Annotated in this window: 54 protein-coding genes and 1 tRNA gene (1 of these 55 running past the window's edge); 23 read left to right on the forward strand and 32 right to left on the reverse strand. The window is 61.7% G+C overall.

The features are described 5' to 3' along the window. From ACESMT_RS06745 to ACESMT_RS06755, 3 genes are all read right to left on the reverse strand, one after another. Positions 1 to 1,389: threonine synthase (locus ACESMT_RS06745; RefSeq protein WP_372825799.1), on the reverse strand; the 1,389-nt coding region annotated here is incomplete at its 3' end. After that, positions 1,389 to 2,711, reverse strand: coding sequence for a homoserine dehydrogenase (locus ACESMT_RS06750; RefSeq protein ID WP_372825800.1), 1,323 nt, complete (start codon positions 2,709 to 2,711; stop codon positions 1,389 to 1,391). The genes ACESMT_RS06750 and ACESMT_RS06745, both read right to left, overlap by 1 nt. A 69-nt stretch (positions 2,712 to 2,780) precedes the next feature. Beyond that, a complete protein-coding gene (locus ACESMT_RS06755) occupies positions 2,781 to 4,004 on the reverse strand; it encodes a pyridoxal phosphate-dependent aminotransferase (RefSeq protein ID WP_372825801.1) in 1,224 nt (407 codons plus the stop codon). Positions 4,005 to 4,179: 175 nt separating this feature from the next. On the opposite strand from ACESMT_RS06755, the gene ACESMT_RS06760 reads away from it, so the two are divergent. The 4 genes from ACESMT_RS06760 to ACESMT_RS06775 all read left to right on the forward strand — a co-directional run bounded on the left by ACESMT_RS06760 (position 4,180) and on the right by ACESMT_RS06775 (position 7,571). Further along, complete coding sequence (locus ACESMT_RS06760) at positions 4,180 to 4,581, forward strand: Mth938-like domain-containing protein (protein WP_372825802.1); 402 nt, start codon at positions 4,180 to 4,182, stop codon at positions 4,579 to 4,581. Positions 4,582 to 4,711: 130 nt separating this feature from the next. Then, positions 4,712 to 5,188 (forward strand): peroxiredoxin, encoded by a 477-nt coding sequence (locus ACESMT_RS06765; protein WP_372825803.1) that lies wholly within the window; start codon positions 4,712 to 4,714, stop codon positions 5,186 to 5,188. A gap of 164 nt (positions 5,189 to 5,352) precedes the next feature. Further along, positions 5,353 to 7,038 carry a PhoH family protein gene (locus tag ACESMT_RS06770; RefSeq protein WP_372825804.1) on the forward strand — a complete coding sequence of 562 codons (1,686 nt, stop codon included), beginning with the start codon at positions 5,353 to 5,355 and terminating at the stop codon, positions 7,036 to 7,038. Next, complete coding sequence (locus ACESMT_RS06775; RefSeq protein WP_372825805.1) at positions 7,035 to 7,571, forward strand: nucleoside deaminase; 537 nt, start codon at positions 7,035 to 7,037, stop codon at positions 7,569 to 7,571. The genes ACESMT_RS06770 and ACESMT_RS06775 overlap by 4 nt, the downstream gene beginning before the upstream one ends. On the opposite strand, the gene ACESMT_RS06780 is transcribed toward ACESMT_RS06775, so the two are convergent. From ACESMT_RS06780 to phaC, 4 genes are all read right to left on the reverse strand, one after another. Continuing rightward, complete coding sequence (locus ACESMT_RS06780) at positions 7,568 to 8,032, reverse strand: ribonuclease HI family protein (protein ID WP_372825806.1); 465 nt, start codon at positions 8,030 to 8,032, stop codon at positions 7,568 to 7,570. The genes ACESMT_RS06775 and ACESMT_RS06780 overlap by 4 nt on opposite strands. A gap of 276 nt (positions 8,033 to 8,308) precedes the next feature. After that, positions 8,309 to 9,046, reverse strand: a complete 738-nt coding sequence (gene phbB, locus ACESMT_RS06785; protein ID WP_372825807.1) for an acetoacetyl-CoA reductase — start codon at positions 9,044 to 9,046, stop codon at positions 8,309 to 8,311. A gap of 138 nt (positions 9,047 to 9,184) precedes the next feature. Beyond that, entirely contained in the window at positions 9,185 to 10,363 is a 1,179-nt protein-coding gene (locus ACESMT_RS06790; protein ID WP_372825808.1) for an acetyl-CoA C-acetyltransferase, read from the reverse strand. 120 nt (positions 10,364 to 10,483) lie between these two features. Further along, a complete protein-coding gene (gene phaC / locus ACESMT_RS06795) occupies positions 10,484 to 12,226 on the reverse strand; it encodes a class I poly(R)-hydroxyalkanoic acid synthase (RefSeq protein WP_372825809.1) in 1,743 nt (580 codons plus the stop codon). Positions 12,227 to 12,357: 131 nt separating this feature from the next. On the opposite strand from phaC, the gene ACESMT_RS06800 reads away from it, so the two are divergent. Beyond that, complete coding sequence (locus tag ACESMT_RS06800) at positions 12,358 to 12,681, forward strand: hypothetical protein (protein WP_372825810.1); 324 nt, start codon at positions 12,358 to 12,360, stop codon at positions 12,679 to 12,681. Here ACESMT_RS06800 and pgeF read toward each other — a convergent pair. Together pgeF and maiA are read right to left on the reverse strand one after the other, a co-directional pair. After that, positions 12,589 to 13,392, reverse strand: a complete 804-nt coding sequence (pgeF, locus tag ACESMT_RS06805; RefSeq protein WP_372825811.1) for a peptidoglycan editing factor PgeF — start codon at positions 13,390 to 13,392, stop codon at positions 12,589 to 12,591. The two genes, ACESMT_RS06800 and pgeF, sit on opposite strands and share 93 nt — an antisense overlap. A 13-nt stretch (positions 13,393 to 13,405) precedes the next feature. Beyond that, a complete protein-coding gene (gene maiA, locus ACESMT_RS06810) occupies positions 13,406 to 14,044 on the reverse strand; it encodes a maleylacetoacetate isomerase (protein WP_372825812.1) in 639 nt (212 codons plus the stop codon). A gap of 173 nt (positions 14,045 to 14,217) precedes the next feature. On the opposite strand from maiA, the gene ACESMT_RS06815 reads away from it, so the two are divergent. Then, a complete protein-coding gene (locus tag ACESMT_RS06815; RefSeq protein ID WP_372825813.1) occupies positions 14,218 to 15,252 on the forward strand; it encodes an NADP-dependent oxidoreductase in 1,035 nt (344 codons plus the stop codon). A gap of 77 nt (positions 15,253 to 15,329) precedes the next feature. Here the strand turns inward: ACESMT_RS06815 and ACESMT_RS06820 are convergent, their stop codons facing one another. Then, positions 15,330 to 16,052, reverse strand: a complete 723-nt coding sequence (locus ACESMT_RS06820) for a GntR family transcriptional regulator (protein WP_372825814.1) — start codon at positions 16,050 to 16,052, stop codon at positions 15,330 to 15,332. Positions 16,053 to 16,109: 57 nt separating this feature from the next. Between ACESMT_RS06820 and ACESMT_RS06825 the strand changes: the two genes are divergently transcribed. The 4 genes from ACESMT_RS06825 to ACESMT_RS06840 all read left to right on the forward strand — a co-directional run bounded on the left by ACESMT_RS06825 (position 16,110) and on the right by ACESMT_RS06840 (position 19,647). Beyond that, on the forward strand, positions 16,110 to 17,495 hold the full coding sequence (locus tag ACESMT_RS06825; RefSeq protein ID WP_372825815.1) for a Rieske 2Fe-2S domain-containing protein: 1,386 nt from the start codon (positions 16,110 to 16,112) through the stop codon (positions 17,493 to 17,495). Then, positions 17,492 to 18,976 carry a glutamine synthetase family protein gene (locus ACESMT_RS06830; RefSeq protein ID WP_372825816.1) on the forward strand — a complete coding sequence of 495 codons (1,485 nt, stop codon included), beginning with the start codon at positions 17,492 to 17,494 and terminating at the stop codon, positions 18,974 to 18,976. Before ACESMT_RS06825 ends, ACESMT_RS06830 begins: the two co-directional genes overlap by 4 nt. 86 nt (positions 18,977 to 19,062) lie before the next feature. After that, positions 19,063 to 19,314: a ferredoxin gene (locus ACESMT_RS06835; RefSeq protein ID WP_372825817.1), complete on the forward strand. Its 252-nt coding sequence runs from the start codon at positions 19,063 to 19,065 to the stop codon at positions 19,312 to 19,314. Positions 19,315 to 19,344: 30 nt separating this feature from the next. After that, positions 19,345 to 19,647, forward strand: coding sequence for an antibiotic biosynthesis monooxygenase (locus tag ACESMT_RS06840; protein ID WP_372825818.1), 303 nt, complete (start codon positions 19,345 to 19,347; stop codon positions 19,645 to 19,647). A gap of 30 nt (positions 19,648 to 19,677) precedes the next feature. Here ACESMT_RS06840 and ACESMT_RS06845 read toward each other — a convergent pair whose 3' ends face one another. Next, positions 19,678 to 20,118 carry a MarR family winged helix-turn-helix transcriptional regulator gene (locus ACESMT_RS06845; RefSeq protein ID WP_372825819.1) on the reverse strand — a complete coding sequence of 147 codons (441 nt, stop codon included), beginning with the start codon at positions 20,116 to 20,118 and terminating at the stop codon, positions 19,678 to 19,680. A gap of 109 nt (positions 20,119 to 20,227) precedes the next feature. Here ACESMT_RS06845 and ACESMT_RS06850 point away from each other — a divergent pair, with 109 nt between their 5' ends. From ACESMT_RS06850 to ACESMT_RS06890, 9 genes are all read left to right on the forward strand, one after another. Further along, complete coding sequence (locus ACESMT_RS06850; RefSeq protein ID WP_372825820.1) at positions 20,228 to 21,421, forward strand: 3-hydroxybenzoate 6-monooxygenase; 1,194 nt, start codon at positions 20,228 to 20,230, stop codon at positions 21,419 to 21,421. Positions 21,422 to 21,597: 176 nt separating this feature from the next. Further along, positions 21,598 to 22,962, forward strand: coding sequence for an FAD-dependent oxidoreductase (locus ACESMT_RS06855; protein ID WP_372825821.1), 1,365 nt, complete (start codon positions 21,598 to 21,600; stop codon positions 22,960 to 22,962). A gap of 19 nt (positions 22,963 to 22,981) precedes the next feature. Beyond that, positions 22,982 to 24,049 (forward strand): gentisate 1,2-dioxygenase, encoded by a 1,068-nt coding sequence (gene gtdA / locus ACESMT_RS06860; RefSeq protein WP_372825822.1) that lies wholly within the window; start codon positions 22,982 to 22,984, stop codon positions 24,047 to 24,049. Then, entirely contained in the window at positions 24,046 to 24,741 is a 696-nt protein-coding gene (locus ACESMT_RS06865; RefSeq protein WP_372825823.1) for a fumarylacetoacetate hydrolase family protein, read from the forward strand. Before gtdA ends, ACESMT_RS06865 begins: the two co-directional genes overlap by 4 nt. A gap of 208 nt (positions 24,742 to 24,949) precedes the next feature. Next, on the forward strand, positions 24,950 to 25,432 hold the full coding sequence (locus ACESMT_RS06870; RefSeq protein ID WP_372825824.1) for a TRAP transporter small permease: 483 nt from the start codon (positions 24,950 to 24,952) through the stop codon (positions 25,430 to 25,432). Then, positions 25,429 to 26,748: a TRAP transporter large permease gene (locus ACESMT_RS06875; RefSeq protein WP_372825825.1), complete on the forward strand. Its 1,320-nt coding sequence runs from the start codon at positions 25,429 to 25,431 to the stop codon at positions 26,746 to 26,748. Before ACESMT_RS06870 ends, ACESMT_RS06875 begins: the two co-directional genes overlap by 4 nt. Positions 26,749 to 26,838: 90 nt before the next feature. Beyond that, entirely contained in the window at positions 26,839 to 27,891 is a 1,053-nt protein-coding gene (locus ACESMT_RS06880) for a TRAP transporter substrate-binding protein (protein ID WP_372825826.1), read from the forward strand. Between the two features lie 67 nt (positions 27,892 to 27,958). Beyond that, positions 27,959 to 28,504 (forward strand): NUDIX hydrolase, encoded by a 546-nt coding sequence (locus tag ACESMT_RS06885; protein WP_372825827.1) that lies wholly within the window; start codon positions 27,959 to 27,961, stop codon positions 28,502 to 28,504. A 124-nt stretch (positions 28,505 to 28,628) separates the two neighbouring features. Then, positions 28,629 to 29,612 (forward strand): recombination-associated protein RdgC, encoded by a 984-nt coding sequence (locus ACESMT_RS06890; protein WP_372825828.1) that lies wholly within the window; start codon positions 28,629 to 28,631, stop codon positions 29,610 to 29,612. A gap of 64 nt (positions 29,613 to 29,676) precedes the next feature. On the opposite strand, the gene ACESMT_RS06895 is transcribed toward ACESMT_RS06890, so the two are convergent. From ACESMT_RS06895 to ACESMT_RS06950, 12 genes are all read right to left on the reverse strand, one after another. Then, positions 29,677 to 29,753, reverse strand: a tRNA-Pro gene (locus tag ACESMT_RS06895). Between the two features lie 38 nt (positions 29,754 to 29,791). Continuing rightward, positions 29,792 to 30,283 (reverse strand): MerR family transcriptional regulator, encoded by a 492-nt coding sequence (locus tag ACESMT_RS06900; RefSeq protein WP_372825829.1) that lies wholly within the window; start codon positions 30,281 to 30,283, stop codon positions 29,792 to 29,794. Positions 30,284 to 30,455: 172 nt separating this feature from the next. Next, the gene (locus ACESMT_RS06905) at positions 30,456 to 30,812 is read right to left on the reverse strand and encodes an integration host factor subunit alpha (protein WP_372825830.1); all 357 of its coding nucleotides are present in this window, start codon (positions 30,810 to 30,812) and stop codon (positions 30,456 to 30,458) included. A 38-nt stretch (positions 30,813 to 30,850) separates the two neighbouring features. Beyond that, entirely contained in the window at positions 30,851 to 33,277 is a 2,427-nt protein-coding gene (gene pheT / locus ACESMT_RS06910) for a phenylalanine--tRNA ligase subunit beta (protein WP_372825831.1), read from the reverse strand. A 7-nt stretch (positions 33,278 to 33,284) separates the two neighbouring features. Continuing rightward, complete coding sequence (locus ACESMT_RS06915) at positions 33,285 to 33,473, reverse strand: hypothetical protein (protein ID WP_372825832.1); 189 nt, start codon at positions 33,471 to 33,473, stop codon at positions 33,285 to 33,287. A 61-nt stretch (positions 33,474 to 33,534) separates the two neighbouring features. Next, positions 33,535 to 34,587: a phenylalanine--tRNA ligase subunit alpha gene (gene pheS / locus ACESMT_RS06920; protein ID WP_372825833.1), complete on the reverse strand. Its 1,053-nt coding sequence runs from the start codon at positions 34,585 to 34,587 to the stop codon at positions 33,535 to 33,537. A 146-nt stretch (positions 34,588 to 34,733) separates the two neighbouring features. Further along, a complete protein-coding gene (rplT, locus tag ACESMT_RS06925) occupies positions 34,734 to 35,093 on the reverse strand; it encodes a 50S ribosomal protein L20 (protein WP_296924172.1) in 360 nt (119 codons plus the stop codon). 26 nt (positions 35,094 to 35,119) lie between these two features. Continuing rightward, complete coding sequence (gene rpmI / locus ACESMT_RS06930) at positions 35,120 to 35,323, reverse strand: 50S ribosomal protein L35 (protein WP_188708569.1); 204 nt, start codon at positions 35,321 to 35,323, stop codon at positions 35,120 to 35,122. Positions 35,324 to 35,558: 235 nt separating this feature from the next. Then, positions 35,559 to 36,167 carry a translation initiation factor IF-3 gene (gene infC / locus ACESMT_RS06935; RefSeq protein WP_372825857.1) on the reverse strand — a complete coding sequence of 203 codons (609 nt, stop codon included), beginning with the start codon at positions 36,165 to 36,167 and terminating at the stop codon, positions 35,559 to 35,561. A 96-nt stretch (positions 36,168 to 36,263) separates the two neighbouring features. Beyond that, a complete protein-coding gene (gene thrS / locus ACESMT_RS06940; protein ID WP_372825834.1) occupies positions 36,264 to 38,171 on the reverse strand; it encodes a threonine--tRNA ligase in 1,908 nt (635 codons plus the stop codon). Positions 38,172 to 38,517: 346 nt separating this feature from the next. After that, positions 38,518 to 39,837, reverse strand: a complete 1,320-nt coding sequence (gene aceA / locus ACESMT_RS06945) for an isocitrate lyase (protein WP_372825835.1) — start codon at positions 39,835 to 39,837, stop codon at positions 38,518 to 38,520. A 361-nt stretch (positions 39,838 to 40,198) separates the two neighbouring features. After that, positions 40,199 to 40,630 carry a gamma-glutamylcyclotransferase gene (locus tag ACESMT_RS06950; RefSeq protein ID WP_372825836.1) on the reverse strand — a complete coding sequence of 144 codons (432 nt, stop codon included), beginning with the start codon at positions 40,628 to 40,630 and terminating at the stop codon, positions 40,199 to 40,201. A 143-nt stretch (positions 40,631 to 40,773) separates the two neighbouring features. Between ACESMT_RS06950 and ACESMT_RS06955 the strand changes: the two genes are divergently transcribed. Together ACESMT_RS06955 and ACESMT_RS06960 are read left to right on the forward strand one after the other, a co-directional pair. After that, positions 40,774 to 41,721, forward strand: coding sequence for a DMT family transporter (locus tag ACESMT_RS06955; RefSeq protein WP_372825837.1), 948 nt, complete (start codon positions 40,774 to 40,776; stop codon positions 41,719 to 41,721). Positions 41,722 to 41,796: 75 nt separating this feature from the next. Beyond that, positions 41,797 to 43,935, forward strand: coding sequence for an acyl-CoA dehydrogenase (locus tag ACESMT_RS06960; protein WP_372825838.1), 2,139 nt, complete (start codon positions 41,797 to 41,799; stop codon positions 43,933 to 43,935). 51 nt (positions 43,936 to 43,986) lie between these two features. On the opposite strand, the gene ACESMT_RS06965 is transcribed toward ACESMT_RS06960, so the two are convergent. The 7 genes from ACESMT_RS06965 to ACESMT_RS06995 all read right to left on the reverse strand — a co-directional run bounded on the left by ACESMT_RS06965 (position 43,987) and on the right by ACESMT_RS06995 (position 51,851). After that, positions 43,987 to 45,513, reverse strand: coding sequence for a malonyl-CoA synthase (locus ACESMT_RS06965; protein ID WP_372825839.1), 1,527 nt, complete (start codon positions 45,511 to 45,513; stop codon positions 43,987 to 43,989). 43 nt (positions 45,514 to 45,556) lie between these two features. Continuing rightward, the gene (locus ACESMT_RS06970) at positions 45,557 to 46,333 is read right to left on the reverse strand and encodes an enoyl-CoA hydratase/isomerase family protein (protein WP_372825840.1); all 777 of its coding nucleotides are present in this window, start codon (positions 46,331 to 46,333) and stop codon (positions 45,557 to 45,559) included. Between the two features lie 16 nt (positions 46,334 to 46,349). Next, on the reverse strand, positions 46,350 to 47,348 hold the full coding sequence (locus ACESMT_RS06975; RefSeq protein ID WP_372825841.1) for a Bug family tripartite tricarboxylate transporter substrate binding protein: 999 nt from the start codon (positions 47,346 to 47,348) through the stop codon (positions 46,350 to 46,352). A gap of 51 nt (positions 47,349 to 47,399) precedes the next feature. Beyond that, complete coding sequence (locus tag ACESMT_RS06980) at positions 47,400 to 48,872, reverse strand: malonyl-CoA decarboxylase (RefSeq protein ID WP_372825842.1); 1,473 nt, start codon at positions 48,870 to 48,872, stop codon at positions 47,400 to 47,402. A gap of 175 nt (positions 48,873 to 49,047) precedes the next feature. After that, positions 49,048 to 49,716: a GntR family transcriptional regulator gene (locus ACESMT_RS06985; RefSeq protein ID WP_372825843.1), complete on the reverse strand. Its 669-nt coding sequence runs from the start codon at positions 49,714 to 49,716 to the stop codon at positions 49,048 to 49,050. A gap of 308 nt (positions 49,717 to 50,024) precedes the next feature. Continuing rightward, on the reverse strand, positions 50,025 to 50,831 hold the full coding sequence (gene lgt / locus ACESMT_RS06990; RefSeq protein ID WP_372825844.1) for a prolipoprotein diacylglyceryl transferase: 807 nt from the start codon (positions 50,829 to 50,831) through the stop codon (positions 50,025 to 50,027). 105 nt (positions 50,832 to 50,936) lie between these two features. After that, entirely contained in the window at positions 50,937 to 51,851 is a 915-nt protein-coding gene (locus tag ACESMT_RS06995; protein WP_372825845.1) for a LysR family transcriptional regulator, read from the reverse strand. Positions 51,852 to 51,961: 110 nt separating this feature from the next. On the opposite strand from ACESMT_RS06995, the gene ilvD reads away from it, so the two are divergent. Then, positions 51,962 to 53,671, forward strand: a complete 1,710-nt coding sequence (ilvD, locus tag ACESMT_RS07000; RefSeq protein WP_372825846.1) for a dihydroxy-acid dehydratase — start codon at positions 51,962 to 51,964, stop codon at positions 53,669 to 53,671. Positions 53,672 to 53,869: 198 nt separating this feature from the next. On the opposite strand, the gene ACESMT_RS07005 is transcribed toward ilvD, so the two are convergent. Continuing rightward, complete coding sequence (locus ACESMT_RS07005; RefSeq protein WP_372825847.1) at positions 53,870 to 54,109, reverse strand: TIGR04438 family Trp-rich protein; 240 nt, start codon at positions 54,107 to 54,109, stop codon at positions 53,870 to 53,872. Positions 54,110 to 54,228: 119 nt separating this feature from the next. Between ACESMT_RS07005 and ACESMT_RS07010 the strand changes: the two genes are divergently transcribed. Continuing rightward, a complete protein-coding gene (locus tag ACESMT_RS07010) occupies positions 54,229 to 54,543 on the forward strand; it encodes a c-type cytochrome (RefSeq protein ID WP_372825848.1) in 315 nt (104 codons plus the stop codon). A gap of 75 nt (positions 54,544 to 54,618) precedes the next feature. On the opposite strand, the gene acs is transcribed toward ACESMT_RS07010, so the two are convergent. After that, positions 54,619 to 56,273, reverse strand: the 3' portion of a protein-coding gene (gene acs, locus ACESMT_RS07015; protein ID WP_372825849.1) for an acetate--CoA ligase. 343 nt of this gene lie beyond the right edge of the window; the window shows 1,655 of its 1,998 coding nt (coding positions 344-1,998); its start codon lies off the right edge, out of view — the gene reads right to left on this strand; it ends in the stop codon at positions 54,619 to 54,621.

Here is a 56,273-nt window from a genome sequence, read left to right on the forward strand (position 1 = left end):
CAGCGCCTCTTCAATGGTTTCGGCGAACTTGATCGGCAAGGCGGTCTCCAGCACCACCATGGGCACGCCGGCTTGCAGGTGCGCGCGCGCGACCTTGAGACCGTCGGCGGTGTGGGTGTCGATCATGGTGCCGAAACGCTGGAAGGTGTCGCGCAGGGTGTGCAGGCGGTCGGCGTGGGTGCTTTTACCGCTGGCGAAACCATAATGCCTGGCCGCTGACTGGAAGACCGGGTCGGCGCTCAGGTCGAAACGCCCGTTCTTTGTCAACTGCGCACCAAACAGGTCGGCGACGCGGGTCGCGTCGCGGCCCAGCAGGTCGAACACAAAACGCTCGAAGTTGGAGGCTTTGGAAATATCCATCGACGGGCTGGAGGTTTCGTGGGTGTCCGCGCTGGCCCGCACGCGGTAGACACCGGTGCGGAAAAATTCGTCGAGCACATCGTTCTCGTTGGTCGCGACCACAAGCTTGTCGATGGGCAGGCCCATCATGCGCGCCACATGGCCGGCGCAGACATTGCCGAAGTTGCCCGAGGGCACGGCGAAGCTGACCCTGGGGATCGGGGAGCCCTCACCCCTGCCCTCTCCCAGGGGGCGAGGGAGCAAAGGGGAAGTACCGGGGCTTGTCCCCTCTCCTTCCGGGAGAGGGTTAGGGTGAGGGTCAGTCGCCTGGAAGTAACCTGCAAAGTAGTAAACCACCTGCGCCATCAGCCTGGCCCAGTTGATCGAGTTGACGGTGCCTATGCGGTACTTGCGCTTGAAGTCCAGGTCGTTGGACACCGCCTTGACGATGTCCTGGCAATCGTCGAACACGCCTTCGAGCGCGAGGTTGTGGATATTGGCATCCTGCAGGCTGAACATCTGCGCCTGCTGGAAAGGGCTCATGCGGCCCTGCGGCGAGGTCATGAAGACACGCACGCCCTTTTTACCGCGCAGCGCGTATTCGGCCGCGCTACCGGTGTCGCCGCTGGTGGCACCCAGGATGTTGAGCTCTTCGCAACGGCGCGCCAGTTCGTACTCGAACAGGTTGCCGAGCAACTGCATCGCCATGTCCTTGAAGGCCAGGGTCGGGCCGTTGGACAGGGCTTCGAGGTAGAGGCCGTCTTCCAGCTTGCGCAGTGGAACAATCTCGGCCGAACCGAAAACTTCCTCGGTATAGGTTTTTTCGCAAATCGCCTTTAGGTCGGCCGGCGGAATGTCGTCGATGTACAGCGACAGCACCTCAAATGCCAGGCTGGCATACGGCAACTTGCGCCACTTTTCAAGCGTCGCGGCATCGACCTGCGGATAGGTCTCGGGCAGATACAGGCCACCGTCGGGTGCCAGGCCTTCGAGCAGAATTTCGCAGAAACGTTTGCGATCCGCGTGGCCGCGCGTCGAAAGATAAAGCATCAGGCCAACTCCTCCTTGCGGATGCGCGTGATCGGCGACAACACGGTAGGCAGGGCCTGCATCTGCGCCAGGGCGCCGTTCATCTTCGCCTCCACGCAGTCGTGCGTCAGGATGATCAGGTCAGTGTGGGTCGAGCCTTCGCCGCCCACCTCATCAGCCTCGCGCTGCAGCATGGCGTCGATGCTGATGCCGGCGTCAGCCAGGATGCCGGTCACTTTGGCCAGCACGCCAGCCTGGTCGGCCACGTTCAGGCGCAAGTAATAACTGGTGACCACCTCGCTCATGGCCAGCACGGGCATGTCGCTCATGGACTGCGGCTGGAAAGCCAGGTGCGGCACACGCTGCGCGACATCGGCACCGTGCAGGCGGGTGATGTCCACCAGGTCGGCGATCACCGCGCTGGCGGTGGGCTCACTGCCCGCGCCCTTGCCGTAGTAAAGCGTGGTGCCCACGGCATCGGCCTGCACCACCACGGCGTTCATCGCGCCCTCGACATTGGCGATCAGGCGTTTGGCTGGCACCAGGCTGGGGTGCACGCGCAGCTCGATGCCCTTGGCAGTTTTTTTGGTGATGCCCAGCAGTTTGATGCGGTAGCCGAGCTGCTCGGCGTAACGGATGTCCTGCGCGCCCAGCTTGGTGATGCCCTCGACATAGGCCTTGTCGAACTGCACCGGGATGCCAAAGGCAATCGCCGACATCAGCGTGGCCTTGTGCGCGGCGTCTACGCCTTCGATGTCGAAGGTCGGGTCAGCCTCGGCGTAACCCAGGCGCTGCGCTTCTTTCAGCACCACGTCAAAGTCCAGGCCCTTGTCGCGCATCTCGCTCAGGATGAAATTGGTCGTGCCGTTGATGATGCCGGCGATCCACTGGATGCGGTTGGCGGTCAGGCCTTCGCGCAGCGCCTTGATGATGGGGATGCCGCCGGCGACTGCGGCTTCAAACGCCACCATCACACCCTTGCGGTGCGCCGCTGCAAAAATCTCGGTGCCATGCACAGCCAGCAGGGCCTTGTTGGCGGTGACCACGTGTTTGCCGGCTTCAATCGCTTCCATCACCAGCTGTCTGGCAATGCCGTAGCCGCCTATCAACTCGATCACGATGTCGATCTCGGGGTTGGCGATGATCTTGCGCGCATCGGCCACCACCTCAACGCCCTCGCCGGCAGCAGCCTGCGCGCGCGCGGTGTCCAGGTCGGCCACCATGGCGATCTCGATGCTGCGGCCGGCGCGGCGAAAAATTTCTTCCTGGTTGCGCTTCAAAACGGTGAACACACCGCTGCCCACAGTGCCCATGCCCAGAAGGCCTACCTTGATCGGTTTCATAGATGTCGATGTTATGTTGTCTTGCTGTCTTGCAGCTGGAAAAAATTCGGCGAAGGTCGGCTGGAATTATCAGGCGGTCGGCTTGCGCCGGGTTTCGAGAAATTTGGCGATGCGGCCAATCGCCTCACGCAGATCTTCCTCATGCGGAAGGAAGACGATTCGAAAGTGGTCCGGCGCCGCCCAGTTGAAGCCGGTGCCCTGCACCAGCATGACCTTGGTCTCCTTGAGCAGTTCCAGAAAAAACTGCCGGTCGTCAGTGATCGGGTAGACCTGCGGGTCCAGCCTGGGAAACATGTAAAGCGCCGCACTCGGCCTGACGCAGCTCACGCCCGGAATCGCCGTGATCAGCTCGTAGGCCAGGTCGCGCTGACGGCGCAGGCGGCCGCCCTCGCCGGTCAGGTCATTGATGCTCTGGTAGCCGCCCAGCGCGGTCTGGATCGCCCACTGGCCCGGTACGTTGGAGCACAGCTTCATGTTGGCCAGCATGTTCAGGCCTTCGATGTAGTCCTGTGCCTGCTTCTTGGGGCCGGACACCACCAGCCAGCCTGCGCGGTAGCCGCAGGAGCGGTAACTTTTGGACAGCGAGTTGAAGGTCAGCGTCAGCACGTCGGTGGACAGGCTGGCCATCGCTGTGTGTTTCACGCCGTCGTACAGCACCTTGTCGTAGACCTCGTCGGCCAGCAGCACCAGGCCATGTTCGCGCGCAATCGCAACGATGCCCTTGAGCAGGTCGTCGGAATACAGCGCGCCTGTCGGGTTGTTCGGGTTGATGACCACGATGCCCTTGGTTCTGGGCGTGATCTTGGCGCGAATGTCGTCCAGGTTGGGCATCCAGCCGTTGTCTTCGTCGCACAGGTAATGCACCGGCGTTCCGCCCGACAGGCTGGTGCTGGCGGTCCACAGCGGGTAGTCCGGGGCCGGCAGCAGCAGCTCGTCACCGTTGTCGAGCAGCGCGTTGGTGGCCATGGCAATCAGTTCGCTGGCGCCATTGCCGAGGTAAATATCGTCGAGCACCACACCTTTGATGCCCTGCTTCTGCGTCTCGTGCATCACCGCCTTGCGCGCCGCAAAAATGCCCTTGCTGTCCGAGTAACCCGCCGAGGCCGGCAGGTTGCGGATCATGTCCTGCTGGACTTCCTCGGGCGCGTCAAATCCGAAGGCCGCAAGATTGCCCAGGTTGAGCTTGATGAGTTTTTGCCCCTCTTCCTCCATCTGCTTGGCGGCGTCCATGATCGGGCCGCGGATGTCATACAGCACATTGGCCAACTTGGCGGATTTATTGATCGGTTTCATGAAACTTTCAGGAATTGAAGGCCACGGCCACACCGTCTGCGGGGCGGACAACCCCACCGGCTACCGGCATGAAGCACGGTGCAGCACCTGGAAATTCGGGCGGAATCTATAATTTGACCACATAAACCCCTGATTTTCCCGGCATGCCGCCGCCCCTTCCCCTCCAGAACTCCGCATGAAACTGCAACCCGACCAGCTCGACGTTCAATCCATCCTTGGTTATGGCCCCGGCTGGATTGGCCTGGGCAGCAAGGGCGTGGCCGAAAAAATCGAGCACAGCATCGTGATCGGCTCCCGCGGAGAAAAGTTTGACTGGGCCTGCAGCCGTTTTGAAGACCTCACCGAAGAACACTTTTCTCGCTTGGTCGCGACCCGTCCCGAACTGGTGATTTTTGGTAGCGGCACGCGCCTGCGCTTCCCGCCGCCAGCGTTTTTGCGCAGCCTGATGGTGGCCCGCATTGGCGTGGAAACCATGGACACCATCGCGGCCTGCCGCACCTACAACATCCTCGCCGGCGAAGGGCGAATCGTGCTGGCTGCGCTGCTGATGGAGACCGCCGGGGACCCCGTGAAGTGACGCTTGGGCTTTCAGAGTAAAATCTAGGGTTGCGTTTGGTGCAAAGTCCGTCTGGCTTACCAAGTCAGGCGCGGCGTTGCCACCAGAGCCAACGGCTAATTACAACTACTTTCGTCAGGGTCCAAGCAGTATGGCAGTCGTCGTCAATAAACTACTCCCCGAATTTGAAGCCAACGCCACCAGTGGCATCAAGGTCTCCAACCAAACCCATCTGGGCCACGTGGTTGTCCTGTATTTTTACCCCAAGGACAACACGCCCGGCTGCACCACCGAAGCCATGCAGTTCCGCGACCGTTATAAAGACTTTGTCAAGGCCGGCGCCACCGTGTTTGGCGTCTCGCGCGACAACATGAAATCACACGACGAGTTCAAGGCCAAACTTGAGCTGCCCTTCGAGCTGATCGCCGATACCGAAGAAAAAATGTGCCATATGTTCGGCGTGGTCAAAAACAAGATCATGTACGGCAAAAAGGTCAAAGGCATCGAGCGCAGCACCTTCCTGGTCGGCGCTGACGGCCAGCTCAAGGAAGAATGGCGCGGCCTGAAAGTGCCAGGGCACGTGGACGACGTGCTCAAGGCCGTCAAGGCGCTGAAAAAGACTGCTTGAGGCGGCATCACAGCCTCATTCCGCACCCCTCGGGCCAGTCATCGGAGTCGTGTATAGTAACTTCATGCTGTTGACCCTAGCGACTGCGCCCACCGAAAAAGCCGCCCTGGCCTCCAGGCGGCTTTTTCGCTTTTTGAACCCTTATTTTGTGAGCCCAAAGCACCATGCCCCTGCCCCCCGCCCCGACCAAACGTGCCGCTTTGCTCTCGACCGAGGCCTTCGACGCCCCGGCCCGGTCGCCGTCCAAGGCAGCACGAAAACCGGAACAGACCGAGCCGGCCCGCAAACAGCCGGCGCTTGAACTGTTTGACAGCCGCTCGGCTGGCGGCGACGCAGAACACCCCGTGGCCTACCAGGCCAAAGAGCACACCCGCGCCGGCGCCGCAGGCAGCTATCACAAGGACAGCGCTCAGCCGGCTCGGCCACAAGCTGTGCCTAAAACCAAAAAGCCCAAACACACGGGCCCGACCAAGCTGTTTGTGCTGGACACCAATGTGCTGATGCACGACCCGATGTGCCTGTTCCGCTTTGAGGAACACGACATCTTTTTGCCCATGATCGTTCTCGAAGAGCTTGACGGCCACAAAAAAGGCATGACTGAAGTCGCGCGCAATGCCCGCCAGACCAGCCGCACGCTGGACGCGCTGGCCGGTACCAGCGGTGCCGACATCGCCAAGGGCCTGAAGCTGGACACCACCGGCCACCGCGAAGCCGGCGGCTGCCTGTTTTTCCAGACCAGGGTGCTGGATTACTCGCTGCCCATGAGCCTGCCTCAGGGCAAAGCGGACAACCAGATCCTGGGCGTGGTCGAAGCGCTGCGCAAGGAGTACGCGCCACGTGAAGTGGTGCTGGTGTCCAAGGACATCAACATGCGCGTCAAGGCCCGCGCCCTGGGCCTGGCCACCGACGACTACCAGAACGACAAGACACTCGAAGACGGTGACCTGCTCTACGCCGGATCGCTGGCCCTGCCGACCGACTTCTGGACGCGCCAGAGCAAGACCATCGAAAGCTGGCAACAAGGCAGCCACACCTTCTACCGCATCACCGGCCCGATCGTCGGCAGCCTGCTGATCAACCAGTTTGTGTTTTTTGAGGCACCCGGTGAGCCACCGCTGTACGCCAGAGTCACCGAGATCCGTGCCAAGACGGCGGTGCTCAAGACGCTGAAGGACTACACCCACCTCAAGAATGCGGTCTGGGGCATCACCACCCGCAACCGCGAGCAGAACTTCGCGATGAACCTGCTGATGGACCCCGAAGTGGACTTTGTGACGCTGGCCGGCACGGCAGGCACCGGAAAGACGCTGATGGCCCTGGCCAGCGGCCTGACGCAGGTGCTGGACGACCGCCGCTACACCGAGATCATCATGACCCGCGCGACAGTCAGCGTTGGTGAAGATATCGGCTTTTTGCCAGGTACCGAAGAGGAAAAAATGGGCCCATGGATGGGCGCACTCGACGACAACCTGGAAGTGCTGGGCAAAAACGACAGTGGCTCCGGCGAATGGGGGCGCGCCGCCACCAACGAGCTGATCCGCTCACGCATCAAGGTCAAGAGCATGAACTTCATGCGCGGCCGCACCTTTCTGAACAAATACGTGATCATCGATGAGGCGCAAAACCTGACGCCAAAGCAGATGAAAACACTGATCACACGGGCCGGTCCCGGCACCAAGATCATCTGCATGGGCAACCTCGCACAGATCGACACGCCCTACCTGACCGAAGGCTCATCCGGCATGACCTACGCCGTGGACCGCTTCAAGGGCTGGCCCCACGGCGGGCACATCACCCTGGCGCGGGGTGAGCGGTCGCGGTTGGCGGATTTTGCCAGCGAGGTGCTTTGACCGGACTCGAGGGCGTGCCGCCAGACAAGCAGGGTGCTTCGGCGCGGGACCTGGCGCTGTTGCGGCAGGCCATCGCACTGTCGGCAGAATCCCGTGCCAGGGGATGCCACCCCTTCGCCGCGCTGGTGGCCGACGAGAACGGCCACGTCATCGCCACTGCCGGCAACAATTCGATGCCGCCGCAGGGCGATCCGACCCAGCACGCCGAGCTGGCCGCCGCAGCGTTGGCCGCCCGCGTACTCACGCCGGAGCAATTGGCCACATGCACGCTGTACACCAGCGCAGAGCCCTGCTGCATGTGCGCCGGCGCGATCTACTGGTGCAACATCGGCCGCGTCGTCTACGGCCTGTCCGAAGACAAGCTGCTCGAACTGACTGGCGCCCATCCCGAAAACCCCACCCTGTCCCTGCCCTGCAGGCAAGTCTTCGAAACCGGCCAACGGCCTGTCGAGGTGCTGGGCCCGTTGCTTGAGGACGAAGCCGCCCAGCCGCATCAGGGCTTCTGGACCACGAACGATTCATGCCACGGCTAGTGCCGCCGCTTTTTCATCAGTTTCACCCGTCCCTTGGGCAACAGGCCCAGAGCCGCACGGGCCAGCGCATCCGCCTCGCCATTGCGATGCCGCGGTATCCAGTGCAGCGTCACGCGGGGAAAAGTCGCCAGCAAGGTGGCCGTCTCATCGTACAGCATGGCCAGCCGCAGCACGGGCGGTGCGCCAACAGCGCCCAGTTGCGCAATCAGCAAACTACTGTCGCTGTAGATCTGTAAAGCAATGGCACCACGCGCCTGCACATCGCGCAGTGCCAGCATCAGCGCCCTCGCCTCCGCCTCGTTGTTGCAGCCTCGGGCATCTGTTGCCATCGACAGCAGGTGCTGCGTGCCGTCCGGCGCGACGAGGACCGCGCCCAGCCCCATTCGACCGGGATTGGGCACCGCGCTGCCGTCGCAGTGGATGGTCCAGGATTGAGCCATGGGCGGAGCTGGCTTGTGCATCGCGCTACTCCTGTCTTCCGACCACCCGGGCCGCCGTATCACCTTGCAAAATCCTGCCTCCTGAATCAGGGAATCGCCCGGAGAAGTGTTGCTGTCCTGCGGATTGGGAGAAAAGGGGATGACGCCCCACCGCCCGAATGGCCCCGCACGTCTTGTCGTTCGCAGCATCGGGGGTCCCCCCTGTCCCCATACACCCGTCCACCTGTATCCGGTCCATACACCGAACAAAAGAAAGCCCGCAGAAGCGGGCTTTCAAGCAAATCGGTGTGCCCTGCATCAACCCATGTGCAAACCACCATTGAGCGAGAAGTCCGCGCCCGTGGCGTAACCGCCTTCGTCCGACGCGATCCACGAAATGATGGAGGCGATTTCTTCCGGGGTGCCGAGGCGTTTGGCGGGCACGCCGGCGACGATTTTCTCCAGCACGTCGGGGCGGATGGCCTTGACCATGTCGGTGCCGATGTAGCCCGGGCTCACGGTGTTGACGGTCACGCCTTTGGCTGCCACCTCTTGCGCCAGCGCCATGGTAAAGCCGTGCAGGCCGGCCTTGGCCGTGGAGTAGTTGACCTGGCCGAACTGGCCCTTCTGGCCGTTGACCGAGGAGATGTTGACGATGCGCCCGTAGCCGCCTTCGATCATGCCTTCGATCACCTGTTTGGTGACGTTGAACATGCTGTCGAGGTTGGTGGAGATAACGGCGTCCCAGTCGGCCTTGCTCATCTTGCGAAACTGGCTGTCGCGTGTGATGCCGGCGTTGTTGACCAGCACACTGACCGGGCCGTGATCGGCCTTGACCTTGTCGAAGGCACCCACGGTGGAGTCCCAGTCGCCGACATTGCCGACGGAGGCGTAGAAGGTGTAGCCCAGTGCCTTCTGCTCGTCCAGCCATTTGGTGAAGTCACGCGTTGGGCCGCAGCCGGCCACGACGGTGAAGCCGTCCTTGTGCAGGCGCTGGCAAATGGCGGTTCCGATGCCGCCCATGCCGCCAGTTACGTAAGCTACGCGTTTCACCATGTCTTGCTCCTTGATTTATTGATTCTGAAAGCCGTTGAAAAGAGAATCTGATGACCTCACCGGTGGCTGCAAATTGCTATCAAATAAATAGCTGGTTGCGCTCACCCGGCAAGGGCCACAAGCTGTTTTAACCCATATTTATCGTTCCAGTGTGAGGGCAACCCCCATGCCGCCACCGATACACAGGCTGGCGATGCCTTTTTTGGCATCACGGCGCACCATCTCGTGGATCAGCGTCACCAGGATACGGCATCCGGACGCACCAATCGGGTGCCCAATCGCGATGGCGCCGCCGTTGACGTTGACCTTGCTGGTGTCCCAGCCCATTTCCTTGTTGACGGCGCAGGCCTGCGCGGCAAAGGCTTCGTTGATCTCCAGCAGGTCCAGGTCCTGCGCCTTCCAGCCGGCACGCTGCAAGGCCTTGGTCGATGCAGACACCGGCCCCATACCCATCATGGCCGGGTCCAGTCCACTGGTGGCATAGCTGGCGATGCGGGCCAGTGGCTTGAGGCCCAGGGCAGCCGCTTTTTTGGCGGTCATCACCATGACCGCGGCGGCACCATCGTTGATGCCGGAGGCATTGCCGGCGGTGACGCCGCCGGCTTTGTCAAACGCCGGGCGCAGGCCAGCCAGGCCCTCCGCTGTGCTTTTGCGATTGATGAACTCATCGGCGGCAAACACCAGTGGATCGCCTTTTTTCTGCAGGATCGAAAACGGGATAATCTCGTCCTTGAACTTGCCGGCGTCCTGCGCGGCCATGGCCTTGGTCTGGCTGGCCAGGGCGAGCTCGTCCTGCATCTCGCGGGTGATGCCGTATTTTTTGGCGACGTTTTCAGCGGTGATGCCCATGTGGTACTGGTTGTACACGTCCCACAGGCCGTCGACGATCATGGAGTCGATCATCTTCCAGTCGCCCATGCGCTGGCCGTCGCGCGAGCCATTGAGCACGTGGGGGGCGGCGCTCATGTTTTCCTGGCCGCCGGCAATCACGATCTCGCTGTCGCCGGTGGCCACCGACTGCGCGGCCAGCATGACAGCCTTGAGGCCGGAGCCGCAGACCGCGTTGATGGTCAGGCCGGGGATGGCGTGCGGAAAGCCCGCCTTCACCACGCTCTGGCGCGCAGGGTTCTGGCCAGCGCCGGCAGCCAGCACCTGGCCCATGATGACCTCGCCAATCAGTTCGGGCGACAGGCCCGCGCGCTCTGCCACCGCCTTGATGACGGCGGCGCCCAACTCGGTGGCGGGAACCTTGGCCAGGCTGCCGCCGAACTTGCCGACGGCCGTGCGGCCTGCTGAGACGATGACGATGTCTTCCATGATGTTTCTCCAGTTGAACTCAGCTGTCAGTCATTGCGGGCTTGACCCACAATCCACGTCGGTGTGCTGCATCATCCGAGGCATGGATCCCGGGTCAAGCCCGGGATGACAGGTTTTCTTTCAGGCCCTGGCCTTGACATAACGGCCGGGCGCGGGCTCGATGGCCTTGTACTTGCGGCTGCCGTAACTTTTGGGTGCGGCCACCTGCTTGCCGGCATGGCCCTTGAGCCAGTCGGACCAGTCGGTCCACCAACTGCCGGGGTGTTCGGTCGCGCCCTTGAGCCAGTCGGCCTGCGCGGCGGGAAACTTGCCCTGTGGCAACTTGTCATTCGTCCAATAGCTGCGCTTTTTCTTGGCCGGCGGGTTGATGACGCCGGCGATGTGACCGGAGGCACCCATGACAAAACGCTTTTTGCCGGGCAGCACCTGCGTCGAGGCATAGGCCCCACCGACCGGGACGATATGGTCTTCGCGTGAGCCGAAGATGTAAGTGGGCATGTCCAGCTTGCCCAGATCGATCTTCTGCCCGCACACCGTCAGCTTGCCGGGCTTGGCCAGGTTGTTTTCGAAGTAGGTGTTGCGCAAATACCAGGCGTAAAACGGCCCGGGCAGGTTGGTCGAGTCGCTGTTCCAGTAGAGCAGGTCAAACGGCGGCGGCGTCTCACCCTTGAGGTAGTTGCCCACCACGTAGTTCCAGACCAGGTCGTTGGGGCGAAGAAAGCTGAAGGTGGATGCGAGTTCTTGCCCCTTGAGCAAGCCGCCTTTGCCCATCTGCATCTCACGGAACTGAACCGATTGCTCGTCGATGAAGATGTCCAGGATGCCGGTGTCGCTGAACTCCAGCAGCGAGGTCAGGAACGTGGCACTGGCCACGGGTTTTTCGCCCCGGTCGGCCAGCACCGCAAGCGCAGTCGCCAAAATCGTGCCGCCGACGCAGAAGCCGAGCGCGTTGATGGTTTTCGCGCCGGTGATGTCCTGCGTGACTTCAATCGCCTTGATCGCGGCGTGCGCTATGTAATCGTCCCAGGTTTTTTCGGCCATCGATTCGTCGGGGTTGCGCCAGCTCACCACAAAAGTGCGGTGGCCTTGCGCGACCGCGTAACGGATCAGCGAGTTCTCGGGTTGCAGGTCAAGGATGTAGAACTTGTTGATGCAAGGCGGCACCAGAACAAAAGGCCGATCGTAGACCTTGGCGGTCAGCGGTTTGTATTCGATGAGCTGAAAAAACTCGTTTTCAAAAACGACAGCGCCTTCGGTGGTGGCGACGTTTTTACCGACCTCGAAGACACTCTCGTCGGTCATCGACACGTGGCCCTGCTTCATGTCGTGCAGCATGTTCGCCAGCCCCCGGGCGATGCTCTCGCCCTGGCTGTCGATGGCTTTTTTCTGTGCCTCGGCATTGAGCGCCAGGAAGTTGCTGGGCGCGGAGGCAGCCATCGCCTGCTCGACGGAAAAACGCACGCGGGCCTTTGTTTTTTCATCGCCCTGCACCGCATCGGCCAGTCCCATCAGGGTGCGGGCGTTCAGCAGGTAAGCCGACGCGGCAAATTGCGAGACGGGGTTCAGGTGCCAGGCTTCTGCCGCAAAGCGCCGGTCGGTCGAACCTTGTGTTTTGGCCTGCAGGCCGCTGTTCCAGAGCGTGCTGATCTCCTCAAGGTAGGTCTTCTGGATTTCCAGCAGCTTGAGCGGGTCGATCTGCAGGGGCGGCAGGGCCGTCTGTGGATCAGCCATGCCGAGTTGCGCAAAACCGGGTGCGGTTCCCAGCCCGCCACCGGCCATGGCACCCATGACCTGCTTCAGGCCCTGGGCAAAGGTCTCTTGCATCTGTTGGGCCGCTTGCGCCAGGTTTGCGTCAGAATTCATGCTTGTCTCCCCGCGTGTGGACGGGCTCTCGTTTATTGATGCCTGGCAGGCGCGCCGCTTATCATGCCATGAGAGCCTTGGCCCAGTATCGTGGAGATTCCTTTCAAACTCATGACGCGGCACAAAGTTTTATGTATTTGATCGTCATTGCCTGGATGTATGTCGTGCTCATGATGAGCGTGGCCGAAGCCACCCACCCCGCCGGCACCCTGCTGGGTGCGCTGGTGACCTTTGTACTCTACGGCGTGGGGCCTGTGGCATTGGTGGTTTACCTGATGCGTGCGCCGGCACGGCGCAAGGCCATCAAGGCACGTGAAGCGGCCGAAGCCAGCACGGTGACCCCCGACGTCCCCGGACCCGATTCATTCGAGCCAGATGCAGGCAGCCATCCGGCCGGTGGTGCCGAAGCCGTTGCCATGGACACCAGCATCGCGCCGGTGCGAAAAGAACCTTGAGGGCTTGCCCACGGTGCACCACGGCGCGCTGCCATCGTTGCCATAAATCTGCGTGATGCCCAGCGCCTGCAGCCGCAGGCGCGCCAGACCCGCCAGATCGGCCAGGTATTTGCCCGGGGCCGCCGCAGTGAAGCAGTCTGCGGCGCGGGGATGGCGGTCGACAAACGCCACCCTCACCTCTGCGCCCACTTCAAAGGCTGACGGGCCGATACACGGACCCAGCCATGCTATTGTATTAATAGCAGATTGCGCCCGTCTGCCTTGGTCTGGAGCCCAAAAGCGTTCACAAGTTTCTTCCAGAACGCCCCGACCCTGCTTCCCAGCCAGGCCGCGCCAACCAGCGTGGGCGGCTGCGACGGCAGAACCTTCATCGCTTGTCAGCAGCACCGGCAGGCAGTCGGCCACCATGATGGTGCAGGCGACGCCGCGCTGCGAGGTCATGGCGGCGTCAGCCTGCAGGCCGTCCGGCGTGCTGCCGTCCAGCGGCAACACGGCCACACCATGCACCTGCTGGAGGAACATCGGTTTGGCGTGCATGGCGCGGGCCAGCACAGCGCGGTTGGCGGCGACGTGGGCAGGTTTGTCGCCGACATGGTCACCCAGGTTCATGCTGTCCCAGGGTGCCCCCGACCCGCCGCCCTGCCGGGTGGTGAACAGCGCACGCACCCCGGACGGCGCAGGCCAGTCGGGGATCAGCCAGTCGGGGTGCACGGCGTTCCGCCGGTCAGGCTTCGTTGTCCGGGCAGGCGGAAGGCTGGGCTTTCTGGAAAGCCTCGAGCACCATGCAGGCCTCGTAAGCTGCCATGGTGCGCGGAAGGCCACCAAAGTCCACATCAAACCGTTTGGCGTTGAATATCTGCGGCACCAGGCAGCAATCGGCCAGCGTCGGCGCGTCGCCATAACAGAAGGTGGACGGTGGCAATGCGGCCAGCTGGCGTTCGAAGGCTTCCAGACCTTCGCGGCACCAGTGGCGGTACCAGGCGTTCTTGGCAGCTTCATCAACCTTGAGCTCACGCACCAGGTACTTGAGCACACGCAGGTTGTTGACCGGGTGGATCTCGCAGGCAATCGACTGGGCCAGGGCGCGCACCTTGGCGCGGCCCAGTGCATCTGCTGGCAGCAGCGCCGGCTCAGGATGTTTCTCGTCCAGGTACTCGATGATGGCCATGGACTGCGAAAGTTTTTCGCAATCCACTTCGAGCAGCGGCACCAGGGTGTCGGCCGACAGTGCGGCATAAGCCTCTTTTTTGTGGTCGCCTTTGGCAATGTGGACGGGAATGTACTCGTAGCGCAAACCCTTGAGTTCAAGCGCAATACGCACGCGAAAGGACGCGGAAGAACGGAAGTAGTTGTGGAGTTTCATGGCTGAAAGCATAAACTACCGCCCCCATGGTCGCGCCGTTCGTGTCGCTTCCTACTGCGCTGGTTGAGCGAACACCCTGCTGCAGGGTTCGTAATCGCCTGTGCGACTGCCCCACCCGCCAGGCCCCACTACCATCCGCTCACCACCCCTTTTTGATTTCAGCGGAGACACCCATGAGCACCATCACCACCCTGACCAACCACCAGGTCCGCCTGGCCAGCCGCCCGGTCGGCCTGCCGACTCGCGACAACTGGAGCTTTACCACCGAGCCGGTGGCCGAGCCCGGCCCCGGCGGCGTGCTGGTCAAAACCCTGAGCCTCTCGCTCGATCCGGCCATGCGTGGCTGGATGAACGAGGGCAAAAGCTATATCCCGCCGGTCGAGATAGGCGCGGTCATGCGTGCTGGCGGTGTCGGCAAGGTGATCGCCTCCAACAATCCGGCCTTTGCCGTGGGTGACTATGTCAATGCCGGGCTGGACGTGCAAGAGTACTGTCTGATTCCTGAAGCCCAGATCAAGCGCAGCGGCATGTTCAAGATTGATGCGGGCATGGGCTTGACCTCCTGGCTCAACGTGCTGGGCATGCCCGGCATGACCGGCTACTTCGGCCTGCTGGATGTGGGCCAGCCCAAGGCCGGCGAAACCGTGGTGGTGTCGGGCGCAGCTGGCGCCGTCGGCCAGACCGTCGGGCAGATCGCCAAACTCAAAGGCTGCCGCGTGGTCGGCATCGCCGGCGGCAAAGCCAAGTGCGACTGGGTCGTCAAGGAGCTCGGCTTTGATGCCTGCATCGACTACAAGGCCGGGGATGTGAAAGCCGGGCTGAAGGAGCACTGCCCCAAAGGCGTGGACATCTATTTTGACAATGTCGGCGGCGACATCCTCGATGCGGTGCTGACCCGCATCACACGCGGCGCCCGCATCATCATCTGTGGCGCCATCAGCCAGTACAACAACACCACGCCGGTCAAGGGCCCGGCCAACTACCTGTCGCTGCTGGTCAACCGGGCGCGCATGGAAGGCATCGTGGTCTTCGACTACGCCGATCGTTACCCGCAGGCGATTGCCGAGATGGCGACCTACCTCAAGGAAGGCAAGATGAAAAGCAAGGAGGACGTGGTGGTGGGCCTGGATACGTTCCCGGAAACCCTGCTCAAGCTTTTCAACGGCGAGAACTTCGGCAAGCTGGTGCTGCAGGTCGCGAAGGAATAGGGTCGCTCAGTTCAGCGCCCAGCGCGCAGTGAACACTGCCGCCATGCCGGCGGCGGTGAAACTGACCGTCTCCCTGGTCAACGCCCCACCACCAGGCGGATGGCCGGCAACACGCGTTCGGCCTCGGCCCGGCGCTCCAGCGCCATGCGCATGTTCATCTGAGCGACTTCGGTATGTTCAATCGCAAGCGCCTGCGCACGCGTGCCCTCGCCGGCCTTGAGCGCGGCAAACAACATGTGGTGCTGGCGGTGTGCGTACAACATCCAGTCGCGGTCCAGTGTCACCGTGCCCTGCATGGGCAGCATCGCAGACGCCGGGGCAAACGGCAGTTTGTCGTTCAAAGCAACCGCACGCTGCAAGGCGCGGTTGCCGCTGGCTTGCAGAACCAGCGCATGGAAGCGGTCGTTCATGGTGGCGTAGGCTGCATAACTCTCGTAGTCCAGCGGGTTCGCGGTCAGCGCAAGATCGCCTTCGTCAAGGCAGGATTGCAGCTCACCCTGCAGTTGGCGCGAGACGCCGTGTTCGGCCACCAGCCGCGCCGCCATGCCTTCCAGGTGGCCCCGCACCGCAATCGCGTCGGCCACCTCTTGCGGCGTGAATTGCCGTACCAGAAACTTGCCGGTGTCGTTGGCCTCGACCAGGCCTTCCTGCTCCAGCGCCACCAGTGCGGCACGCACAGGCGTGCGAGAGGCCCCCAGGCGCTCGGCCAATTGCTGCTCGGCCAGGCGCTGGCCGGGTTCGAATTCGCCGCGCAGGATCAGGTCGCGCAACTGGATCAACACCGTCTCTTGCAAGTTCATGGCCCAGACTGTACACTGAATTCATATTTCGGTATACCGTTTTAGAAGGTCGTCTTTATGAATGCAGAACAAAACGAATTGATCACCCGGGTTGGTCCCGGCACACGCTGCGGCGCGCTGCTGCGCAGCTATTGGCAGCCGGCGGCCCTGGTCGATGAATTCAACCCGGCGCTGGATGCGCGCATGGAAAAGCGTCCAGTCAAGGCGGTCCGCCTGATGGGTCAGGACCTGGTGCTGTTCCGCGATGACCAGCGCAACTACGGCCTGCTGGACCGCGACTGCCCGCACCGCGGCGCTGATCTGTCGTTCGGTCGCGCCGAAGGCGACGGCTTGCGCTGCCCCTTCCACGGCTGGAAATTCGACGTGAGCGGGCGCTGCATGGAAACCCCGGCCGAACCCGCCGGCAGCAAACTGTGCGCGCGTGTCAAACAGCGCAGCTACCCCGTGCTCGAAAAAAGCGGCGTGATCTTCGCCTGGCTGGGCCCGGAGGGCTCGACCCCGCCGCCGCTGCCAACCTTTGACTGCTTCACCGCGCCGGCCACACACACCTTCTCGTTCAAGGGCCTGTGGAACGCCAACTGGCTGCAGGCCTTCGAGGTCGGCATCGACCCGGCCCATCCGTCTTTTCTGCATCGCTTCCTGCAGGACGAGGCGCTGGAGGACATCGGACAAAACGCGGCCGGCAAGCAATTTCGCAGCGCCAGCGCAGGCGCCATCGACGGCGAGCAATGGCCGATGACGCGCATCATGCGTGAGTTCGCCCAGCCCGAAATCAGCGTCGAAACCAAGCCCTGGGGCATGCAGCTCACCGCTTTGCGCCCCATGACCGACAAGCTCACGCATGTACGCGTGACCAATGCGATTTTTCCGGCTACGTTTGTCATCCCGCTGTCGGAAACCATGACCATCACCCAGATGCATGTGCCGGTGGACGACACCCACACCTACTGGTACTCGTTTTTCACCAGCTTTGCCGGGCCGCTGGACAAGGAGAGCATGCGTGCGCAGCGCCAGCAATTCATCTCGCTGCCCGACTACATCCCCAACGCCGGGCGCCACAACAATTGGGGCTTCAACGCCGCGGAGCAGCGCACCCAGACCTACCTGGGCATGGGCGAGGAAGACATCAACGTGCACGACCAGTGGGCGGTGGAAAGCATGGGCGCGATCCAGGACCGCACGCGAGAACACCTGGGCAGCTCGGACAAGGTCATCATGGCCAACCGCCGGGTACTGATCAAGGCCATTGCCACCGTGCAGGAAGGCGGCATCGCGCCCGGTATTGCCGACGCCAGCCAGGCGGACCTGATGCGCGGACCGGATACGGTGGACGGCATCGCCCCCGCGGGCGAATGGCCGAGCTGGTGGCAGGCGCAGGCCCGGGCCAAGCAGGCCAGCGCCCCCTGGAACTGCAAGGACGGCACGCAGGTCGCGAACGCATGAGCAGCTTCGCCGAATACTGCGGCATCCACGATGCCACGCGGCAGCGCGCGCTTGAACAGACGCAAACGCTGATCTCTGCCAGCGGCATCGAACTCGTGCGTTTTGCCTGGTGCGACCTGCACGGCACGCTGCGCGGCAAGACGCTGGTAGCAGGCGCCACCGCCAAGGCCATGCTGGACGGCGTCGGCCTGGTCAGCACCTTGCTGCTCAAGGACACTTCCGACCGTACCGCGTTCAAGGTCTTCGAGGCCGGCGGCACGCCGGGGTTACCCGGCTTCGAGTTTGCCAGCAGCCTGCTGCTGCTCGCCGACCCTGCGAGCTTCAAACAATTGCCCTGGGCGGCAGCGACCGGCTGGGTCCAGGGCCAGCCCTGGACGCAGGACGGCAGCGCCGTCGAACTGGACACACGGCGGATCTTGCAGCGCGCGCTGGCGCGCCTGGCCGACGCCGGCTACGGCATGAAATGCGGGCTGGAGATCGAATTCCACATCTACAAAATCCTCGGCGATGGAGCGAGTGACCAGCTCGACCCCGAGCAGGCCGCCTGGCCTGGCCTGCCGCCGAAAGTCGCGATGATCCACCCGGGCTACAACCTGCTGGCCGAGCAGTGGTTTGACCTGGCCGAGGAACCGCTGCGCATCGTCCAGCACACGGCGCAGGCGCTGGGTCTGCCCCTGCAGTCGCTGGAAATCGAACTCGGCCCCAGCCAGGTCGAAGCCGTGTTCGACGCCACCGACGCCCTGACCGCGGCCGACAACATGGTGCTGTTTCGCAGCGCGGTCAAGCAGGCGCTGCGGCGGGCCGGTTATCACGCCACCTTCATGTGCCGTCCGCCCTTTCCTGACATCATGTCCAGCGGCTGGCATCTGCACCAGTCGCTGGTGGACATACATACCGGCACCAACCTGTTCCAGCGCGATACGCCGGCAGAGGGCACACAATCCACCGATGCGCAACACACCCTTTCCGCGCTGGGCGAACACTACCTGGCCGGCCTGCTCGAACATGCGCGCGGCATGACGGTGTTCTGCACACCAACCATCAATGGCTTTGGCCGCTTTCGCCCGAACGCCCTGGCACCGCGAGCCGTGCTCTGGGGCCGCGACAACCGCGGCGCCATGCTGCGCGTGGTGGGCCAGTGCCAGGATGCGGCGACACGCATTGAAAACCGCATCGGCGAATCGGCCGCCAACCCCTATCTCTACCTGGCCTCGCAGATTCACGCCGGGCTGGACGGAATCAGTCGCCAGTTGAAAGCACCCGCCGCCACCGACGCCCCCTATGGCGAGGCCGGGGTAAAAATACCCACCAGCCTGGGCGAGGCACTTGACGCTTTGCGGGCCGACGGTGCGCTGGTTGAAGCCTTCGGCAGCAGCTTTATCAACTACTTCACGCGCATTAAGCAGTCCGAGATCACGCGCCACGAGCAGGCCGAGGACAAGGACGACTGGCAGCGCCGCGAATATTTCAGCCGCATCTGAGCGGCAGGGTTTTCATGCTTACTATAAATTTCATAGCTGCCAGCGCCCAATCCATAAGAGCTGGAGGCAAAATTGGCCAAAGCCTCATGGAGGCAGCGGTCGCGGCGGGCATCGACGGCATTGCGGCTGATTGCGGCGGGATGTTGACCTGCGCGACCTGCCATGTGTTTGTGCATGAACCCTTCGCCAGCCGACTGCCCGGCGCAGACGGGGAAGAACTGGCCATGCTGGCTTTTACCGCCACGCCGGCCACACCGGCCAGCCGGCTGAGCTGCCAGATCCGGCTGAGCGCAGAACTCGACGGTTTGACGGTAGAGTTACCGGCCAGCCAGTATTGATGCTCAACCCAAGGAAACCCAAGGAAACCCATGATCCTCGAACTCGCCGACATTCGGATCGCCCCCGGCCAGCAGGCTGCTTTTGACGAAGCCATCCAGCGCGGTCTGGCCACCGTGATTGCCGGCGCCAAAGGCTTTCAGGGCTTCAAGATCGACAAGGGCATTGAAAGCCCGGAGCGCTATATCCTGCAGATTTTCTGGGACACGCTGGAAGACCACACCGTCGGGTTTCGCGAGTCGGCGGCTTTTGCCGACTGGCGCGCCATCGTCGGGCCGTTTTTTGCAGCACCGCCGGTGGTTGAACACTTAACCCTGCTGGCCAAATCAGCCTGATGCCTGCGGCCTGATGATGTCCAGGCGGGGTCAGGCCATGTCGTCGTGGCCGGCAATCAGCTTGCTGAGCAGCGCAGCAAACTGCTTGCGCTCGGCAGCGTTGAGCGGGCTCAGCAAACGCGTCTGGACCTTGCGGACCGCCTGCTTCATCTGCAGCGCCACGGTCTGGCCTTCGGCCGTGACCCACAGCAACTTGCGGCGCTTGTCGGCCGGGTCGGCCTTTCGCTGCACCCAGCCCTTGGCTTCCAGCCGGCCGATGACCGAGCCGGAGGTGGCGGCGTCAAAGGCCACCCGGCCGGACAGGGTGATCTGGTCCTCGCCCGGATCATCCATCAGGGCGTTGAGGATGGCAAACTGCACAGGCGTCACGTCAAAGTCGGCGGTTTCTTCCATGAAGAGCGCGATTGACAACTGGTGAGCGCGCCTGATCTGGTGCCCGGGTGCTTCGCTGAAGTTAAAACTTTTTGGCATAGCCGGAGTTTAAGGGAGCCGTTCAGGGTATTTACCATGGCGGTAGATAATAAGCATACTTATTATTCGTCAACCACTTCCGTTTTCCAGCTGCCTGACCCAGATTATCGTGCCCTCTCCCCACCCCATCCTCATCGCCGGCGGCGGCATAGGCGGCCTGGCGGCCGCCCTGGTACTGGCGCGTGACGGGCATGCCGTGACCGTGCTGGAACAGGCGGCCAGCTTCGGCGAGATCGGCGCGGGCATCCAGCTCGGTCCGAACATCTTTCGCATGTTCGCCTACCTGGGCCTGACCGATGTGGTCAGCAAGGTGTCTTTCTTCCCGCCCGGCCTGCGTATGAACGACGTGCGCACCGGCGAAAAGGTTGTACGTGTGCCGCTGGGCGACATGGCCCGCGCCACCTACGGTTTCCCCTATGGCGTGATCTACCGCGCCGACTTGCACCAGGTGTTCCTGGATGCCTGCGCAGCGCAGGACAACGTAACGCTACGAACCAGCGCGAAGCTCGAATCTTTCGAACAGTCCGAAGGCAGCGTACTGGTTCGCCTTGCAGGCGGCGAGGTGCTGCAGGGCATCGCCCTGATTGGCGCTGACGGCATCTGGAGCAAGGTTCGCGAAGTCGTGGTGGGCGACGGCAAGCCCCGGGTGTCTGGCCACATCGCCTACCGTGCCGTGCTCAAGCGGGAAGACGTGCCGGCGCATTTGTGGAGTGACGACGTGTTGCTCTGGGGCGGCGAAAAAACCCACCTGGTGCACTACCCGCTGCGCCGCGGCGAGCTGTTCAACCTGGTCGCGGTGTTTCACAGCAACAAGTACGACGAGGGCTGGAACACCTTCGGCGATAGCGTCGAACTGACCGAGCGTTTTTCCGAAGCCTGTCCGCAAGTCCGGGAACTGCTCGGCAAGATAGAAACCTGGAAAATGTGGGTGCTGTGTGACCGGGAACCCGTGAAAAACTGGACCGACCGGCGTGTCACGCTGCTCGGGGACGCCGCCCACCCCATGCTGCAATACCTGGCCCAGGGCGCCGGCCAGGCCATCGAGGATGCGGTGGTGTTGCGCGAGGCCTTGCGCTTCACGCATGGCGATGTGCCGCAGGCTTTTCAGAAATACCAGCAGTTGCGTTACCTGCGCACCGGCCGGGTGCAATTGACTGCGCGCTTTTATGGCGACATCTACCATGCGGCTGGCGTGCAGCGCGAGTTGCGCAACCAGATGTTTCAGAGCGAAACAGAGAGCGCAGGATTTGCGGGTCTGCAGTGGATGTACGACGGAATCGAGCCCTCAAAGCTGTTCAAATAGATGCCATTCCAATCCTGGAGGATGCATGCAATTTACCAAGCACGCTACACTTTCAATAGCTACCTTCTCTCTCTCCACAAGGGATGCGGCCCTGAATTACTCAAAACTTTTGACCCAACAATGATGCCGACTAGGTTGCTCGCTGCGTGCGGCGCCCTCTACTGATCCGACTTGCCATGCCAACCCTGACCCGTCCGAACACCATCACCGAACCGGCACGCACTCTGCCTGTTTACGGCGAGTTCGATGTGCTTGTGATCGGCGGCGGGCCGGCCGGGCTGGCCGCCAGTGTCAGCGCTGCCCGGCACGGGGCGCGCACGCTGCTGGTGGAGCGTTATGGTTTTCTGGGCGGCATGGGTACGGCTGGCGGGGTCACCAACTTCGCCGGGCTGTATGGTCGCAAAAACGGCGAAATGCAGCAGGTGGTGCATGGCGTGGTGGACGAGCTGCTGGAGCGCATTGATACGCTGGGCGGCCTGAACCAGCCGCAAGACGGCATGCTGGGCCGCATCCGCGTGCGCTCCTACGATGTTTCGGCCTATAAATGCGCTGCCGACCAGCTGCTGCTGTCGGCTGGCGTGCACCTGCTGTTTCACGCCTGGGCAGCCGCGGTGGTGATGGACGGCACGGCCATCGCGTCGCTGGTGGTGGAAACCAAGTCCGGGCGCCAGGCCATCCGCGCCCGCCATTTCATTGACTGTTCGGGCGATGCCGACGTGGCCCACTTTGCTGGCGTGCCTTTTGAGCTGGGCGATGGCCATGGCAGTGCGCTATTTCCGACCACCATGTTTCGCGTCGGTCATGTCGATGCAGCGCGTGCGTTGGCCGCGGTTGGCGATTTCAAGGCCATCAACGAGCTGATGGACCAGAGTCTGGAAAAACATCCCGGCCGCTACCGTTTTCCGCGCCAGGGCGCGATCCTCAGGCCGCAGAAAAATCCTGCTGAATGGCGTGCCAATGTCACGCAGATCCGCAACGCCGCCGGCATGGCCATGGACGCGACCGACGCACGCCAGCTCAGCGAAGGCGAGCTGGAAGGCCGCCGGCAGATCACCGAGTACTTCCGGTTCCTGAAAAATGAAGTGCCCGGCTTTGAGCAATCGGCCATTGTTGATATTGCCGCCCAGGTCGGCATACGCGAGACGCGCCGCATCTGCGGCGACTACGCGCTGACCGGCGAAGACATCCTCTCATCGGCCCGCTTTGACGACGTGATCGGCATCAATGCCTGGCCCATGGAGATGCATGTGGACGGCGCGATCAGCTGGGGTTTTCCGCGCGACGATCAGCGCGCCTACAACGACTTGCCATGGCGGATGCTGACCAACAGTGCGGTGCCCAACCTGCTGGTCGCGGGCCGTTGCGCGTCCATGACACACGAGGGCCAGTCGGCGGCACGCGCCAGCGGCGGCTGTTTTGTGATGGGCCAGGCGGCGGGCACGGCAGCGGCGCTGCTGAGCCACGGTGCGGCGTGCTCCGGCATCAACACCGCCGTCCTGCAGCAACACCTGCGGCAAGACGGCGTTTACTTCGACCGATAAACCCCATCGAAGGCTCCAAATGGACATGACCCCACCCCCAGGCAGCCCACGCCAGGTCTTTTACGACGCCATCCGCGCGCACCACATGACGCCCTTGTGGGAAGTGCTGCATGCCCTGGTTCCCCAGCAACCCGCCACGCCGTGCGTACCTGCTTTCTGGGCCTATGACCAGGTCCGCCCCTACCTGATGGAGTCTGGCCGACTGATCACCGCTGAAGAAGCGGTGCGCCGCGTGCTGATCCTGGAAAATCCGGGGCTGCCTGGGCACTCGGCGATCACCCAGTCGCTTTATGCCGGCCTGCAACTGATATTGCCAGGCGAAGTAGCCCCCAGCCATCGCCACACCCAGAGCGCCCTGCGTTTTGTGGTGGAGGGTAAAGGGGCGCACACAGCGGTCGATGGCGAACGCACCACGATGGCGCCAGGCGACTTCATCATCACCCCCAGCTGGACCTGGCACGATCACGGCCATGAAGCCAGGCCGGACAATGCTGAGCCGGTGGTCTGGCTCGATGGCCTGGACATTCCCATGCTGCGATTTTTCGATGCAGGTTTTGCGGAGAACCACACCGAGCAATCGCAGCCGGTGACCAGGGCGGAAGGCACCAGTTACCAGCGCTACGGCGCCAATATGCTGCCTGTTCGTTACGATGCCCCCTTCGGCCAGACCTCGCCTATCTTCAGCTACCCCTATGCCAGGACGCGTGAGGCGCTCCATGCCCTGGAGCGCCAGTCGCCGCTGGACGACTGGGACGGCGTGAAGCTGCGTTACGTGAACCCGGCTACCGGCGGCTCGCCGATGCCCACCATGGCCACCTTCATGCAGCGCCTGCCGCCAGGATTTTCAGGCAAACCCTGGCGCCAGACCGACGGCGCGGTCTTCAGCGTCGTGGAAGGTCATGGCTCGGTGTGCATCACGCATGCGGGGCAGGACCAGGTGTTTGAGTTCGGTCCGCGTGACCATTTTGTGATCCCATCCTGGCACACGGCCAGCCTGCGTTCGGCGCCGGGCTGCGTGTTGTTCAGTTTTTCAGACCGCCCGGTGCATCAGGCACTGGGCATACACAGAGAAGAGAGGTTGTCATGAGCTTTGTATTTACGCCACCCGCGCAGGTGTCGGTGCCTGTTGTCGGCACCACAGACCGTTTCCCGGTGCACCGCGTTTACTGCGTGGGCCGCAACTACGAGGAGCACGCCAAGGAGATGGGCTTCACCGGCCGTGAGCCGCCGTTTTTCTTCCTGAAACCCGCCGACGCCGTGGTCGTGGTTGACGCTGGCAAGACGGGTGTCATCCCCTATCCTTCCCTGACCGGCAACCTGCACCACGAGATCGAGCTGGTCGCGGCCATTGGCACCGGCGGCAAGAATATCAAGGCTGCCGATGCGCTCAAGCACATCTTCGGTTATGCCGTTGGCCTGGACATGACACGCCGTGACCTGCAGGGCGAAATGAAAAAACAGGGCCGCCCCTGGTGCATCGGCAAAGCCTACGACCACTCCGCGCCCATCGGCCCCATCACACCAGCCGACAAGGCCGGTGATGTTGCCAACGCCGAGATCTACCTGCAGGTCAACGGCAAAGACCGCCAGCGCAGCATCGTCAGCAAGCTCATCTGGAACCTCGCGGAAACCATCGAACACCTGTCCCTGGCCTGGGAGCTTCAACCCGGCGACCTGATCTACACCGGCACACCCGAAGGTGTTGCAGCCGTTGTCTCGGGCGACATCATGGTCGGCGAAGTCAGGGGACTGGGCACGCTGACCGTCAAAGTAGCCTGATGGGCCCGGACGCGGCTGTGCGCTTTTCGCACGGCCGCTCCGATCATCGCGCAATTACCGGAGGGCCTCGGGGTGTCTCGCCTGATGCACTGGGGCGAGCACTCGGATAATCGGCCTCAAACCAAGCTTCCAAGCTCCGACACAAGGTCTGCCCGGCCATGTTCCGGTCCAGACCCCGCAAGCCTTACCGATCCCTGGAGACCCCCGTTTGAAAATTCTGCAGATTCTTGCCAGATTGTGTGCCATCCTCGCAGGGCTCATGCTGACGGCCATCACCCTGATGACTTGCTTCAGCCTCATCGGCCGCAACACCACCGGCGTCACGCTGGTCGGGGACTTTGAACTGACAGGGGTTGCCGCTGGTGCCGCCATTGCCCTGTTCATGCCCTATTGCCAGCTCCAGCGCGGCAACATCATTGTTGACTTCTTCACCTCGCGGCTCAGCGATTCAGCGAACGCCAGGCTGGACCGTTTCGGCGCACTGCTGCTGGCGGTTCTGTTTGCGATACTGGCGTGGCGCACCTCGTTGGGCGGCCTCAATTCCTACACGACCCATTCTGAAACGCAGATCCTTGGTTTCCCGGAGTGGATCACCTACGCAGCCATGGTGCCGCCCTTCATTTTGACGAGCGTCATCGGGATGTACCAGGGCCTGTTGGGTTTCGGCAGCGGCATGAAGGCCCACACATGAGCGCGATCACCCTGACTCTTGTCATTTTTGGCATCATGCTGCTCCTGATGGCCGTGCGCATGCCCATCGCGGTTGCCATGTTTGCGGCAGGCGGCATCGGTTATGTGATGCAGACCGGCTGGGCGCCATTCGCCAGCTTCCTCAATACACAGGCTTTCGCACGTTTTGCCAGCTACGACCTGTCGGTCATCCCGCTGTTCATCCTGATGGGACACTTCGCCACACAGGGCGGGATCAGCAAGGCCTTGTTCCAGTTCGCCGCCAGCACGATGCGACACTTCAAGGGAGGCCTGGCCATGGCCGCCGTGATGGCTTCCGCCGCTTTCGGCGCCATTTGCGGCTCTTCCGTCGCGACGGCAGCCACCATCACCAGTGTGGCGCTGCCTGAGATGAAACGCCACGGTTATTCGGGTCGCCTTTCCACCGCAACACTCGCCGCTGGCGGCACGCTCGGGATTCTGATCCCGCCGTCGGTTCCGCTGGTGATTTATGCCATTCTGACCGAGCAGAACATCGCCAAGCTGTTTGCCGCTGCCATGGTCCCGGGCCTGATCGCCATGCTGGGCTACCTCACGGCGATTGCGATCTATGTGCGTGTTGTTCCTGGCCAGGCGCCCGACGTCCAGGCCGACAGTGCCGCAGTCACCCTGCGCTCGGCAATGGCTGTCATGCCCATCGCCATCATCTTCCTGCTGGTGTTCGGCGGGATCTACGGCGGGTATTTCACGCCCACCGAAGGCGCAGCGGTCGGCGCGGCAGCTACCTTTGTGGCAGCCCTGCTCAAACGTGAATTGACCTGGGCAAAATTCATCCAGTGCTTTTATGCAACGGCTGAAAGCTCGGCCATGATTTTCCTGATCTTCATAGGCGCCGATCTGATGAACTCGGCGCTCGCCCTGACTCAGGTCCCGAACCAGCTCGCTGCGGTTGTAGGCGGCTGGGGCCTGTCTCCGCTCATGGTGGTCACCGCCATCCTGCTGTTTTATGTGGTGCTGGGTGCAGTGATGGATGAGTTGTCCATGCTGCTGCTGACCATACCGATTTTCTTCCCCATGGTCATGGGACTCGATTTCGGCATGCCCAGGGAGTCCGTGGCCATCTGGTTCGGTATCATGGTGCTGATGACGGTTGGCTTTGGTTTGCTGGCGCCGCCGGTCGGGCTCAATGTCTACATCGTCAACAGCATGGCCAAGGATGTGCCGATCGGCGAAAGCTACCGCGGTGTCGTGCCGTTCCTCATCAGCGACGCGCTGCGCACCACGCTGCTGCTCTTCTTTCCAGGCATTTCCCTGTGGCTTGTAAAGTACATCAACTAGCGCCGGGCTGCCGGGCTACCTCAGGGCAATCACGGGTTCCCAAACCCGTCGGTTTGTTTTAATTTCTAACCACCTTACCGGAGACCACACATGATTCAGCGACGCACTCTTCTCAAAACCGGCGCTGCCGCGGCGCTCGGCGCCCCTGCGCTGTCCGGCCTGGCCCAGCAAGCGGTGACCCTGAAGTTTCATACCTTCATGTCCCCGACCTCTGCCGTCTGGCTGGGCATGCACAAGCCCTGGATGGACAAAGTCGAAAAGGAATCGGGCGGCCGCATCAAGTTCGAGGCCTACCCCGCCATGCAATTGGGAGGCACACCCGTCCAGCTTTATGACCAGGCCAAGGACGGCGTGGTCGATGTGGTGTGGACGCTGCCTGGCAACACCGCCGGCCGCTTCCCGCGCATTGAAGTGTTTGAGCTGCCCTTCATGATGTCCAACGCCGAAGCCACTTCCAAAGCCTATTGGGAATACGTGCAGACGGTGGCACAGGACGAGTTCAAGGACACCCAGGTCATTGCACTCCAGGTGCATGGCCCCGGCGTGATCCACACCGTTGCCAAACCGGTCAAATCAATTGCCGACATGCGCGGCCTGAAAATGCGCGCACCCACGCGCCAGGTGACCAAGTTGATGGGTATTCTGGGTGCCATTCCCGTGGGCATGCCCTTGCCAGGCATCCCGGATGCGCTGAGCAAGGGCACCATCGAAGGTTGCGTGATTCCCTGGGAAGTGGTTCCCGCAGTCAAGGTCAACGAGCTGACCAAATTTCATGCAGAGTTCGATCCTGCGGGCGGCAGCCTGTACACCACGACCTTCGTGATGGCGATGAACAAGGCCAAATACAACTCGCTGGCGCCGGACCTCCAGAAGGTCATCGACAACAATTCGGGCATGGCGACTTCCGCCTGGCTGGGCAAGACACAGCAGGGCAACGATGCTGCGGGCCGCAAGAGCGCCAGCGACCGCGGAAACACGATCTACACCGTGAGCCCGGCCGAGGCGCAGGAGTTCCGCCGGAAATCACGCGCGGTTGAAGTCGAGTGGGTCGAGGACATGAACAAACGTAGCTTCGACGGCAAAAAGCTTCTGGACACGGCGCGCAGGCTGATCGAAAAACACACCAAGACCACCAAAGCCTGATCCAGGCCGCGCAACTTCAAAAGGCCCCACGAGGGGCCTTTTTTACTTTCAATCTACACTTGCAAACATGAACCGTAGCCCGATCAAACATTGCAAAAATTGCGGCACTGCCGTGGTCTACCGGGTACCCGACGACGGGGACGTCAAGGAGCGTGCCGTCTGCCCGGCCTGCGCCACCATCCATTACGAAAACCCGCTGAACGTCGTCGGCACCGTACCGCATTGGGGAGACCGTGTGTTGCTGTGCAAGCGCAACATCGAGCCACGCTGGGGCAAATGGACGCTGCCGGCGGGCTTCATGGAACTCAACGAAACCACGTCACAGGGCGCAGCACGCGAGACCGACGAAGAGGCAGGCGCACAGTTTGAAATGCAGGACCTCTTCAGTGTGCTCAATGTCGAACGTGTCGGCCAGGTGCATCTGTTTTACCGCGCCCGCCTGCTCAGCGACCAGTTCAAGCCCGGCCATGAAACGATTGAGGCCAGACTTTTCACCGAAAGTGAAATCCCCTGGGACGAACTGGCCTTCAGAACCGTGAAGGAAACGCTGATCTGCTACTTTGCGGATCGCCGCACGGGCGCCTACGGTATCCACGTGATGGACATCGCATGAGCTGATTGCCAGCGCGCCATCTGCGTCAGGCGCTATCCACCATTTGCCAGGCGGGCCAACCCCGCCACTTTTGCGCGGCAGGCTTTTCCGTCCGCCATGTCCAACACCACTCACCCGGGACTTCATGTTCAAAGCCGCCTCCATTTTCCGCATTGCCGATGATTTCACCCTTCCCTCCCTGGAAGCCCTGGAGGAGGCGCTTCAGGCCAGCCACTTCCTGCCCTGTGGTGCCACCCAGCCAGAGTCCAGCGGCTGGGTTCCGCCGCGCGGCAACAAAAGCACGGTACTGGCTGAACAAGTAGGCGGCCAACTCATTGTGCGGCTCTGCACCGAACGCCGCCCGCTGCCCGCCTCGGCCATCAAGGACGCGGTCGAGCAGCGCATCGAACACTACAAACAGGAAACCGGTCATGAGCGGGTAGGGGCCAAGATCAAAAAGGAGTTCAAGGAAGAAGCCATTCAAAGCCTGCTGCCACGCGCGTTCACCAAACGTTCATCCACCACACTGTGGATAGACCCGGTCAACAAGTTTCTGGTCGTTGACTCAGGCAGCCTCACAGGGGCCGACAAGGTGGTGAGTCAGCTGGTGGAGGTGCTTAGCCAGGTCCCCGGTACGACTCCCGGACTGATGGCCCGGCCGGTGCAAACCACGATGTCGGCCGCCACTGCCATGGCGCACTGGCTGGCCAGCCGTGAAGCACCCGTGGGCTTCACGATTGACCGCGACTGTGAACTCAAGATGCCCGATGACCAGAAATCGACGGTGCGTTATTCACGCCATACGCTGGAGATTGACGAAGTGGCCGAACACATTGCGGCAGGCAAGGTGCCGACGCAGCTGGCGATGACCTGGAACGACCGGGTGTCTTTTGTCCTGACCGACGCGGCACAGGTCAGAAAGCTCAAGCTACTCGATGTGGTGCTGGACGGCGCGCAGGACAAAGGCAAGGACGACGATGGTTTCGACGCTGATGCCGCGATCCTCACCGGCGAACTGGCGGCGCTGATTCCCGACCTGCTGGAAGCCCTGGGTGGAGAGCTCTCCGGCGAGACGCCTGCATCCAGCGCAGATCTTGCCAGGCCCGCGCCTGAGCTGGTGGCCGCGTAAACAGGTCAGGCACAAAAAAGCCCGCTTCATGCGGGCTTTTTTGGCCAGTTTTCACTGGCGTATCTGGTCGGTGTGAAAGGATTCGAACCTTCGACCCCTTGCACCCCATGCAAGTGCGCTACCAGGCTGCGCCACACACCGTCTCAAGCCTCAAATTATAACGTGCCTGACGGGCATCCTCAGTAAGTGGCGCTGAGCAGATCCCTGATTTCAAACAATTCGCGGCGCACCAGCTGCAGGCGCTGCTGGGCCGCTCCGCTGTCGGGCAAATGCGCCAGGTCCAGCGTGTTATCCATCGCGCTGTCTTCAAAATCGGCGGAGTCGCCAAAATCGTCCAGGCTGGAGTCACCGGCATCCATCACATCGACACCTTCAAGCATGACTTCGCCATTGCGGCGCTTGTCGCGTTCGGTCTGAACGATTTCCTGCAGCTTGTTGCGCGCCCCGCTGATCGTGAAGCCCTGGTCATAGAGCAAATCGCGGATCCTGCGAATCATCAGAACCTCATGGTGCTGGTAGTAGCGGCGGTTGCCGCGCCTCTTCATCGGGCGCAGCTGAGTGAACTCTTGCTCCCAATAACGGAGCACATGAGGTTTGACGCCGCACAAATCGCTGACCTCACCGATGGTGAAGTAACGTTTGGCAGGAATGGGGGGGAGAGTTTTCTCCAATTAAATCAATGCGCTAAGCGGTAAAGCTACAAATCTACTCTAAGTCCGAACTTAGTGCAAATAGTTACAAACAGATCGTGCAGATGTGTTGTTTCGCTCGCATGCGGGGGCTTGACTCCGACTCGAAGGCCGTCGGGCCCAAGCCCCCCCCCGAGCCCTGACCAGCGAACCGCTACTCGCCTGGCACAAACACGGTCTCGGCCGCCCCGTTGGTGGTCTGACCCTGGATATGCTCCTTGAGCTTGTGGCTTGCATGAAAGGTCACCACACGCCGCGCCTGGATGGGGATGGACTCCCCAGTGCGCGGATTGCGTCCTGGGCGTGGGGCCTTGGTGCGAATCTGGAAATTGCCAAAGCCGGAAATTTTGACATCGTTGCCATCGACCAGGCGGTCCGAAATCAGGTCGAAAAAAGCGTCAATCATGTCCTTGGATTCGCGCTTGTTCAATCCGATCTGCTCAAACAGCAACTCGGCCAGGTGGGCCTTGGTGAGCGCTGGGCTTTCAAGACTCTCAACGGAAAATTCCACGCTGCGCTCCTCGCTGACGGCTGTTGTTGTTGGAAAGCTCAGGCACGCAAACGCGCCTGCACCCGGGTCTGTAGATTGCCAAGCACCGAATGGATGGCCGCTTCGATTTGTTCGTCGGTCAGTGTAGCGTCGCCGCTGCCAAGCACCAAGCGCACCGCCAGGCTTTTTTCGCCCACCTGCAGAGCGGCATTGCCTTGTTGCGGTTTGTAGACATCGAACAGCGTGGCGGATTTCAGCAATCCACCCGTATCGGCTCCATGGATGCCTGCCATCAGCGCCGCATGCGTCACCGCTTCGGCCACGATCACGGCGATATCACGCTCGACCGGCTGCAGTTTGCTCACCGGCTGGAACAGGGGGACTGGCCGCTGCAGCAAGGCGTCCAGGTCGAGTTCAAACAGAATGGGTGCGCCGGGCAGCTCGTACCCTTGGCGCCACTGCGGGTGCAACTCGCCAACGAAGCCGACAGCCCTGCCGTTGACCGCAATACTGGCGCAGCGCCCGGGATGCATGGCTGGATGACTGGCCGGCGCAAATACGGCCTGCAGCGGTGCCAGCAAGACCTGCACATCGCCCTTGACATCAAAAAAATCCACGCCCTTATCAGGCTGACTCCACTGCAAACTCTCCCGTGGGCCGTAAGCCAGGCCTGCCACCCGCATCGGCTGGTCAAAACCGGCTACCGTGGTATCGGTGTTCTGGCTGGCGGGGTCGCGCAAGAACACACGTCCCAGTTCAAAGACGTTGACGCGGCTGGCCTTGCGGTCCAGGTTGAACTTGAGCACCTGCAGCAGCGATCCCAGCAAGGACGAACGCATCACGCTCATCTGGCTGGCAATCGGATTGAGCAGCTTGATGGGATTGGGATTGCCGGCAAGCTCGTGCTCCCAGCGCTCTTCGACAAAGCTGAAGTTGATGGTTTCCTGGTAACCGAGTGCTGCCATCGCACGCCGGACTGCAAAAGGGCTGCGCGCGGCTTCCGGGCGTATCCGCGCAGTAATGGGCGCCAGCGGAGGGGTCGCCGGCAACTGCTGGTAGCCCACCATGCGCACCACTTCCTCGATCAGGTCTTCCTCGATCTGCAGGTCGAACCGGTAGCTGGGCGGTGTGACCGTCAGCGTGCCTTCGCCTTCCACCACGGGCAGGCCCAGGCGCCGCAAGGCCTGGGCACATTGCGCCTGCGTCAGGGGCATGCCGATGACCTTGGCGGCGCGCGCAACCCGCAAGGTGACGGGACGAGCTTCGGGCATATTGGCCTGCACATCGTCAATAGGTCCGCAGGCGGTATCCGGCGTACCGCAGATGTCGAGAATCAGCTGCGTGATGCGTTCGATGTGTTCGACCGTCAGGCCTGGATCGACACCGCGCTCGAAGCGGTGGCCGGCATCGGTGGAAAAATTGTAGCGGCGCGAGCGCCCGGCAATTGCTTTGGGCCACCAGAAGGCCGCCTCGACATAGATGTTCTGGGTGTCGTTCGACACGGCCGTGGCGTCGCCGCCCATGATGCCGGCCAGGGACTCCACCTGCTGATCGTCGGCGATGACGCCGATTTTTTCATCCACGGTCACCGTGCTGCCGTTGAGCAGCTTGAGCGACTCACCAGCTTTGCCCCAGCGAACGTCCAGCCCGCCGTGAATCTTGTCGAGGTCAAAAATGTGTGACGGGCGGCCCAGTTCAAACATGACGTAGTTGGAGATGTCCACCAGCGCGGTCACGCTACGCTGGCCGCAACGCGCGAGCCGGTCCACCATCCACGGCGGTGTGGCAGCGCGGGTGTTGACCTTGCGCACGACACGCCCGGAGAAACGCCCGCATAAATCAGTGGCGCTGATGGTGACGGGCAAGCTGCCCGTATCGGACACACCGACAGACGGAAAAGACGGTGCATTGAGCGGTGCACCCGTCAAGGCTGCCACTTCACGAGCCACGCCATACACACTCAGGCAATGCGCCAGGTTGGGCGTCAGCTTGAGGGTGAACAAGGTGTCATCAAGATGCAGGTGCTCACGGATGTCCTGGCCGACGACGGCATCGGATGCCAACTCAAGCAGGCCGCCGTGGTCGTCCGACAGTTTGAGTTCGCGGGCTGAGCAGAGCATGCCCTGGCTTTCAACGCCGCGCAACTTGCCGACCTTGATCAGAAAGGGTTTGCCATCTTCGCCAGGCGGCAATTCGGCGCCGACCAGCGCGCAAGGCACCTTGATGCCGACGCGCGCATTGGGCGCGCCGCAGACGATGTTGAGCAGGGCGCCCTGCCCCACATCCACCTGGCAGACGCGCAGGCGATCAGCATCGGGGTGTTGCACGGTTTCCTTGATTTCACCAACGACAATTTTGGTGAAGGGAGGTGCCACCGGTTTGAGTTCTTCGACCTCCAGCCCCGCCATGGTCAGGGTTTCGGCCAGGGCCTCGGTGCTCAGTGCGGGGTTGCAGAATTCGCGCAACCAGGATTCGGGAAATTGCATGTTTAACCTAGAAACGGCGGTTGGACGCGCCCGAGTGGGCCGTCATGGGGTGGGCTGGGTAGGCGAGAGGACGCGGCAGGCTGATGCCTGCAAGGACGAGCAACGCCTCCAGGCCGCGCCAGGGCGGTGCAATCGGGTGCGTAGCGCTCTCACCCAAATGGTGATGCCCTTCATAGCCAGAAAAGTGTGTGCTCATGCGGCCTGAGTTCCTGAAGTAAGCGGTCAACTGCCGTTTTTAGGTTTAGGAGCCTGGTGGGTTACTGGAACTGCGACAGAAAACGCAGGTCGCCGTCAAAAAACAGCCGCAAGTCATTGACGCCGTAGCGCAGCATGGTCAGCCGGTCCGGCCCCATGCCGAATGCAAAGCCAATGTACTTCTCGGGGTCCAGGCCCATGTTGCGAACCACGTTGGGGTGTACCTGGCCGGACCCTGCCACTTCCAGCCAGCGGCCAGCCAGCGGCCCAGCCTGGAACTGGATGTCGATCTCGGCACTGGGTTCGGTGAACGGGAAAAAGCTGGGGCGAAAACGCAGCACCAGATCGTCGCTTTCGAAAAAGGTCCGGCAGAAATCGGTGAACACCACCTTCAGGTCCTTGAAGCTGACGTTCTCGCCTATCCACAGGCCTTCGCACTGGTGGAACATCGGCGAGTGCGTGGCGTCGCTGTCCACACGGTAGGTCCGGCCCGGCGCTATCACGCGAATCTCGGGCATCACGCCGCCGGCATCAATCAGGGTGCGGTGCTTTTTGACATGCTGCACGGCATAGCGGATCTGCATCGGGCTGGTGTGGGTGCGCAGCAGGTTGGGGGCAGTTTCGGTACCGCCCTCGACATAAAAGGTGTCGTGCATGGAACGCGCCGGATGGTCCTCGGGCGTGTTCAGCGCAGTGAAGTTGAACCAGTCGGTCTCGATCTCGGGGCCTTGCGCCACGTCAAAACCCATGGAACCGAAAATCGCCTCGATGCGCTCCAGCGTCAGCGATACCGGGTGCAGGCCACCCTGGGGCCGGTTGCGGCCCGGCAGGCTCACATCGAGTGCTTCGGCTTTAAGTTGCATCTGCAACTCCGCATCGGCCAATTCCTGGCGCCGTGCAGTCAAAGCGGCCTCAATGGCCTGCTTGGCCAGGTTGATCGCCGCACCGCGCGATTTTTTCTCTTCGACTGGCAAGGCGGCCAGGCTTTTCATCAGCTCCGTGATGCGCCCGGCCTTGCCCAGAAACTGTGCCTTGGCGTTCTCCAGGTCGGCAGGCGTGACCGCCTGCGCAAAGCCGGTTTTTGCCGAGTCCACCAGAGCATCGAGTTCGTTCATAAATTTCTTGTCAGTAACGGGCCCACCGGACTGCGGCTTTCGTCCACAGCCCGGTCAACGAAAAAGGGCCAGAGCCTTTTCAAGCTCCAGCCCCCGTCTTTTGTGCGCAGTCAGCTATCAATTAAATAGCTGACTACCCTTCAAAATCAAGCAGCAAGCTTGGCTTTGACCTGTTCCACGATGGCACCAAAAGCGGCGCTGTCATGAATGGCCATGTCCGAGAGTACCTTGCGGTCGATCTCGATACCGGCTTTTTTCAGGCCGTTGGCAAACTGGCTGTAAGTCATGCCGAACGAACGGCTGGCGGCATTGATACGCGCAATCCAGAGGCGGCGGAATACGCGCTTTTTGGTGCGGCGGTCACGGTAGGCATACTGCCCGGCCTTCATCACCGCTTCTTTGGCGACCCGGAAGACATTGCCGCGGCGGCCGCGGAAACCTTTTGCAAGGGCGAGAACTTTTTTGTGGCGGGCGCGAGCCGTTACACCACGTTTGACGCGAGGCATGTGAGTACTCCTTGTTCGTCGTTAAATTAAATGCCCATGCCGGGCAGCATCTGCGCCATGTGACCCATATTGGTCTCATGGACAGCGACTGAGCCGCGCAGATGACGTTTGTTTTTGGTGGTCTTCTTGGTCAGAATGTGACGTTTGAAGGCTTGGCCGCGCTTGACGGTGCCACCAGGACGAACACGGAAACGCTTTTTGGCGCCGCTTTTGGTTTTCATTTTGGGCATTGAAATGCTCCTTTTCATTTGTGCTCGTGAGGCGCTGCGAACCTTCCGCAGACTTGATGGCCCCGAGCCACTTGTAGCGGCGAATTTAACTTCACCACTTATCGTGGCGAGTTTTAAATCGCCACATTTTGGAAAGCAGCTTTAACTGCTCTCACGGGACATGCTCTCGCATCCCCCTGACGAACCTGCCGGTAACCACACCTGCAGATTCAACTCATTTCTTGCGGCAAACCCTTCAGGCGTTCGTCGATGCAGCCGGCGCCGCTTCCGCGGGCGCCGCTGCGGGCTTGGCAGCCGCCTTTTTCTTGCCCGGCGCGATCATCATGACCATTTGCCGGCCTTCGAGCTTGGGAAACTGCTCAACCACAATCAAATCAGCCAACTCGTCGCGGATACGCGCCAGCAGGGCCAAACCCAATTCCTGGTGCGTGATTTCGCGACCGCGAAAGCGCAGGGTAATCTTGCACTTGTCGCCCTCTTCCAAAAAGCGCTTGATATTGCGCAATTTGATGTTGTAGTCCCCATCGTCGGTACCAGGCCGGAACTTGATTTCCTTGACCTCAATGACCTTCTGCTTGGATTTCGCTTCAGCCGCTTTTTTCTGCTCGGCGTACTTGAACTTGCCGTAATCCATCAACCTGCACACGGGCGGGACCGCCGTAGGGGAGATTTCAACAAGATCAACGTCCGCCTCACCTGCAAGGCGCAGGGCCTCCATGATGCTGACAACGCCCAAAGGCTCATTGTCGGGCCCTGTCAGGCGTACTTCAGGGGCCATGATTTCACGGTTCAAGCGGTGCTTGCGTTCTTCACGGTGACGGCGGTCACGAAATTCAGTAGCGATGGTTCAAATCCTTTAATGTTTGCTATAAAAGCTATAGCTACTCGCGCCCGTCCCGCAAGGACGAATAGCCTAACTGACCCACAAAGAAGTCAATCATCAGGCTTTTTGGGTAATGTCAGAGGCAATCGTTTGCGCGAAGGCTTCGAGTGACATGACGCCAAGGTCTTTGTTACCCCGGGCGCGCACGGCAACCGCTCCGGCTTCCTTCTCCTTGTCGCCCACGACCAGGATGTAAGGCAGCTTTTGCATTGAGTGCTCCCGTATTTTATACGTAATTTTCTCGTTGCGCAGGTCAACGTTGACCCTAAGCCCTTGATTTTGAAGCGTTTTAGCTATTTCACGACAGTAATCGGCCTGTGCATCGGTGATATTCAGCACCGAAACCTGTACCGGCGCCAGCCAGGTCGGTAGCGCACCAGCGTGTTCCTCGATCAAAATTCCGATGAATCGCTCCAGGCTACCCACAATGGCCCGGTGCAGCATCACAGGGCGGTGGCGGGCACCGTCTTCGCCCACATACTCTGCATCCAGGCGCTCCGGCATCGAAAAATCGACCTGCATGGTGCCGCACTGCCACTGGCGGCCAATCGCATCTTTCAGTGTGTATTCAATCTTCGGGCCATAAAAAGCGCCATCGCCGGGTGCAATCTCGAATTCGCAGCCCGAGGCACGCAGGCTCTCCATCAGCGCGTGCTCGGCCTTGTCCCAGCTTTCGTCGGAGCCAATGCGCGCTTCGGGCCGCGTGGCCACCTTGTAGATGATGTTCTTGAAACCGAAGTCGGTGTAAACCTTTTGCAGCAGGGTCGTGTAGTCCACGCACTCCTTCAATATCTGCTCTTCGGTGCAGAAAATATGGCCGTCGTCCTGCGTGAAGCCGCGCACGCGCATGATGCCATGCAGGCCGCCCGATGGCTCGTTGCGGTGACACTGGCCAAACTCGCCGTAGCGCAGCGGCAGGTCGCGGTAACTTTTGATGCCCTGCTTGAAGATCAGGATATGACCCGGGCAATTCATCGGCTTGAGCGCGTATTCACGCTTTTCCGATTCGGTCGTGAACATGTTGTCGCGGTACTTGTCCCAATGGCCGGTTTTTTCCCACAGCGTCTTGTCGAGGATCTGCGGACCCTTGACCTCCTGGTAGCCGTTGTCCTGGTACACCTTGCGCATGTACTGCTCGACACCCTGCCACACCGTCCAGCCCTTGGGGTGCCAGAACACCAGGCCAGGCGCATGCTCGTCAATATGAAACAGGTCGAGCTCGCGGCCGGGCTTGCGGTGGTCGCGTTTTTCCGCTTCCTCGAGCATGGTCAGGTACTGCTGCAGCTCGTCCTTGGTGGCCCAGGCCGTGCCGTAGATGCGCTGCAGCATTTCGTTGTTATGGTCGCCGCGCCAGTAAGCACCGGCCAGCTTCATGAGCTTGAAGAACTTCAGTTTGCCGGTGCTGGGCACGTGCGGGCCGCGGCACAAATCCTCAAACTTGCCTTCACGGTACAGCGATACGTCTTCGTTGGCAGGGATACTGGCAATGATTTCCGCTTTGTAGTGCTCGCCCTGGGCCTTGAAGTGGGCCACGGCTTCGTCGCGCGACAATACACGGCGCGTCACCGGCTCGTCTTTGGCGGCAAGCTCGGTCATTTTTTTCTCGATAGCCGTCAGGTCTTCTGGGGTGAACGGCCGCTTGTACGAAAAATCGTAGAAAAAGCCGTTCTCGATCACCGGGCCAATGGTCACCTGTGCATCCGGAAACAACTCCTTGACTGCATAAGCCAGCAGATGGGCCGTCGAATGACGGATCACGTCCAGGCCTTCCGGGTCCTTGGCGGTGATGATGGCCAGCGGGCTGTCGGCGGTGATCAGGTAGCTGGTATCGACCACCTTGCCACCCACTTTGCCACCGAGCGCAGCCTTGGCCAGGCCGGCGCCGATGGAGGCGGCGACATCGGCCACTGTCACGGCTTCGGAAAATTCACGAATCGAGGCATCAGGCAGCGTAATTTTGATCATGGTGGTCAGGCTCTGAAAATGGAAAAGCGCGGTAACTGCCGCGCTTGAGAAGGGTTAGCGATGGAGGCTTGCTATCTATTCGGTAGCTACAAATCACATGGGGACGCGGCTATCGCCCCGGATGACTCCAAACTGGAGGCGTGGTCGTAGTTCGCGGTGTCATAACCCGCGCGATCCTTCCTGTTTTCAGCTTGATTGGTTGCATCGCTCTATTTTACGGCAGCTTCGGCCGGACGCTCGGGAGGCGCCATGCGCCACGCCATCCCAATGAAAAAGCCCGGGCAGCACATGAAGCACCGTCCGGGCTGCAGCCACCCGAGGGTGGCGCTGTTCAGTCAAGGTCAGCTCAGTGGAACTGCTCTTCTTCGGTCGAGCCGGTCAACGCAGTCACGCTGGACTTGCCGCCCTGGATGGCTGTGGTCACTTCGTCGAAGTAACCGGTGCCAACTTCCTGCTGGTGCGACACAAAGGTGTAGCCGCGGTCACGTGCTGCGAACTCGGGCTCCTGCACCTTCTCGATGTACGCCGTCATGCCGCGCTTGACGTAGTCCTGCGACAGGTCATACATGTTGTACCACATGGAGTGGATGCCGGCGAGCGTGATGAACTGGTACTTGTAGCCCATGGCGCCGAGTTCGCGCTGGAACTTGGCGATGGTCGCGTCGTCCAGGTTTTTCTTCCAGTTGAAAGATGGCGAGCAGTTGTAGGCCAGCATCTTGCCGGGGTGAACCTTGTGCACGGCGTCGGCGAATTTCTTCGCGAAGTCGAGGTCGGGGGTACCGGTCTCGCACCACACCAGGTCGGCGTAGTCCGCATAGGCGTTGGCGCGCGACACGGCCTGATCCAGGCCCTTGCGGGTCTTGTAGAAACCTTCAGCCGTGCGTTCGCCGGTCAGGAAAGGCTTGTCGATCTCGTCGTAGTCGGAGGTCAGCAGGTCGGCGGCTTCCGCGTCGGTGCGGGCAATCACCAGCGTGGGCACGCCGCACACGTCGGCCGCCATGCGGGCTGCGATCAGCTTCTGGCAGGACTCGCGGGTTGGCAGCAACACCTTGCCGCCCATGTGGCCGCATTTCTTCACGGAGGCAAGCTGGTCTTCCCAGTGCACGCCACCGGCGCCGGACTTGGTCATGGCTTTCATCAGCTCGAAAGCATTGAGCACACCGCCAAAACCGGCTTCTGCATCCGCCACGATAGGTGCGAAGTAGTCGATGTAACCCTTGTCGCCTGCGTCAATGCCTTTGGAGTGCTGGATCTCGTCGGCGCGGCGGAAGGTGTTGTTGATGGTTTCAACGACCTTGGGCACCGAGTCCACCGGGTACAGCGACTGGTCAGGGTACATCGCGGAGTAGCTGTTGTTGTCGGCAGCCACTTGCCAGCCCGACAGGTAAATGGCTTTGACGCCGGCCTTGACCTGCTGCATGGCCTGGCCGCCGGTCAAGGCGCCCAGGCAATTGACGTAGGGCTCGTTGTGCAGGAGGTCCCAGAGCTTTTCGGCACCGCGGCGGGCCAGCGTGTGTTCGATCGGGAAGGAGCCGCGCAGGCGCACGACGTCGGCGGCGCTGTAGCCGCGCTTGATGCCTTTCCAGCGCGGGTTGGTTGCCCAGTCTTTTTCGAGGGCGGCAATTTGCTGTTCGCGGCTCAGTTGTTCGGTGAGGGTCTGTGGCATGGGGTCACTCCAGAGGTTGAAAAAATTGGGGCAAATCGCGCTGCATTTTTCCTGTCTGCCGCGTTGTTTGTTCTGGGCTTTACTTTAAGTCTTGTACAAGACTTTGTGAAGCTCTTATGTCTTATATAAGACAAAAATATTTATAAATAAAATCAACAGTCTTTGAGAACTTTTCTGTAATGCAAAATTCGATTTCTTGTATTGAGAAATTTTTCCGCACTGCAGCATTTCAAATTATTACAATATGAAATCAGTTTGCTGGATTGTGAAATATGAATGCGAAGAAGAAACAGCGCTTCCGGGTGACCTTTTTGGCAATGCGGCAAGCGGTCATTGACCATGCCGGGCGCGCCAGGCGTACTCAGCGGGGCGGCGCACGGCGGCGCCAGTCGCCACTTGTGATCACCGGCTGGCCCGCGACACGGGTACGGTTGATTTCATAGACCAGACAAACCAGCCCGGCGGCCGAAGAAGGCGCGCTGCCGCCGTCCAGCTGTACCGGCACCTCGCGGCGGGTGTACTCGCCGCTCTGCTGGGGCCAGACCTCCTCGATCTCGTCGAGGAGCTGCTCCAGTTCGGCGCTGATGGCATACACCTCGCCAAGCACCCGGCCCTCGCCACCCAGCACCAGCCCGGGATAGGGACCCAGGTCGTACAGCACACCGGCCACGCTGGCCGTGCCGACAAGTTGGGGCTGCGGGTGCAGTCGTGTGATGTCGCGCACCTCCTCCCGGCGCAGCGTGCCGTAGACAAAAACGTGGCGTAAAACGGAAGCGGGAATTGGTTCAGGCATGGAATTCAGAACTTGTCCGTGAGTTTGTCCGTAAGACATGGGGGTCGCAATTATTTGCAGACAAGTTCTCAGGCATGATTTCCGCTCATTGTTGCAGGCACCGCCCAAGAGCCGCATCCGAACTTCAGAAAGAGCCTTGTTGAATGAACCGCATTGTGGCTTACGCCTGCCTCGCACTCAGCATGTCGTTGGTGGGCAGTTATGTCGCGCTGTCCAAACCGCTGGTGGCGATTTTTCCGGTCTTTCTGCTGGCCTGGCTGCGTTTCGGCATAGGCGGCGCTGCCATGCTGCACTGGCTGAAAAAACCCGCCGACGAAGCACCCCTGACGCGGCGGACCCGGCAGCTGGTGTTTCTCGAATCGTTTCTCGGCAACTTCCTGTTTTCGATCTGCATGTTGTATGGCGTGAGCCTGACCAGCGCGGTGTCGGCCGGCGTCATCATGGCGTCCATTCCTGCGGTGGTCGCGGTGCTGAGCTGGCTCTTCCTGCGCGAGCGCATCACGGCGCGTATCTGGCTGGCGGTGGCCTGCGCAGTGTTGGGCATCGCACTGGTCTCGCTATCAAAAACAGAGCTTCTTGCGCCCGCACCGCAAGGGCTGGAGGCTGATTTGGCTTCAAACTCTGCCTGGCTGGGCAACCTTCTGCTGCTGGGCGCGGTGTTCTGCGAAGCAGCGTACGCAGTGATTGGCAAGCGGCTCACCGGCGCACTCGGCCCCAAACGCATCACCGCCCTGATCAACCTCTGGGGTTTTATGCTGGTGACGCCCATGGGCTTGTGGATGGCCTGGCGTTTTGACTTTGCTGCCGTCGCGCCAGGCAGCTGGCTGCTGTTGCTGTTTTATGCGCTGGCCGCCAGCGTCTGGACCGTCTGGTTGTGGATGACCGGCCTGAAGAGCCTGCCGGCCAGCCAGGCAGGCGTCTTCACGGTCATGTTGCCTGTGAGCGCTGCTGCGGTGGGTGTGGGCGTTCTTGGCGAGACACTTGGCGGGGTGCAGGTCGCCGCATTCGCCTTGGCGCTGCTTGGCGTGCTGCTGGCTACCTTGCCGCAACGCGATGGCGAAAAGCTGCCTGGCGACGTACTGCCGCTTTGATTGCCGGTCATGGACTACACCGCCGTCTCCGGTGCGCGGTATAGACTGAACAGCCAACACCACTGGAGACCGTCCATGGGACTTGCGAAATTTCTGGGACGCGCGGCTATGGGCCCTTTCTCCAAAGCGCTGCCGCAGATGGGGGAAACAGAACGCGCTGCGCTGGAGGCCGGTACGGTCGGCTTTGAGGGCCAGATTTTTGCCGGCCATCCAGACTTTGATGCGCTGATCAGCATGGGACCCGGCGTGCTCAGCGCGGCCGAACAGGCTTTCCTCGACAACGAGGTTCGCACCCTGTGCGCCATGCTGGACGATTTCGTCATCGACGAAGCGCGCGACCTGCCGCCCGATGTCTGGCAGTTCCTGCGCGACAGGCGTTTTTTCGGAATGATCATTCCCAGGCAGTGGGGCGGCCTGGGGTTCAGCCACTGCGCGCATGCCACCGTGGTGACGCGCATTGCGACCGTCAACGTCTCGGCCGCAGTCACGGTGATGGTGCCCAACTCGCTGGGGCCGGCGGAGCTGCTGCTGCGATACGGCACCGAGCCGCAACAGCAGTACTACCTGCCCCGCCTTGCCGACGGTACCGACCTGCCGTGTTTTGGCCTGACCTCTCCCTACGCAGGCTCTGACGCCGCGTCCATGCCGGACCGGGGCGTGCTGACCGAGCGCGAAATCGACGGTGTGCGGGTGCGCGGCTTCAGCATCACTTTTTCCAAGCGCTACATCACGCTTGCCCCCGTGGCCACCGTGGTCGGGTTGGCTTTTCAGGCGATTGACGAGGCCCGCCCCGAGGGCCAACGCGAACTCGGGATTACCTGCGCCCTGATCCCGGTGCCCCAGCCCGGCATGCAGATCGGTCGCCGTCACCACCCCATGAACAGCGCTTTCATGAACGGTCCGATTGAAGGCCAGGACGTGTTTGTACCTATGGAATGGATCATCGGCGGCGAAGAAAAGGTTGGCCAGGGATGGCGCATGCTGATGGAATGTCTGGCCGCAGGGCGGGCCATTTCCCTGCCGGCACTCGGGGCTGCAACCCAGCAGGCCTCACTTTTTGTGGTCACGGGTTATGGCCGGGTGCGCGAGCAGTTCGGCCTGCCCATTGGCCGGTTCGACGCCATCGGAGGCATCGTTGCCGGCATGGCTGCCGAACTGTATGCCACCGACGCCGCGCGGCGATACACGGCGGCGGCCCTCGACAAAGGCGAGCAGCCCAGCGTGGCCAGCGCCATCCTGAAAGTGCAGCTGACGGAAGCGGGACGCCGTTCGATCAACCATGCCATGGATATCCTGGGCGGAAAAGGCATCGTGAATGGCCCATCCAACCTGCTCGCATCGGCCTACCGCCACATGCCGATTGCCATCACTGTCGAGGGCGCCAACATCCTGACCCGGTCGCTGATCATCTTCGGACAGGGGGCTGTGCGTTGCCACCCTTATGTGATGCAGGAGATTCAGGCGGTTGCGCAGCATGACGAGGAAGCCCTGGGGCGCGCCCTGCTGGGCCACGCGCGCCACGCAGCCGGTAACTTCTGGCACAGCCTGTTCGGCGCACCCCTGACCGGCACGCCCCCCGAGGCGCTGCTGGGTGAAGCGCGCATGCTGGCACGCCTTTCCGCCAAGTACGCCCTGACCTGCGACCTGGCCATGGGCATGCTGGGCGGCAAACTCAAACGCATGGAGCTGTTGTCCGCCCGGCTGGGCGACTGCCTGGCCCACCTGTACATGGCCAGTGCCTGCTTCTGGCGTTTCACGGTCGAGGCCGACAGTGAGATGCTGCCGTTTGCGCGCGCGGCGCTCCGGGTACAACTGGACGCGGCCGAGGAGGTGCTGCGCGACCTGTACGCCAACCTGCCGACGCCGGGTCGTCGCCTGATCGGCGCCCTGGTGCTCAGCCGCACAGCCCACCTGGCCCCCCTGCGGGACGTACAGATGCTGGAACTGGCAGCCTTGCTTCGCACACGGCGCGCCCTGCTGGACCGCCTGTGCCCCGATGTCAGCGCGCCCAAGCAGGGGGGGATGCTGGACCTGATGCAGGCGCTGGACCTGGCGCAGCAACTGGGCGACGACGAAACCGCCGCACTCAACAAGCTTGTTCGCCGCGCCCATTCTTTCGAGGAAGCCGCGCAGGCCGCGTCCAACCCCACCCTGGCGCTGGCTTACCTGCGCGCAGCCGACCGGGTGATCCAGGTGGACGACTTTGCGCCCTGACGCACCACCCGGCGCAGCCCGGACGCAGTCAAGACGGACTTCAGAGGCATTTCAAGCGGCAGGAAACAGCTGTTTGTGCTGCTCGCGCAGCAGGTTCTTCTGGACCTTGCCCATGGTGTTGCGCGGCAACTCGGCCACCACAAAACAGCGCTTGGGTATCTTGTAGTTGGCCAGACCGGACTTGAGCGCGCCCAGGATGGCATCGCCATCCAGCGTGTTGCCCGGTTTGGCGATCACGATGGCCACACCAACCTCGCCAAAATCAGGATGCGGCACGCCGATCACCGCGCTTTCGACCACGCCGGGCATATCGTTGATGTAGCCTTCGATCTCGGCAGGATAAACGTTGTAGCCACCGCTGATGATCAGGTCCTTGCTGCGTCCAACGATGTGGATGTAGCCACGTTCGTCGATTTTTCCCACGTCGCCGGTCTTGAAGTAGCCGTCGGGTGCGAACTCCTCTTTGGTCCTTTCCGGCATGCGCCAGTAACCCTGGAAGACGTTGGGGCCCTTGACCTCAATGCCGCCGACTTCGCCAGCCAGCAAAGGCTGGCCAGCGTCGCCCTGCACGCGCAGGCTGACACCCGGCAAGGCAAACCCGACGGTGCCGCCGCGGCGCTCGCCGTCATAGGGGTTGGAAGTCAGCATGGCGGTCTCGGACATGCCGTAGCGCTCCAGGATGGTGTGACCCGTGCGTTCCTGCCAGGCCTTGAAGGTCTCGATCAACAGCGGCGCGGAGCCCGCTACAAACAGGCGCATGTTGCGGCAGGCCTCGCGGTTGAGGCCGGGCTCGGCCAGCAAGCGCACATACAAGGTCGGCACGCCCATGAAGACGGTGGCCTCGGGCAGCTTGTTCACGACCAGCGCGGGGTCAAACTTCGACAGCCAGATCATCTTGCTGCCGTTGATCAACGCGCCATGGAGGGCCACGAACAGGCCGTGCACATGAAAAATAGGCAAGGCATGGATCAGCACGTCGCCCGCCTTCCAGCCCCAGTAGTCCTTGAGCACGCGCGCGTTGTCCGCCAGGTTGCCGTGCGACAGCATCGCGCCCTTGCTGCGGCCGGTGGTGCCGCTGGTGTACAAAATGGCCGCCAGGTCATCGGTCTGACGCTCCACAACGCCATGCCGGTCGCTGCACTGGGCGGCGCGGTCCAGCAAGGAGCCGACGCGGTTGTCGTCCAGGCTGAAGACGTTGTAGGTTCCTCGCTGGAAAGCAATCTTGCTGACCCAACCAAAGTTTTTGCGACTGCACACGACGACGGAGGGTTCGGCGTTGTCAATGAAGTACGCCATCTCGACGCTCTGGTAGGCGGTATTCAGTGGCAAAAAAACATAACCGGCGCGCAGTGTGGCCAGGTACAGCATCATGGCCTCCACCGATTTTTCAACCTGTACGGCGATACGTGCCCCTTCGGGCAGCTGCAGCGACTTCAGCAGGTTGGCCAGCATGGCGGTGCCGCGCTCCAGGTCGCGCCAGGAGTAATACAGGCCGTTGTCGGTCTCCACCGCAATGGTGTCGAGGTCGTCCGGAAAAGCCGCGCGCAAGGTGGCAAACAGGTTGTTGTTGGTCGTCATGGAGTTACCTGAAAAATCAAAATACGGATGGGACAGAGCTCCGTCAAAACTGCGGCGTTCGCTTCTCGACGAAGGCCACGACCCCTTCGCGGTGTTCGTCGGAGTCCGCATAAGCATAGGCATTTGCTATCAAATGCGTAGCTGCCTGAGACCGCCCATCAAGGGCTAGCGCCCTGAAACACTGTTTATTCAGGCGCGCGGCACCAGGGGCGAGCTGCGACACGCGGGCAACCGTGGCGGCGGCCTCCGTCGCCAACTGGTCATCGGGCAACACGCGGTTCAAAAAACCGCGCTGCGCCGCCGTGGGTGCATCGAGCACTTGTGCGGCCAGCAGCATCTCGCGCGCCATCAGCTCCCCGGCGGCACACATCACGAGTGCGGCTTCGCGCGGTGCCATCGGAAAGCCCAGCTTTGCGATGGGCGCGCCAAACCGGGCCGACATGCCGGCCAGACGCAGGTCGCAACAACTGGCCATCTCGATGCCTGCGCCCATGCAGGCGCCCTCAATTTGCGCCACGATGGGCACGTCGCAGTCCAGCATGGCCTGCAGGCCACCCCACACCTGCCTGTCATGGAAGTCACGCAGGGTTTCTTCGTCAAAGCGGAACGCAGGGTACTCGGCAATGTCGCCGCCGGCGCAGAAGTTGCCGCCCTCCCCGGCCAGCAGGACGCAGCGCAAAGCGGCATCGTGCTGAATGCGCTCAAAGACCTCGCGCAGCTCATGCCACATGGCACGCGACATGGCGTTGAGCTTGCCGGGATGGGACAGCGTGACACGCGCCAAGCTGCCTTCGACGGCCAACAGTACCTGTCCCGTCATGAGGGGTCCTGCTGGCTCAATCGAGCTTGGCGCCGGAAGCCTTGACCACTTGCGCCCACTTCTTGACTTCTGCGCTGATGAAGCTGCCGAACTGCGGGCCGCTCAAGCCGGTAAATTCGGCGCCCTGACGCGCCCAGACCGCCTTGGCCTCGTCGGTCGTGCAGGCCTTGCGGATTTCCTCGATGGCTCGGGCCTGGGCATCAGCCGGCATGCCTTTGGGTCCCCAGACGCCGTACCAGGTGGTGACGTTGTAGTCGGGCAAACCCATCTCCGCAGCACTTGGCACGTCCGGAATCGCCGGATTGCGCTTGTTGCCAGACACCATCAAGGCCTTGATACGACCACCGGCGATGTGGGCCGCCGACGAACCCAGGCCATCAAACATCATTTCGACATCACCGGCAATCAGGCCCTGCAGCGCCGGGCCCGCACCGCGGTAAGGAATGTGCGTGATGAACGTGTTGGTCTGCTGCTTGAACAGTTCACCAGCCAGGTGGTGCGAGGTGCCCGCGCCGGCCGAGCCGTAATTGAGCTTGCCCGGGTTCTTGCGGGCGTTGTCCAGAAACTCCTTGAAGTTGGCAACTGGCAACTTTTGCGGATTGACCACCACCACCTGCGGCACGCTGGCCACCAGGATCAACGGGATCAGGTCCTTTTCGATGTCGTAATCGAGCTTGGGGTACATGCTCGGCGCAATGGTGTGGTGCACCGCGCCCATGAACAAGGTGTAGCCATCGGGCTGGGCCTTGGCTGCGATGCTGGCGCCCAGGGTGCCGCCGGCGCCGCCACGGTTGTCGATGATGAGTTGCTTGCCGGTCAGGCGCGCAAACTGCGCGGACATGGGTCGTGCAAACGCATCTGTGCCGCCGCCCGCCGGGAAAGGCACGATCATGGTGACCGGTTTGGCCGGCCAGGTCGATTGCGCGTGGCTGCCGAATGAAAATGCCGCAGCACCTGCGGCTGCCATGCGCAGCATGTCGCGTCGCGATGCGTTGATGTCAAAACTCGATGTCATGTATGTCTCCTGTCGTTGTTGAATCGAAAAAAAATTGGTCGAAAGATGTTGTTAAATATACAAATCTTCGACCGCGCCCGATACGGGGATTTTCCCCTGCGCAAGCAGCGCCCGGTATTTGTCCAGCCGTTTGAGGTCATAGAGGTAATTGACCATCAGGCCGAAGGACTGCTTCAGCCCTTTGGGCGAGGGGTCACCGCCCCAGTTGATGCGCTCCACCCGCGCGCCATTGCCCAGGTGAAAACGCGCCACCGGGTCGAGCGGCTTGCCGTCGTCGAGCTCGCGGCCCAGGTACTGCGCAGCGCAATGGAGCAGCATGCGGCGCACCGGCGATTTTTCGTTGAGCGCCAGCGCGTTGTCCGCCGCCGTGATGAAATTCTGCGCCGTCGGCGGCTCGAACCCCACCGCCCGCCCCAGCAGAGTGCGTTCTTTTTCATCGAGCTGCTCGATCAATCCTGTGGCGCTTTTTCCGAGCCAATGGCGAAAGCCAGGAATCGGCGACAAGGTGGCAAAGGTCTTCAGGCGCGGAAACTCCTCATGCAGCGTTTCCACCACACGCTTGATCAGCGAGTCGCCAAAACTCACGCCGCGCAGGCCGGTCTGCGTGTTGCTGATGGAATAAAAAATCGCGGAGGTGGCCTTTTTGAGATCAGCCGGTGCGGCGGATTCATCGAGCAGCGGCGTGATGCCATCAGCCATGTCATCCATCAACGCCACTTCAACAAAAATCAGGGGCTCGTCCGGCATGCGGGGGTGGAAAAACCCATAACAGCGGCGGTCGCTGTCCAGCCGGTTTTTCACATCGGCCCAGCTCTTGATGTCATGAACGGCTTCGTACTTGATCAGCTTCTCGATCAGAGACGCAGGCGAGTCCCAGCTGATGCGGCGCAGGTCCAGAAAACCCACGTCGAACCAGGTCGAGAACATGTACTCCATCTCGACGTCGAGCGCCTGCAGGCGCTTGTCGGCCTTGAGGTGCGGCAGCATGTCGGCGCGCAGGTTCACCAGAAAGCGGAAGCCTTCAGGAAAAGCGCTGAAGCGTTGCAGCAGGCGCCGCCGCGGCGAGACGGTGGCGCGGCGGTAACGCACCTCGGCCACGGGCTCATCGGGCGTGCCGACCGCAGCGGCAAACTGCGTCTGCGCCAGCTTGACTTTGGCGGCGTCGGCGACGAACTGCTCACTCATCAGCAGCCACATGTCGCGCCGCTCGTCCAGCAAGGCGTTGGCGTACCAGCCGGCGACACCCATGGCGCGACGCCCGCCCTCGACCTCGCTGACCTGCGGATCGACAATGGCCTTGAGTTCTTCCAGCGTGCGGCGCAGCACGCGCGGCGACAAGGCTTCCTCCTTCTTGCGCAGCGTGGCATTGAGGCGCTCCCGCGTGCTGCGCACAGCGCCGCTGCTTGCTCCTGATTTTGTAGCATCCTGCGAACGCTCGGCGGGAGCTGAGGGCTTTTTTAACTCGGATTTTTCAGGGCTGCGCAGGATGGACACGCTGCGGGTGATCCAGTCGGGCGTGTTCATGGGGTGGCCTGTGGAGTGGTAAGGAGCAAGGAAGCGACGACTGCGGACATCGTGGGCTGGCTCATGCTGTCGCCTCCTGTCGGGTCAACGATTTGCGGGCAAAAAGGTGTCGGCTCCCTGCTGGCATTCGCCTGCTGTCGATCCCCAGCTGCGCTGGGGCCCCTCGCCAGGTAGCTCATGCCAGCACCTTCGATCTCTGATTCCTGGCGAGCTCTCTGAGGGCTTCTCGTTGGCGGATCAGGTGGGTGCGCATGGCGGCGTCGGCGCCTTCGCTGTCTCTGGCCTTGAGGGCAGCGAACACGGCCATGTGTTCCGACAGGCTTTGCGCGAGACGGCCGGGCGCGTGCAGTTGCTGTGAGCGCGCCAGCTTGAGGATCTTGCGCAGGTCGCTGATCGCCATCGCCAGCCAGCGGTTGTCGGCCAGCGTGATGATGGCTTCATGGATGGCGAAGTTGGTGTCGTAGTAGTCGTTGATGCGGCCGGCCCGGGCGTGGCCGTTCAGGCGTTCATGCAGCATGGTGAGTGCGGCTAGGTCAGCATCGGTCGCGTTGCGTGCCGCCTCAAAGGCACAGCGTCCTTCAAGCAACGCGATCACGGGAAAAATATCGTCCAGGTCTTTTTCGGTCACCTCGCTGATGAAGCAGCCTCGGCGCGGCTCGTGCCGAAGCAGCCCTTCAGCGGTCAGCACCTTGAGCGCTTCGCGCAAAGGCGTGCGCGAGATCTGCAGTCGCTGGCAGAGCGCCAGTTCATCGAGAAAACTGCCGGGCGCATACAGGCCAGAAAAGATCTGCTCACGCAAGGTGGCAGCCGCTTCCTGGTGCAATGAGTTCTGGATGAGGCGCATGGTGTCAGTCCGCCGTGACCAAAAGTCTGCGAGACAGAACAATTGTCGGAGGCAAAACGGCAGCACCAACCCCTGGCCTGTCAGCTGATATTCCTCTCTGCAGATTCGCTTGATTCTTCATAATTTTCTATAATTATGAATAATTATTATAAATTTCATGCGTACTGGCAAGCATAAGTGGGCATCAAGTCACAGGTAAAAACCCGGATGCCGCAACCGTCGAGCAACGGGCGCAGAGCCCGCCACACGGACCTCGCCAACCCGAACTGCTATCTCAACGATAGTAGACTATGTCCGTATGACGGGGCTCAAGGCCTTTTTTCGGTCCATAACCAGAGCCAGACGCCGGCCGCAATCATGGGCAGGCACAACCACTGACCCATGCTCATCCCCAGCGCCAGAATGCCGAGATAGTCGTCCGGCTCGCGGAAAAACTCGGCGATGAAGCGGAACACGCCGTAGCCGACCAGAAAGGCCGCCGACACCTGCCCGGTTTTGCGCGGCTTGCGCGCGTACAGCCAGAGCAGCACGAAGAGCAGCAGTCCCTCGAGCAGGAACTGGTAGACCTGCGACGGGTGGCGCGGCATCAGGGAGCCGCTGTTCCTGAAAACCATGCCCCAGGGCAGGTCCGGACTGCTGAAGCGGCCCCACAACTCGCCGTTGATGAAGTTGCCGACGCGTCCGGCCGCCAGCCCCGTCGGCACACAGGGCGCGATGAAGTCCATCACCTGCAGCCAGGGTTTTTGCCGCGTGCGCGCAAACCAGATCTGCGACACCAGCACACCCAGCATACCGCCATGAAAACTCATGCCGCCCTGCCACACGTAGAAAATCTCCAGCGGGTGCGCCAGGTAATAGCCGGGCTTGTAGAACAGGCAGTAGCCGATACGCCCGCCCAGCACCACCCCCATCACGCCCAGGAAAAGAATGTCTTCGATGTCCTTGCGGCTCCAGGCGGCCGTTCCCGTCATCGAGGCATAGGGCTCATGGCGCAGGCGGCGCATGCCCAAAAACAGGAACAGGCCAAAGGCGGCGAGGTAAGTCAGGCCGTACCAGTGAATGGCCAGCGGACCCAACTGAAGGGCAACGGGATTGATGGTGGGATGAATCAGCATGGGACGTATTTTGCACCGCCGGGCAGTTCCATCTCGTAGGCTATTGGCTCACAAGCGCGTGGTGCAGGCCAAGGCTGTCCCGAACATGCCGCAGCCTGCCCAGCTTCAGCCCGGCAAGTCTGGCGCGCAGTCGATGAAGCGCGCCACGCAGGCATGGGCTGCGCCCCCGGGCCAGACCAGGCTGGTTTCACACATCGCCACCTTGCGGCCCTTTTTGCCCGCCACGCTGCGATAGACCACGCCTGGCCGCTGGAACTGGCGCACGCTGTCGGGCACCCAGGCGACGCCCAGCCCGGCGGAGACCAGATTGACAATCGTCTGCATCTGGATCGCTTCCTGCGCCACCTGTGGCGACTGCGCGGCGGCGTGGTACATGCCAAAAATCGCGTCGTACAGCGAAGGCAGGATGCGACGCGGAAAAATCACCAGCGGCTGCGTCAGCACCTGATCGAGTGTGAGCGCAGTCCGCGTTGCCAGCGGATGGTGTTCACTCAGTGCAAGCACCAGTGGCTCCCGGGCCACGAGGCGGCTGTGCAGCCCCGGTGGTGCGAAGCCGGGCGAATGCAGGATCACGCCGGCATCGATGTCGTGGTGCTCGAAAGCCTGCAACTGCATGTCGCCGGTGGCCTCCAGCAGCTCCAGCTGGACTTGCGGGTTGCGCTCGCGAAAAGCCCGCACCCACTTGGGCAGCAGCGAAAAACCGGCGGTGGACACAAAAGCCAGACGCAGCCGCCCCAGCTCTCCAGCGCCGGCCGCCCTGGCCTGCTCCGGCAGCGCCTGCGCCCGCGCGAGCAGGTCCAGCACCTGCGGCAGCAGCGCCTCGCCCGCCGCCGTCATCTGCACGCTGCGCTTGGTGCGCTCGAACAGGCGCACACCCAGCCGCGTTTCCAGATGCGCGATCGCCTGGGTCAGCGGCGGCTGGGTCATGTGCAGGCGCGTTGCAGCCCGGCCGAAGTGCAGTTCTTCGGCCAAAGCGGCAAACTGACGCCAGAGACGCAGTTCAATAGTCGGGTTACTCATACGCCCTTCATATTACTGGATGTCTAAAAATATATTGGAAACGAAAAAAAAGGCGGGGCATACTTTGCCCTTTGCCCCTTTCATCTCCCCACTACAAAGAAGAGACCCCCATGAACCAGCAGGACAAAGACAGCGCAGGCGACGCGATCAACCGCCGCAGTAAAAATATCACCGAAGGCACGTCGCGCGCGCCAAATCGTTCGATGTACTACGCCATGGGCTACGAGGCCGGTGACTTCAAAAAACCGATGGTCGGTGTGGCCAACGGCCACAGCACCATCACCCCCTGCAACAGCGGACTGCAAAAACTCGCCGACGCGGCGATTGCCGGCATCGAGGAAGCGGGAGGCAATGCGCAGGTCTTCGGCACACCGACCATCTCTGACGGCATGGCCATGGGTACCGAGGGCATGAAGTACTCGCTGGTCTCCAGAGAAGTGATCTCCGACTGCATAGAAACCTGTGTGCAGGGCCAGTGGATGGATGGCGTGCTGGTGATCGGCGGCTGCGACAAAAACATGCCGGGGGGCCTGATGGGCATGCTGCGCGCCAATGTGCCTTCCATCTACGTCTATGGCGGCACCATTTTGCCGGGCAGCTACAAGGGCCAGGACCTGAACATCGTCAGCGTATTCGAAGCCGTGGGTGAACACGCCGCCGGCCGCATGAGCGACGAAGACCTGCTGCAAATCGAGCGCCGCGCCGTTCCCGGCACTGGCAGCTGCGGCGGTATGTACACGGCCAACACCATGTCATCGTCGTTCGAGGCGCTGGGTATTTCCCTGCCCTACTCATCGACCATGGCGAATCCGCACGACGAGAAAATGAATTCGGCCAAAGAGTCGGCCAAGGTGCTGGTCGAAGCAATTAAAAAGAACATCAAACCGCGTGACATCGTGACCAAAAAAGCGATTGAAAATGCTGTGGCGGTGATCATGGCCACCGGCGGCTCGACCAACGCCGTGCTGCACTTTCTGGCAATTGCCCACGCCGCTGAAGTTGACTGGACGATTGACGATTTCGAACGCGTGCGCCAGAAGACGCCGGTGCTATGCAACCTCAAGCCCAGCGGCCAATACCTGGCAGTCGATCTGCACAAGGCCGGTGGCATTCCGCAGGTCATGAAGACGCTGCTGGTCGCAGGTCTGCTGCACGGTGACTGCCTGACCATCACCGGCCAGACCATCGCCGAAGTGCTGAAAGACGTACCTGATGTGCCGCGTGCCGACCAGGATGTGATCCGTCCCATCGACAGGCCGATGTACAAGCAGGGCCACCTGGCCATTCTCAAGGGCAACCTCTCGCCCGAAGGCTGCGTCGCCAAAATCACTGGTCTCAAAAACCCGGTGATGACTGGTCCGGCACGCGTGTTTGACGACGAGCAGTCGGCACTGGCCGCCATCCTGGCCGGCAAAATTGTGGCGGGCGATGTGATGGTGCTGCGCTACCTCGGCCCCAAGGGCGGCCCCGGCATGCCGGAGATGCTGGCGCCCACAGGCGCACTGATTGGCGCCGGCCTGGGCGAAAGTGTGGGACTGATCACCGACGGTCGCTTCTCCGGCGGCACCTGGGGCATGGTCGTCGGCCATGTGGCGCCGGAAGCAGCGGCTGGCGGCAACATCGCCTTCATCAAGGAAGGCGACTCGATCACCATCGACGCCAAACAGCTGCTGCTGCAACTGAACATCGATGACGCCGAACTTGCCAAACGCAAGGAGGGCTGGAAAGCCCCCCTGCCGCGCTACATGCGCGGCGTGCAGGCCAAGTTCGCCTTCAATGCTTCCAGCGCCAGCAAGGGCGCCGTGCTTGACGATTATTGAAATCGCAGCAACGCGCCGAAATTAAAAACCCCCTGCAGAACTGCAGGAGGTTTTTTTTATTGTGTGAGCCGCAAAGGCCAGGATCGAAGCGAGCGGGGTCTCCCTTCAAGCAGGGGCCACGGATCTGGCTCTGCCAGTCCGCATGCGCAGCGCCCCCTCGGGGGCAGCGCAGTACACGCAGTGACAAGCGTGGGAGCCCTATTTCCTTTTTTTGAGCATCCCCATGGCATCTCGCTGCTTGTCGATGCGGTCCTGCTTGCGCTTGTCCATCTTTTCCATTTCCTTCTTCTTGGTGTAACCAGATGCATCGGCCCACCACCACCAAAGCACCGCCATGCCGAACGGCGCCAGGATGAACCACCAACTCAGCGTCGCCACCGGCCCGATCTCCAGGTATTTCAGCAGGACGCCGATGATGCCAATGAACAGGAAAAACATGGATAACTCCTCTGGTACAGCGGGAAACCCTTTGTGAGCAAGGTCAACCCACAGCACTACAATTGCGTTGATTGAATGTACCCGAATCCATACCTGAAACTCTTCCCACGAGGTCAACGATGAAACGTGTTTTTTTGGTGATTGCTTCCCTCGCTGCTGGCGCGCTGGTTTCCACGCCGGCGCTGGCCGACCTGCAGCTGGCCACCGCCAAAAACTGCATGGCCTGCCATGCCGTGGCGACCAAGCTGGTTGGCCCATCGTATAAAGAGGTTGCCGCCAAATATGCAGGCCAAAAAGACGCGGTGGAAAAACTGGCCGGCAAAATCATGAAGGGGGGTTCCGGCGTCTGGGGCCCGGTGCCCATGCCGGCCAATGCACAGGTCAACGCTGACGAGGCGAAAAAGCTGGCCGCTTGGGTGTTGACGCAAAAATAACGCCAGCCTCGGCCACAAAAAAAAAGCCCGTTGCTTTCAACGGGCTTTTTTCATGCCCAAAACCGGGGCAGCATCTCACAGGTTTTCAGACAGCTGATCGAGGATGGCGGGATTTTCCAATGTTGAGGTGTCCTGGGTGATGGTCTCTCCCTTGGCAATGCCGCGCAGAAGGCGGCGCATGATCTTTCCGCTGCGGGTCTTGGGGAGGTTGTCGCCAAAACGAATGTCTTTGGGCTTGGCGATCGGGCCAATCTCCCTGGCTACCCAGTCACGCAACTCCTTGGCAATCGCCTTGGCTTCGTCGCCGGTGGGGCGCGAACGTTTAAGCACCACAAAAGCCACAATCGCTTCGCCGGTTAGATCGTCGGGACGGCCAACCACAGCCGCTTCTGCCACCAGGGCCGAGTGCGACACCAGCGCCGATTCGATCTCCATGGTGCCCATGCGGTGTCCGGAGACATTAAGCACGTCGTCGATGCGGCCGGTGATCCGGAAGTAGCCACGGTCGGTACTGCGCACCGCACCGTCGCCAGCCAGGTACATGGTGCCGCCCATCTCTTCGGGGAAATAGCTCTTCTTGAAACGCTCGGGGTCGTTCCAGATGGTGCGGATCATCGACGGCCAGGGCCGCTTGACCACCAGCATGCCGCCGGAGCCGTTGGGCACGTCCTTGCCAACTTCATCAACGATGGCAGCCATGATGCCGGGCAGCGGCAAGGTGCAGCTGCCCGGCACCAACGGCGTCGCGCCGGGCAGCGGCGTGATCATGTGGCCGCCGGTTTCGGTCTGCCAGAAGGTGTCCACCACCGGGCAACGCTCGCCCCCGACGTTTTTGTAGTACCACATCCAGGCTTCCGGGTTGATGGGCTCACCCACCGAGCCGAGGATGCGCAGGCTGCTCAGATCGGAGCGTGCCGGATGGACTTTCTCGTCGCCTTCCGCCGCCTTGATCAGCGAACGCATCGCCGTCGGCGCGGCGTAGAAAATCGTGACCTTGTGTTTTTCGATCATCTGCCAGAAGCGGCCGGCATTTGGGAAGGTCGGGATACCCTCGAAGATCACCTGAGTCGCGCCGGCAGCCAGCGGGCCGTAGGCCACATAGGTGTGGCCAGTGATCCAGCCGATGTCGGCGGTGCACCAGAACACATCGGTCGGCTGGATGTCGAAGGTCCAGTCCATCGTCAGCTTGGCCCAAAGCAAATAACCGCCGGTGCTGTGCTGCACGCCCTTGGGTTTGCCGGTCGAGCCGGAGGTGTAGAGGATGAACAGCGGATGTTCGGCGCCGACGAACTCCGGCTCGCAGGTGGCCGGCTGCTTCGCGCTCACCTCGTGCATCAGGCTGTCGCGCCCGGCGACCATGTTGCAGGGCGTGGCGGTGCGCTGGTAGACGATCACGTTCTTGATGGATTCGCAGCCGCCCATGGCGATGCCTTCGTCCACAATGGTCTTGAGCGGCAGTTCCTTGCCGCCGCGCAACTGGAAGTTGGCGGTGATGACGGCCACCGCACCCGCATCCTGGATACGCTCCTGCAGGCTCTTGGCCGAAAAGCCGCCAAACACCACCGAGTGCGTGGCGCCTATGCGCGCGCAGGCCTGCATGGCCACCACACCTTCAACCGTCATCGGCATGTAGATGATGACGCGGTCGCCTTTTTTGATGCCCATGGACTTGAGCGCATTGGCGAACTGGCAGACCTTGCCATGCAACTCCTTGTAGGTGATGTTGGTCA

The organism is Polaromonas sp. (assembly GCF_041689105.1).
Classification (GTDB): Bacteria; Pseudomonadota; Gammaproteobacteria; order Burkholderiales; family Burkholderiaceae_C; genus Polaromonas.

Bases quoted from the DNA above. Each gene is read 5' to 3' on its own strand.
- ACESMT_RS06875 (WP_372825825.1), top strand. From the start codon at position 25,429: ATGAGCGCGATCACCCTGACTCTTGTCATTTTTGGCATCATGCTGCTC.
- ACESMT_RS06765 (WP_372825803.1), top strand. From the start codon at position 4,712: ATGGCAGTCGTCGTCAATAAACTACTCCCCGAATTTGAAGCCAACGCC.
- ACESMT_RS06820 (WP_372825814.1), bottom strand. From the start codon at position 16,052: ATGAACTTGCAAGAGACGGTGTTGATCCAGTTGCGCGACCTGATCCTG.
- ACESMT_RS06865 (WP_372825823.1), top strand. From the start codon at position 24,046: ATGAGCTTTGTATTTACGCCACCCGCGCAGGTGTCGGTGCCTGTTGTC.
- ACESMT_RS06840 (WP_372825818.1), top strand. From the start codon at position 19,345: ATGATCCTCGAACTCGCCGACATTCGGATCGCCCCCGGCCAGCAGGCT.
- pheS (WP_372825833.1), bottom strand. From the start codon at position 34,587: ATGAACGAACTCGATGCTCTGGTGGACTCGGCAAAAACCGGCTTTGCG.
- ACESMT_RS06980 (WP_372825842.1), bottom strand. From the start codon at position 48,872: ATGAACACGCCCGACTGGATCACCCGCAGCGTGTCCATCCTGCGCAGC.
- rplT (WP_296924172.1), bottom strand. From the start codon at position 35,093: ATGCCTCGCGTCAAACGTGGTGTAACGGCTCGCGCCCGCCACAAAAAA.
- ACESMT_RS06780 (WP_372825806.1), bottom strand. From the start codon at position 8,032: ATGCACAAGCCAGCTCCGCCCATGGCTCAATCCTGGACCATCCACTGC.
- lgt (WP_372825844.1), bottom strand. From the start codon at position 50,831: ATGCTGATTCATCCCACCATCAATCCCGTTGCCCTTCAGTTGGGTCCG.
- ACESMT_RS06835 (WP_372825817.1), top strand. From the start codon at position 19,063: ATGGAGGCAGCGGTCGCGGCGGGCATCGACGGCATTGCGGCTGATTGC.
- ACESMT_RS06750 (WP_372825800.1), bottom strand. From the start codon at position 2,711: ATGAAACCGATCAAGGTAGGCCTTCTGGGCATGGGCACTGTGGGCAGC.
- ACESMT_RS06975 (WP_372825841.1), bottom strand. From the start codon at position 47,348: ATGACATCGAGTTTTGACATCAACGCATCGCGACGCGACATGCTGCGC.
- ACESMT_RS06960 (WP_372825838.1), top strand. From the start codon at position 41,797: ATGGGACTTGCGAAATTTCTGGGACGCGCGGCTATGGGCCCTTTCTCC.
- rpmI (WP_188708569.1), bottom strand. From the start codon at position 35,323: ATGCCCAAAATGAAAACCAAAAGCGGCGCCAAAAAGCGTTTCCGTGTT.
- pheT (WP_372825831.1), bottom strand. From the start codon at position 33,277: ATGCAATTTCCCGAATCCTGGTTGCGCGAATTCTGCAACCCCGCACTG.
- ACESMT_RS06915 (WP_372825832.1), bottom strand. From the start codon at position 33,473: ATGAGCACACACTTTTCTGGCTATGAAGGGCATCACCATTTGGGTGAG.
- ACESMT_RS07005 (WP_372825847.1), bottom strand. From the start codon at position 54,109: ATGTTTTTCCTGTTCATTGGCATCATCGGCGTCCTGCTGAAATACCTG.
- ACESMT_RS06800 (WP_372825810.1), top strand. From the start codon at position 12,358: ATGTATTTGATCGTCATTGCCTGGATGTATGTCGTGCTCATGATGAGC.
- ACESMT_RS06855 (WP_372825821.1), top strand. From the start codon at position 21,598: ATGCCAACCCTGACCCGTCCGAACACCATCACCGAACCGGCACGCACT.
- phbB (WP_372825807.1), bottom strand. From the start codon at position 9,046: ATGGTGAAACGCGTAGCTTACGTAACTGGCGGCATGGGCGGCATCGGA.
- ACESMT_RS06950 (WP_372825836.1), bottom strand. From the start codon at position 40,630: ATGCCTGAACCAATTCCCGCTTCCGTTTTACGCCACGTTTTTGTCTAC.
- ACESMT_RS06845 (WP_372825819.1), bottom strand. From the start codon at position 20,118: ATGCCAAAAAGTTTTAACTTCAGCGAAGCACCCGGGCACCAGATCAGG.
- ACESMT_RS06755 (WP_372825801.1), bottom strand. From the start codon at position 4,004: ATGAAACCGATCAATAAATCCGCCAAGTTGGCCAATGTGCTGTATGAC.
- ACESMT_RS06760 (WP_372825802.1), top strand. From the start codon at position 4,180: ATGAAACTGCAACCCGACCAGCTCGACGTTCAATCCATCCTTGGTTAT.
- thrS (WP_372825834.1), bottom strand. From the start codon at position 38,171: ATGATCAAAATTACGCTGCCTGATGCCTCGATTCGTGAATTTTCCGAA.
- ACESMT_RS06885 (WP_372825827.1), top strand. From the start codon at position 27,959: ATGAACCGTAGCCCGATCAAACATTGCAAAAATTGCGGCACTGCCGTG.
- ilvD (WP_372825846.1), top strand. From the start codon at position 51,962: ATGAACCAGCAGGACAAAGACAGCGCAGGCGACGCGATCAACCGCCGC.
- maiA (WP_372825812.1), bottom strand. From the start codon at position 14,044: ATGAAACTCCACAACTACTTCCGTTCTTCCGCGTCCTTTCGCGTGCGT.
- ACESMT_RS06970 (WP_372825840.1), bottom strand. From the start codon at position 46,333: ATGACGGGACAGGTACTGTTGGCCGTCGAAGGCAGCTTGGCGCGTGTC.
- ACESMT_RS06890 (WP_372825828.1), top strand. From the start codon at position 28,629: ATGTTCAAAGCCGCCTCCATTTTCCGCATTGCCGATGATTTCACCCTT.
- ACESMT_RS06880 (WP_372825826.1), top strand. From the start codon at position 26,839: ATGATTCAGCGACGCACTCTTCTCAAAACCGGCGCTGCCGCGGCGCTC.
- ACESMT_RS06985 (WP_372825843.1), bottom strand. From the start codon at position 49,716: ATGCGCCTCATCCAGAACTCATTGCACCAGGAAGCGGCTGCCACCTTG.
- ACESMT_RS07010 (WP_372825848.1), top strand. From the start codon at position 54,229: ATGAAACGTGTTTTTTTGGTGATTGCTTCCCTCGCTGCTGGCGCGCTG.
- ACESMT_RS06830 (WP_372825816.1), top strand. From the start codon at position 17,492: ATGAGCAGCTTCGCCGAATACTGCGGCATCCACGATGCCACGCGGCAG.
- ACESMT_RS06790 (WP_372825808.1), bottom strand. From the start codon at position 10,363: ATGGAAGACATCGTCATCGTCTCAGCAGGCCGCACGGCCGTCGGCAAG.
- gtdA (WP_372825822.1), top strand. From the start codon at position 22,982: ATGGACATGACCCCACCCCCAGGCAGCCCACGCCAGGTCTTTTACGAC.
- ACESMT_RS06825 (WP_372825815.1), top strand. From the start codon at position 16,110: ATGAATGCAGAACAAAACGAATTGATCACCCGGGTTGGTCCCGGCACA.
- aceA (WP_372825835.1), bottom strand. From the start codon at position 39,837: ATGCCACAGACCCTCACCGAACAACTGAGCCGCGAACAGCAAATTGCC.
- ACESMT_RS06965 (WP_372825839.1), bottom strand. From the start codon at position 45,513: ATGACGACCAACAACAACCTGTTTGCCACCTTGCGCGCGGCTTTTCCG.
- phaC (WP_372825809.1), bottom strand. From the start codon at position 12,226: ATGAATTCTGACGCAAACCTGGCGCAAGCGGCCCAACAGATGCAAGAG.
- ACESMT_RS06815 (WP_372825813.1), top strand. From the start codon at position 14,218: ATGAGCACCATCACCACCCTGACCAACCACCAGGTCCGCCTGGCCAGC.
- ACESMT_RS06955 (WP_372825837.1), top strand. From the start codon at position 40,774: ATGAACCGCATTGTGGCTTACGCCTGCCTCGCACTCAGCATGTCGTTG.
- ACESMT_RS06995 (WP_372825845.1), bottom strand. From the start codon at position 51,851: ATGAGTAACCCGACTATTGAACTGCGTCTCTGGCGTCAGTTTGCCGCT.
- ACESMT_RS06770 (WP_372825804.1), top strand. From the start codon at position 5,353: ATGCCCCTGCCCCCCGCCCCGACCAAACGTGCCGCTTTGCTCTCGACC.